At 56.2% G+C, this 54,967-nt stretch carries 63 protein-coding genes and 1 riboswitch (1 of these 64 cut by a window edge); of the genes, 27 read left to right on the top strand and 36 right to left on the bottom strand.

The features are described 5' to 3' along the window. The 3 genes from QLG07_RS13490 to QLG07_RS13480 form a co-directional block, all read left to right on the top strand. A protein-coding gene (locus QLG07_RS13490; RefSeq protein ID WP_099753608.1) for an ABC transporter ATP-binding protein crosses the window boundary here: on the top strand, positions 1–429 show its 3' portion. The gene continues 420 nt to the left of window position 1, outside the view; the window shows 429 of its 849 coding nt (coding positions 421–849); the start codon falls outside the window, past its left edge; it ends in the stop codon at positions 427–429. After that, complete coding sequence (locus QLG07_RS13485; protein WP_048917019.1) at positions 422–1,087, top strand: ABC transporter ATP-binding protein; 666 nt, start codon at positions 422–424, stop codon at positions 1,085–1,087. The genes QLG07_RS13490 and QLG07_RS13485 overlap by 8 nt, the downstream gene beginning before the upstream one ends. Before the next feature lie 145 nt (positions 1,088–1,232). Further along, positions 1,233–2,810 (top strand): ABC transporter substrate-binding protein, encoded by a 1,578-nt coding sequence (locus QLG07_RS13480; protein WP_282469427.1) that lies wholly within the window; start codon positions 1,233–1,235, stop codon positions 2,808–2,810. A 65-nt stretch (positions 2,811–2,875) separates the two neighbouring features. Here QLG07_RS13480 and QLG07_RS13475 read toward each other — a convergent pair whose 3' ends face one another. Beyond that, a complete protein-coding gene (locus tag QLG07_RS13475) occupies positions 2,876–3,070 on the bottom strand; it encodes a hypothetical protein (protein WP_048917021.1) in 195 nt (64 codons plus the stop codon). A gap of 348 nt (positions 3,071–3,418) precedes the next feature. Between QLG07_RS13475 and QLG07_RS13470 the strand changes: the two genes are divergently transcribed. From QLG07_RS13470 to QLG07_RS13460, 3 genes are all read left to right on the top strand, one after another. Next, positions 3,419–3,622 (top strand): KTSC domain-containing protein, encoded by a 204-nt coding sequence (locus QLG07_RS13470; protein ID WP_048917022.1) that lies wholly within the window; start codon positions 3,419–3,421, stop codon positions 3,620–3,622. Between the two features lie 196 nt (positions 3,623–3,818). Continuing rightward, positions 3,819–4,067 carry a hypothetical protein gene (locus QLG07_RS13465; protein ID WP_282469426.1) on the top strand — a complete coding sequence of 83 codons (249 nt, stop codon included), beginning with the start codon at positions 3,819–3,821 and terminating at the stop codon, positions 4,065–4,067. Between the two features lie 113 nt (positions 4,068–4,180). Next, positions 4,181–5,197 carry an acyltransferase family protein gene (locus QLG07_RS13460; RefSeq protein ID WP_048917023.1) on the top strand — a complete coding sequence of 339 codons (1,017 nt, stop codon included), beginning with the start codon at positions 4,181–4,183 and terminating at the stop codon, positions 5,195–5,197. Between the two features lie 74 nt (positions 5,198–5,271). Here the strand turns inward: QLG07_RS13460 and QLG07_RS13455 are convergent, their stop codons facing one another. Further along, a complete protein-coding gene (locus tag QLG07_RS13455) occupies positions 5,272–5,502 on the bottom strand; it encodes a hypothetical protein (protein WP_048917024.1) in 231 nt (76 codons plus the stop codon). A gap of 75 nt (positions 5,503–5,577) precedes the next feature. After that, a complete protein-coding gene (locus tag QLG07_RS13450) occupies positions 5,578–6,162 on the bottom strand; it encodes a methyltransferase (protein ID WP_282469425.1) in 585 nt (194 codons plus the stop codon). Between the two features lie 427 nt (positions 6,163–6,589). Between QLG07_RS13450 and yjbE the strand changes: the two genes are divergently transcribed. Then, on the top strand, positions 6,590–6,832 hold the full coding sequence (gene yjbE / locus QLG07_RS13445; RefSeq protein WP_099753610.1) for an exopolysaccharide production protein YjbE: 243 nt from the start codon (positions 6,590–6,592) through the stop codon (positions 6,830–6,832). Positions 6,833–6,900: 68 nt separating this feature from the next. Here the strand turns inward: yjbE and QLG07_RS13440 are convergent, their stop codons facing one another. Beyond that, complete coding sequence (locus QLG07_RS13440; RefSeq protein ID WP_282469424.1) at positions 6,901–7,791, bottom strand: dihydrodipicolinate synthase family protein; 891 nt, start codon at positions 7,789–7,791, stop codon at positions 6,901–6,903. Positions 7,792–7,930: 139 nt separating this feature from the next. On the opposite strand from QLG07_RS13440, the gene QLG07_RS13435 reads away from it, so the two are divergent. Next, positions 7,931–8,101: a hypothetical protein gene (locus QLG07_RS13435; protein WP_099753612.1), complete on the top strand. Its 171-nt coding sequence runs from the start codon at positions 7,931–7,933 to the stop codon at positions 8,099–8,101. Between the two features lie 10 nt (positions 8,102–8,111). Here the strand turns inward: QLG07_RS13435 and iraP are convergent, their stop codons facing one another. Next, positions 8,112–8,405 carry an anti-adapter protein IraP gene (gene iraP, locus QLG07_RS13430; protein WP_048917027.1) on the bottom strand — a complete coding sequence of 98 codons (294 nt, stop codon included), beginning with the start codon at positions 8,403–8,405 and terminating at the stop codon, positions 8,112–8,114. 167 nt (positions 8,406–8,572) lie between these two features. Here iraP and QLG07_RS13425 point away from each other — a divergent pair, with 167 nt between their 5' ends. Next, complete coding sequence (locus QLG07_RS13425) at positions 8,573–8,770, top strand: hypothetical protein (protein WP_048917028.1); 198 nt, start codon at positions 8,573–8,575, stop codon at positions 8,768–8,770. Position 8,771: 1 nt separating this feature from the next. Continuing rightward, positions 8,772–9,587 (top strand): hypothetical protein, encoded by an 816-nt coding sequence (locus QLG07_RS13420; RefSeq protein ID WP_048917029.1) that lies wholly within the window; start codon positions 8,772–8,774, stop codon positions 9,585–9,587. Here QLG07_RS13420 and crcB read toward each other — a convergent pair. The 4 genes from crcB to proB all read right to left on the bottom strand — a co-directional run bounded on the left by crcB (position 9,537) and on the right by proB (position 13,161). Then, positions 9,537–9,914, bottom strand: coding sequence for a fluoride efflux transporter CrcB (crcB, locus tag QLG07_RS13415; RefSeq protein WP_282469423.1), 378 nt, complete (start codon positions 9,912–9,914; stop codon positions 9,537–9,539). The genes QLG07_RS13420 and crcB overlap by 51 nt on opposite strands. Positions 9,915–9,999: 85 nt before the next feature. Continuing rightward, positions 10,000–10,072: riboswitch (Fluoride riboswitch) on the bottom strand. 75 nt (positions 10,073–10,147) lie between these two features. Then, entirely contained in the window at positions 10,148–10,774 is a 627-nt protein-coding gene (locus tag QLG07_RS13410) for a LysE family translocator (protein WP_048917030.1), read from the bottom strand. Positions 10,775–10,794: 20 nt separating this feature from the next. Further along, entirely contained in the window at positions 10,795–12,048 is a 1,254-nt protein-coding gene (gene proA, locus QLG07_RS13405; protein ID WP_282469422.1) for a glutamate-5-semialdehyde dehydrogenase, read from the bottom strand. 9 nt (positions 12,049–12,057) lie between these two features. Further along, positions 12,058–13,161, bottom strand: a complete 1,104-nt coding sequence (gene proB / locus QLG07_RS13400; RefSeq protein WP_048917032.1) for a glutamate 5-kinase — start codon at positions 13,159–13,161, stop codon at positions 12,058–12,060. Positions 13,162–13,406: 245 nt separating this feature from the next. Here proB and QLG07_RS13395 point away from each other — a divergent pair, with 245 nt between their 5' ends. After that, positions 13,407–14,537 carry a porin gene (locus tag QLG07_RS13395; protein WP_062820975.1) on the top strand — a complete coding sequence of 377 codons (1,131 nt, stop codon included), beginning with the start codon at positions 13,407–13,409 and terminating at the stop codon, positions 14,535–14,537. 105 nt (positions 14,538–14,642) lie between these two features. Here QLG07_RS13395 and crl read toward each other — a convergent pair whose 3' ends face one another. The 3 genes from crl to gpt all read right to left on the bottom strand — a co-directional run bounded on the left by crl (position 14,643) and on the right by gpt (position 16,954). Then, positions 14,643–15,044, bottom strand: coding sequence for a sigma factor-binding protein Crl (gene crl, locus QLG07_RS13390; protein ID WP_048917039.1), 402 nt, complete (start codon positions 15,042–15,044; stop codon positions 14,643–14,645). A 58-nt stretch (positions 15,045–15,102) separates the two neighbouring features. After that, entirely contained in the window at positions 15,103–16,353 is a 1,251-nt protein-coding gene (frsA, locus tag QLG07_RS13385) for an esterase FrsA (RefSeq protein WP_099753613.1), read from the bottom strand. Positions 16,354–16,495: 142 nt separating this feature from the next. Next, positions 16,496–16,954, bottom strand: coding sequence for a xanthine phosphoribosyltransferase (gene gpt, locus QLG07_RS13380; protein ID WP_048917041.1), 459 nt, complete (start codon positions 16,952–16,954; stop codon positions 16,496–16,498). Positions 16,955–17,216: 262 nt separating this feature from the next. Here gpt and pepD point away from each other — a divergent pair, with 262 nt between their 5' ends. Next, positions 17,217–18,674 carry a beta-Ala-His dipeptidase gene (pepD, locus tag QLG07_RS13375; protein WP_048917042.1) on the top strand — a complete coding sequence of 486 codons (1,458 nt, stop codon included), beginning with the start codon at positions 17,217–17,219 and terminating at the stop codon, positions 18,672–18,674. Positions 18,675–18,794: 120 nt separating this feature from the next. On the opposite strand, the gene dinB is transcribed toward pepD, so the two are convergent. Beyond that, positions 18,795–19,850 (bottom strand): DNA polymerase IV, encoded by a 1,056-nt coding sequence (dinB, locus tag QLG07_RS13370; RefSeq protein ID WP_282469421.1) that lies wholly within the window; start codon positions 19,848–19,850, stop codon positions 18,795–18,797. 224 nt (positions 19,851–20,074) lie between these two features. Between dinB and dpaA the strand changes: the two genes are divergently transcribed. Then, positions 20,075–20,809: a peptidoglycan meso-diaminopimelic acid protein amidase gene (dpaA, locus tag QLG07_RS13365; RefSeq protein WP_048917044.1), complete on the top strand. Its 735-nt coding sequence runs from the start codon at positions 20,075–20,077 to the stop codon at positions 20,807–20,809. On the opposite strand, the gene QLG07_RS13360 is transcribed toward dpaA, so the two are convergent. Both QLG07_RS13360 and lpcA read right to left on the bottom strand, forming a co-directional pair. Further along, entirely contained in the window at positions 20,780–21,547 is a 768-nt protein-coding gene (locus QLG07_RS13360; RefSeq protein WP_099753614.1) for a class II glutamine amidotransferase, read from the bottom strand. The genes dpaA and QLG07_RS13360 overlap by 30 nt on opposite strands. A gap of 157 nt (positions 21,548–21,704) precedes the next feature. Beyond that, positions 21,705–22,283, bottom strand: a complete 579-nt coding sequence (gene lpcA, locus QLG07_RS13355) for a D-sedoheptulose 7-phosphate isomerase (protein ID WP_048917046.1) — start codon at positions 22,281–22,283, stop codon at positions 21,705–21,707. Positions 22,284–22,501: 218 nt separating this feature from the next. On the opposite strand from lpcA, the gene fadE reads away from it, so the two are divergent. Beyond that, complete coding sequence (fadE, locus tag QLG07_RS13350) at positions 22,502–24,946, top strand: acyl-CoA dehydrogenase FadE (RefSeq protein ID WP_282469420.1); 2,445 nt, start codon at positions 22,502–22,504, stop codon at positions 24,944–24,946. 39 nt (positions 24,947–24,985) lie between these two features. On the opposite strand, the gene mtnK is transcribed toward fadE, so the two are convergent. Then, on the bottom strand, positions 24,986–26,185 hold the full coding sequence (mtnK, locus tag QLG07_RS13345) for an S-methyl-5-thioribose kinase (protein WP_133624347.1): 1,200 nt from the start codon (positions 26,183–26,185) through the stop codon (positions 24,986–24,988). 113 nt (positions 26,186–26,298) lie between these two features. On the opposite strand from mtnK, the gene mtnA reads away from it, so the two are divergent. Next, positions 26,299–27,324: an S-methyl-5-thioribose-1-phosphate isomerase gene (gene mtnA, locus QLG07_RS13340; RefSeq protein WP_282469419.1), complete on the top strand. Its 1,026-nt coding sequence runs from the start codon at positions 26,299–26,301 to the stop codon at positions 27,322–27,324. A 164-nt stretch (positions 27,325–27,488) separates the two neighbouring features. Here mtnA and QLG07_RS13335 read toward each other — a convergent pair whose 3' ends face one another. The 3 genes from QLG07_RS13335 to QLG07_RS13325 are packed head-to-tail and all read right to left on the bottom strand — an operon-like array spanning position 27,489 to position 29,328. Next, a complete protein-coding gene (locus QLG07_RS13335) occupies positions 27,489–28,031 on the bottom strand; it encodes an acireductone dioxygenase (RefSeq protein WP_048917050.1) in 543 nt (180 codons plus the stop codon). Positions 28,032–28,036: 5 nt separating this feature from the next. Then, positions 28,037–28,717 (bottom strand): acireductone synthase, encoded by a 681-nt coding sequence (gene mtnC, locus QLG07_RS13330; RefSeq protein WP_133624350.1) that lies wholly within the window; start codon positions 28,715–28,717, stop codon positions 28,037–28,039. Beyond that, on the bottom strand, positions 28,714–29,328 hold the full coding sequence (locus QLG07_RS13325; protein WP_282469418.1) for a methylthioribulose 1-phosphate dehydratase: 615 nt from the start codon (positions 29,326–29,328) through the stop codon (positions 28,714–28,716). Before QLG07_RS13325 ends, mtnC begins: the two co-directional genes overlap by 4 nt. 292 nt (positions 29,329–29,620) lie before the next feature. Between QLG07_RS13325 and QLG07_RS13320 the strand changes: the two genes are divergently transcribed. From QLG07_RS13320 to QLG07_RS13295, 6 genes are all read left to right on the top strand, one after another. Beyond that, positions 29,621–29,983 (top strand): hypothetical protein, encoded by a 363-nt coding sequence (locus QLG07_RS13320; protein WP_282469417.1) that lies wholly within the window; start codon positions 29,621–29,623, stop codon positions 29,981–29,983. Positions 29,984–29,996: 13 nt separating this feature from the next. Next, positions 29,997–30,296, top strand: coding sequence for an L-tyrosine/L-tryptophan isonitrile synthase family protein (locus QLG07_RS13315; protein WP_282469416.1), 300 nt, complete (start codon positions 29,997–29,999; stop codon positions 30,294–30,296). 54 nt (positions 30,297–30,350) lie between these two features. Then, on the top strand, positions 30,351–30,791 hold the full coding sequence (locus tag QLG07_RS13310; protein WP_282469415.1) for a hypothetical protein: 441 nt from the start codon (positions 30,351–30,353) through the stop codon (positions 30,789–30,791). Continuing rightward, positions 30,769–31,956 (top strand): MFS transporter, encoded by a 1,188-nt coding sequence (locus QLG07_RS13305; protein WP_282469414.1) that lies wholly within the window; start codon positions 30,769–30,771, stop codon positions 31,954–31,956. Before QLG07_RS13310 ends, QLG07_RS13305 begins: the two co-directional genes overlap by 23 nt. A gap of 152 nt (positions 31,957–32,108) precedes the next feature. Beyond that, positions 32,109–33,269 carry a pyridoxal phosphate-dependent aminotransferase gene (locus tag QLG07_RS13300; protein ID WP_048917053.1) on the top strand — a complete coding sequence of 387 codons (1,161 nt, stop codon included), beginning with the start codon at positions 32,109–32,111 and terminating at the stop codon, positions 33,267–33,269. After that, positions 33,257–34,024 carry an amidohydrolase gene (locus QLG07_RS13295; protein ID WP_187498993.1) on the top strand — a complete coding sequence of 256 codons (768 nt, stop codon included), beginning with the start codon at positions 33,257–33,259 and terminating at the stop codon, positions 34,022–34,024. Before QLG07_RS13300 ends, QLG07_RS13295 begins: the two co-directional genes overlap by 13 nt. 23 nt (positions 34,025–34,047) lie before the next feature. Here the strand turns inward: QLG07_RS13295 and QLG07_RS13290 are convergent, their stop codons facing one another. The 10 genes from QLG07_RS13290 to hpxU all read right to left on the bottom strand — a co-directional run bounded on the left by QLG07_RS13290 (position 34,048) and on the right by hpxU (position 42,929). After that, a complete protein-coding gene (locus QLG07_RS13290) occupies positions 34,048–35,373 on the bottom strand; it encodes a nucleobase:cation symporter-2 family protein (RefSeq protein ID WP_282469413.1) in 1,326 nt (441 codons plus the stop codon). Between the two features lie 212 nt (positions 35,374–35,585). Continuing rightward, positions 35,586–35,921 carry a hydroxyisourate hydrolase gene (gene uraH, locus QLG07_RS13285; protein WP_282469412.1) on the bottom strand — a complete coding sequence of 112 codons (336 nt, stop codon included), beginning with the start codon at positions 35,919–35,921 and terminating at the stop codon, positions 35,586–35,588. Further along, a complete protein-coding gene (gene uraD, locus QLG07_RS13280; RefSeq protein WP_282469471.1) occupies positions 35,918–36,412 on the bottom strand; it encodes a 2-oxo-4-hydroxy-4-carboxy-5-ureidoimidazoline decarboxylase in 495 nt (164 codons plus the stop codon). Before uraD ends, uraH begins: the two co-directional genes overlap by 4 nt. A 39-nt stretch (positions 36,413–36,451) precedes the next feature. Continuing rightward, positions 36,452–37,720: an allantoate amidohydrolase gene (gene hpxK / locus QLG07_RS13275; RefSeq protein WP_133624360.1), complete on the bottom strand. Its 1,269-nt coding sequence runs from the start codon at positions 37,718–37,720 to the stop codon at positions 36,452–36,454. Then, positions 37,720–38,955, bottom strand: a complete 1,236-nt coding sequence (locus QLG07_RS13270) for an alanine--glyoxylate aminotransferase family protein (protein WP_187496855.1) — start codon at positions 38,953–38,955, stop codon at positions 37,720–37,722. The genes hpxK and QLG07_RS13270 overlap by 1 nt, the downstream gene beginning before the upstream one ends. A gap of 32 nt (positions 38,956–38,987) precedes the next feature. Then, positions 38,988–39,725: an amino acid ABC transporter ATP-binding protein gene (locus tag QLG07_RS13265; RefSeq protein WP_048917060.1), complete on the bottom strand. Its 738-nt coding sequence runs from the start codon at positions 39,723–39,725 to the stop codon at positions 38,988–38,990. After that, positions 39,706–40,362 (bottom strand): amino acid ABC transporter permease, encoded by a 657-nt coding sequence (locus tag QLG07_RS13260; protein WP_048917061.1) that lies wholly within the window; start codon positions 40,360–40,362, stop codon positions 39,706–39,708. Before QLG07_RS13260 ends, QLG07_RS13265 begins: the two co-directional genes overlap by 20 nt. Further along, positions 40,363–41,028, bottom strand: coding sequence for an amino acid ABC transporter permease (locus tag QLG07_RS13255; protein ID WP_048917062.1), 666 nt, complete (start codon positions 41,026–41,028; stop codon positions 40,363–40,365). A 10-nt stretch (positions 41,029–41,038) separates the two neighbouring features. Further along, entirely contained in the window at positions 41,039–41,824 is a 786-nt protein-coding gene (locus tag QLG07_RS13250; protein WP_282469411.1) for a transporter substrate-binding domain-containing protein, read from the bottom strand. A 265-nt stretch (positions 41,825–42,089) separates the two neighbouring features. Further along, a complete protein-coding gene (gene hpxU / locus QLG07_RS13245; protein WP_048917064.1) occupies positions 42,090–42,929 on the bottom strand; it encodes a MurR/RpiR family transcriptional regulator HpxU in 840 nt (279 codons plus the stop codon). A gap of 199 nt (positions 42,930–43,128) precedes the next feature. Between hpxU and QLG07_RS13240 the strand changes: the two genes are divergently transcribed. The 5 genes from QLG07_RS13240 to QLG07_RS13220 all read left to right on the top strand — a co-directional run bounded on the left by QLG07_RS13240 (position 43,129) and on the right by QLG07_RS13220 (position 47,129). Continuing rightward, entirely contained in the window at positions 43,129–44,715 is a 1,587-nt protein-coding gene (locus QLG07_RS13240; protein ID WP_187496856.1) for a gamma-glutamyltransferase, read from the top strand. Positions 44,716–44,750: 35 nt separating this feature from the next. Further along, positions 44,751–44,939: an oxalurate catabolism protein HpxX gene (gene hpxX, locus QLG07_RS13235; protein ID WP_048917066.1), complete on the top strand. Its 189-nt coding sequence runs from the start codon at positions 44,751–44,753 to the stop codon at positions 44,937–44,939. Beyond that, positions 44,936–46,333 (top strand): AtzE family amidohydrolase, encoded by a 1,398-nt coding sequence (locus QLG07_RS13230; RefSeq protein ID WP_187496857.1) that lies wholly within the window; start codon positions 44,936–44,938, stop codon positions 46,331–46,333. Before hpxX ends, QLG07_RS13230 begins: the two co-directional genes overlap by 4 nt. 1 nt (position 46,334) lies before the next feature. Next, positions 46,335–46,718, top strand: a complete 384-nt coding sequence (gene hpxZ / locus QLG07_RS13225; protein ID WP_282469410.1) for an oxalurate catabolism protein HpxZ — start codon at positions 46,335–46,337, stop codon at positions 46,716–46,718. A 114-nt stretch (positions 46,719–46,832) separates the two neighbouring features. Further along, a complete protein-coding gene (locus QLG07_RS13220; protein WP_187496858.1) occupies positions 46,833–47,129 on the top strand; it encodes a helix-turn-helix transcriptional regulator in 297 nt (98 codons plus the stop codon). Between the two features lie 22 nt (positions 47,130–47,151). Here the strand turns inward: QLG07_RS13220 and QLG07_RS13215 are convergent, their stop codons facing one another. The 7 genes from QLG07_RS13215 to QLG07_RS13185 form a co-directional block, all read right to left on the bottom strand. Next, positions 47,152–47,859 (bottom strand): PAS domain-containing protein, encoded by a 708-nt coding sequence (locus tag QLG07_RS13215; RefSeq protein ID WP_282469409.1) that lies wholly within the window; start codon positions 47,857–47,859, stop codon positions 47,152–47,154. A 293-nt stretch (positions 47,860–48,152) separates the two neighbouring features. Continuing rightward, entirely contained in the window at positions 48,153–48,326 is a 174-nt protein-coding gene (locus tag QLG07_RS13210) for a hypothetical protein (protein WP_282469408.1), read from the bottom strand. Between the two features lie 43 nt (positions 48,327–48,369). Continuing rightward, complete coding sequence (locus tag QLG07_RS13205; protein ID WP_282469407.1) at positions 48,370–49,074, bottom strand: PAS domain-containing protein; 705 nt, start codon at positions 49,072–49,074, stop codon at positions 48,370–48,372. A 505-nt stretch (positions 49,075–49,579) separates the two neighbouring features. After that, on the bottom strand, positions 49,580–50,284 hold the full coding sequence (locus tag QLG07_RS13200; RefSeq protein ID WP_187496861.1) for a PAS domain-containing protein: 705 nt from the start codon (positions 50,282–50,284) through the stop codon (positions 49,580–49,582). Positions 50,285–50,844: 560 nt separating this feature from the next. Next, the gene (gene puuE, locus QLG07_RS13195; protein ID WP_048917072.1) at positions 50,845–51,804 is read right to left on the bottom strand and encodes an allantoinase PuuE; all 960 of its coding nucleotides are present in this window, start codon (positions 51,802–51,804) and stop codon (positions 50,845–50,847) included. Positions 51,805–51,837: 33 nt separating this feature from the next. Further along, the gene (hpxA, locus tag QLG07_RS13190; RefSeq protein WP_133624380.1) at positions 51,838–52,575 is read right to left on the bottom strand and encodes an allantoin racemase; all 738 of its coding nucleotides are present in this window, start codon (positions 52,573–52,575) and stop codon (positions 51,838–51,840) included. Next, positions 52,572–53,291: a GntR family transcriptional regulator gene (locus tag QLG07_RS13185; protein WP_099753623.1), complete on the bottom strand. Its 720-nt coding sequence runs from the start codon at positions 53,289–53,291 to the stop codon at positions 52,572–52,574. The genes hpxA and QLG07_RS13185 overlap by 4 nt, the downstream gene beginning before the upstream one ends. A 145-nt stretch (positions 53,292–53,436) precedes the next feature. On the opposite strand from QLG07_RS13185, the gene QLG07_RS13180 reads away from it, so the two are divergent. Continuing rightward, positions 53,437–54,933 carry an NCS1 family nucleobase:cation symporter-1 gene (locus tag QLG07_RS13180; RefSeq protein WP_187496864.1) on the top strand — a complete coding sequence of 499 codons (1,497 nt, stop codon included), beginning with the start codon at positions 53,437–53,439 and terminating at the stop codon, positions 54,931–54,933. The last annotated feature ends 34 nt before the right edge of the window (positions 54,934–54,967 follow it).

Here is a 54,967-nt window from a genome sequence, read left to right as displayed (position 1 = left end):
CTGCCGCAGCCTGCCGAGCAGATGAAGCGCTATCCGCATCAGCTTTCCGGCGGCATGGGCCAGCGCGTGATGCTGGCGATCGCGCTGATCGCCGAGCCGCAGTTTCTGATTGCTGATGAACCGACCTCCGCGCTCGATCACGCGATGCGCGATCAGGTGCTGGCGCTGATCCGTAATCTGGTCGAGCAGCGCAATATGGGCCTGCTGCTGATCAGCCACGATCTGCAGCAGGTCTCGGAGCACTGCGAGCGGGTGATGGTGATGTATCAGGGTGAGATCCTCGATACGCTGCCCGCTGCAGAGCTGCCGCACGCGACGCATCCCTACACCCGTACGCTGTGGTCCTGCCGCCCGAATAAGTCAACGCACGGCAAACCGCTGCCGGTACTGGATCGCGCCGCGCTGGCGCAGGGGCGTTCCCATGATTGAATTATCCCAGCTGAGCGTGGCCCATAAGCAGGGCTACGAACTGCGCACCGTGGTGCATGATGTTTCGCTCTCGGTCACGCCGGGTGAGTGTTTTGGTCTGGTTGGCCCTTCCGGCTGCGGCAAGTCGTCGCTGCTGTGGGTGCTGGCCGGGCTGAATCCGCACTGGCGCGGTGAGATGCAGCTGGCCGGGCATCACGCCCAGCCTGGCAAAGCCTTCAGCGGACAGCTGCGCCGCGACGTGCAGATGGTGTTTCAGGATCCCTATGCCTCGCTGCATCCCCGGCACCGCCTGCGCCGCACGCTGGCAGAGCCGTTGAAGCTGCTGAAAAGCGATAATATTGACGATCGTATCGATCAGGGGTTCCGCCACGTCGGGCTGGATCCGGCAATGGCCGATCGTTATCCGCATCAGCTCTCCGGCGGCCAGCGCCAGCGCGTGGCGATTGTACGCGCGCTGCTGCTGCAGCCGAAGATCCTGCTGCTGGATGAGCCGACATCGGCGCTGGATATGTCGGTGCAGGCGGAGATCCTCAATCTGCTTAATCAGCTCAAGCAGCAGGATAACCTGACGATGGTGCTGGTCAGCCACGACCCAGATGTTATCGACCACATGTGCGATCGCGCAGTGCATATGGATCAGGGCCGTATTGTCGGCTGACCCCGACTCACGTACTGGCCGGGCATGCCCGGCCCCTACTGAAGGATATTGTGGTAAACAACTAACCATAGTCAGATCCGGCATTTCTGAAGCGCGCAGTGAACCTCTATAGTCCTGATATCTCAACCGATTCAGGACTTTTTTTATGCGCCAATTACTGCCGCTGTTATTCACTACCGCCCTGTTGCTCAGCCCCGGTTCCCAGGCCGCCACGCCAGCCGATACGCTGATCGTTGCTATCTCGCTTGACGGGATTATCAGCTTTGATCCGGCGGAGAGTTTTGAAACCGTCAGCACCAGCAGCCTGCGTAACGTCTACCAAACGCTGGTCACGCCGGATATCAGCGATCCTCGTCAGCTCAGGCCGCAGCTGGCCAGCAGCTGGCAGCCGGGGAGCAGCGAGCACAGCCTGCTGATTACCCTGCAAGCGGACGCGAAGTTTGCCAGCGGCAATCCCGTCACTGCCGACGATGTCATTTACTCGCTGACGCGCGCGGTGAAGCTGAATAAAACCCCGGTGTTTATCCTCGGGGAGTTTGGCTGGACGCCAGACAATGTGGATGCGCAGTTTACCCGGCGCGGCGACCATCAGCTGGAGATCCGCTGGCAGTCGGCAATTGGGCGCGATCTGGCTCTGCGCCTGCTGACCTCGCCCGTCGCCTCGGTAGTGGACAGCAAGCTGGTGCAGCAGCACGTGACGGATCGGGACGCTGGCAACGGCTGGCTGCGCACCCACTCGGCAGGTAGCGCGGCCTACAGCATCCGCAACTACGTGCCCCAGCAGGCGCTGGTGCTGGAGCAGAACCCGCACGCTCAGCCAGCCCCCCGTCTCAAGCGGGTGATCCTGAAGAACGTCAGCGATGCCGGTTCACGCCGCCTGCTGCTGGAGAGCGGCGATGCCGACGTCGCCTATAATTTGGGCGCCGACCAGTTCGCCACGCTGCAAAAGCAGGGCAAGGTGCAGGTCGCCAGCTTCCCCTCCAGCCTGATCTATTACCTCGGCTTCAATACCCAGGATAAGCAGCAGCCGGCGCTGGGCAACCCCGCGCTGTGGCAGGCTGCCCGCTGGCTGGTGGATTACAACAGCCTTTCTCAGCAGCTGTTGAAAGGCCAGTATCAGGTGCATCAAACGTTCCTGCCTGCCGGTTTTGAGGGCGCGCTGACCAACCAGCCGTTCCACTACGATGTGGCGAAAGCCAAAGCGATCCTGGCGAAAGGCGGGATCAAGCCCGGCACGCGCTTTGCGCTGACCGTCGTCAGCCAGCCGCCGTACAGCGATATTGCCCAGGCGCTGCAGGCGAGCTTTGCTAAAGCGGATATTCAGATTGATATTCAGCCGGTCGCCGAGTCCGAGCTGTGGAGCAAAATGCGCAGCCGCAATTTCCAGTCGATCTTTATCTACTGGGGCGCGGATTACGTTGATGCCAACAGCAATGCCAGCACCTTCGCCTATAACGTCGCGGGCGGCCCGAAAACGCTGGCGTGGCGCGTTGGCTGGAATATCCCGGAATTGAGTGCCAAAACGCGCGCGGCGGCGGCGGAAAGTGATACGCAAAAACGCACGGCGCTTTATCAGCAGCTGCAAACAGACATCCAGCAAAATTCACCGTTTGTGGTCTCGCTACAGGGGCAACAACTTGTCGGGCTGGGGAAAAATATTCAGGGGGCACATCAGGGCATTGGTATCAGCCTGCTGTACTTTGACCGCGTAAGTAAGCAATGAGGGAATAACTCGTCATCTCCGTCAGCTACGGAGCACCCCGTAGCTGACCGCAACAAAGCTGAAGATCAGGAGATGGCTGAACCCGAGGCGTGTTTCTGTTTATCCGCTTCAAAATGCGTTTTAAACTGCTCGTAGATAGAGATCATATTTGATGCATCTCCCTGCAGCGGGCTGAGCTTCCCCGCACGTACCAGTTCAATCACCAGCTGTAAGGCAGCCTGCTTCGGGCTGCTGGACGGATGGGCAATTTCGTTCGACATAATCATTTCCGCTAAAACAGTAAAAACGCACTCTAGCAAGTTTGGCCCCTTTTCGTCACGCTTTTTACCCCGCCGGACAAAGTTGTACAAAGAAAAATAAACTTGTACAAGTTTGGCTAAGCGGCTAAAGTAACTCCTGTAACGAATTATGCATTTGCATGGCCTCAGGAAGTGTTGCTGGGTTTCCCACTTCCCGAGGCTTATTTTTTCTCCCCCCTTTCCCCCCTTTTTTTCTGCCGCTTCGATTAACCTTTCGTGCCAAAAGATAAAATTTCTTGATCCCTGACAGGATAAACGGGCAAAAATCAGCTTAAATTTTAACCTTACCGATGATAAAAGGAGGTTGAAATGAAACGACAGACCGTTGCATCATCCGCAATTCATTCAGTGGGTTACGATGCAGATAAGCGCATACTGGAAGTTGAAACTCTGGGCCACGGTACCTGGACCTATTGCGATGTTCCTCTGACAACATGGCACTTCTTTATGGCCTCCCCGTCTAAGGGGTCTTACTTCTATCAGCACATTAAGCATCAGTTTTCCCAGCATTAATGCCGTAGCGCACGGGCGGAAGCAGCAGCGCTTCCGCCATCGGATTGCTACCATTCAAAATAAGAGTTATCCCATAGAGTCGCCGGGCGGTTAACGCCGATATTGCCAGACGTTTATCTTCATTGATGGTGTTGCGCTCTGGATCCTCGCCTCCAGCGCCAGCCCTATTGACAGCCTGCGCTCACGGAGGGCACCCATGTTGCTATCGGAAAGTAAATTAAAGCTCACCAAAGCCCGGTTGATCTGCGCCACGCTGGTGCTGTACGGCGGGTTGATAGCCGTTTCCAGCGCGCAAACCCTTTCGATATCCCTGTCGCAGGAGCAGGATGGCGGTGATGCGGGGCGCGCCTGTATCTACGTGCATCAGGGCAAAGCAGAATTCCGCGTGGTCAAACCCGGTGAAAGCTGCGCGGCGCAAATTACCGTAGAAACGCATCGCAGCTAAACAGACGGCAAATTTTACGGGTAAACACAGCAGGATTTTACCAAGGTATGTTACATTTACCCTAAGTTGAAGCCTGTAGAGACTTTGCAGTGCTGCCCTGGCAAAGGAATCTGTTGTTGAAAACCCTCAATATTAAATTACTTACGCTGATTGCAACCTTTTTGGTGATCCTGCTGCACACCGCAGAGATCCCCTACGGCTCATTTCATAACGGCTGGTCGGTTGCAGTGATGTATGACACGCTGGGGCGAATTTCATTTCCGCTTTTCCTGCTGATTGCGGGCTATATCTCTCTAAATAAAAATGAATCCCTGCTCAGCACGCTAAAAACGCGCGTGCTGGATTTGCTGATCCCGCTGATGGCCTGGACAATTATTTATTTTGTCTACGACCGCACGGTGAATGACAGCCCAAAACCCTTTAGCCTGCTGGATTTACTCAGCACCCCGGCCTACAGCCATCTGTGGTTCATTTACACGCTAATTCTGCTTTACCTGGTCACTCCGCTGCTTAATACCTTTATTCAACACGGCAGCCAGCAGCGCATCAACTATATTCTCGCCGTCTGGTTCGCGCTGGCATCGGTCTATATGCTGTTTGATAACTTCAAAGAGAGCGTGCTGGAAAATCACCTTCTGCAGAACCCCAGTAATATCGATATGGTGGTCTACCTTTCCGGCTTTTATATTATTGGTGGCGTAGTAAGGCGTTATAAGCTCGCGCCAAAAGTGACTATCGCCTCGGTGATATTCGTGCTCAGCGCGGTGCTGACTGCGGTGATGGAGTACTCGCTGTCGCGCAGTATCGGCAGGCCGGACGGGATTTTTCTGTTCTATTCTGCGCCGACCGTCGTTACGCTGGCGCTGGCCTGTTTCTTTATGCTGCTGAATGCGCCATTACAATTTACCCGGCGCGTTAATCTGGCGATTCGCGGTCAGGCAAAGCTCAGCGTAGGTATCTTCTTTGTGCATATGCTGGTGCTGGAGAGCGTGCTGCGCCTGGTGGCGGTGGAGTTCAATGGTTATTACTCGGCGTTCACCATCCCAGCCGTAGCGCTGGCAGTGTTTATTATCTCTTCGCTGATTATTGCACTGGTGATGCGCGTGCCGTGGCTGCGCAAGCTGGTGTAACTCGATGGCCGCCCAGCATATCACTGAACGGCCGCGTATTTCCGGTGGCAGCAGCCCCGGCTACAGGCAGGTAGTCAGTACCTTGCCTCCGCAAATTTGTGCGGTTGATTGATGGCCCTGCGGGCAATCCAGTAGAGTAAAATACGTTCGTCATCGCTATCCTGATCGGCCATTGCCAGCAGCTTCAGGCCCAGCGTGGCTTTGTTGACCGGTTGTCCCGTGATGCTGAGGTCAACCACGGCTTTACCGATGATATTGCACACTTCTTCCTCGTTCGTAACCGGCACTTCTGTTTCACTGCTCATCTTCTCCTCCTCTTTGGCTAAAGGTTAAGCATAGCAAATCTGACACAATTGCCAGGCAGAGTAGGAACATTCGCATTAGCGAGCCGCGCTGGCCCAGGGTAAGCGGGTTAGTGAGTGCCCACGATACACCCATGCAGGCGGCAGGTTAGCCAGCACGCGCGTGCGGTTCCAGGCGAAGTATTCAGAGAGCAGCGGCTCGGATAATGAGGTGTACTGGAACTGAACAAACACGCCGTTATCACTCAGCTGTTCGGCGGCACGCTGCAGAATGCGGTGGCGCACCCCGTGGGGCAGCGACAGCAGCGGCAGGCCGGAAAATATCGCATCAAACTCCCCCTCCAGCGTTTCCGCCGACTCGCCGCTCACCTGTAAACGATTGTCATGCAGGGATGCCAGGCGCGGATGAAAGCGCGGGTTGGTTTCGAAAGCCAGCAGGCTGGCATCCGCCCGCATTCTGCTTAGCAGATGGCGGGTTAACACGCCCTCCCCGGCACCTAATTCCGCTACGCGCAGGCACTGCTGCCATTCGACGGCGTCTGACATGGTTTTACACAGCGTTTGGGAAGAGGGAGCAATGGTCCCGGTTTTGCGCGGATCGGCGATAAACTCTTGTAAGTAACCGGTTTTATCTTTGATATACGACAGTGCGGTCAACAACATCTTTCATCCCCTGGCCAATTTGACTTAGTCCAGTAGGCCATAACTTGGTTAACAAGTTCTTAAAACCTGCAGGATCCCCCTAAAACCAGGATAAATCGCAAAAATTGCACGCTTTTCAGCCAGATCGAGAGCATCAGAGGATATTCTGAAAAATAGCGTGGATTTCCAGCTTATTACGGCCATCTTTCACAGCCAGGGTTAACCGCGCAGGCGGCGGGAAAAATCTCACTATTGCATTGCCGCCGTGTTATCACGCGTGGCATACAGGGATGGATGACACAGCAGGTCCGGTTATTAATGGATCTTTTTAGCATCCAGCGGTACTGGAGTGCGGCTATTTTTGCCGTTGTTCACCCATTTCACCTCGCCATAAATCTCATTATGCTTCCTCTGCAGCACCAGAATCTCAACGCCCGAGGATAATAATATGAAACGCGTCAAATCACTTTTATTGCTGGCATTACTGGCAGGCAGCAGCAGTACCTGGGCCGTGACCGGAGCGGGTGAAGCAGCAGGCAGCAGCGCATCGTCAATGTCTGATGGCACCTCTAATGCCGTTGGCGTTGGCGCCGTTGCCGCGCTGCTGGGTATCGCTCTCGCGACGTCCAGCGGCGGCGATGGCTCGAACACCGGCACCACCACAACGACAACCTCAACGGTTGCGCACTGATTAAATTTTAGCACGCACAGCAGCTCATGGCCTTGCATGCAGCGCAAGGCCATTCATCCGTTAGCGCCTCAGATTTTATCCAACAGTGCGTTCAGCACCTGTTCGATCTCCTGCCGCTCTGCCCGATCCAGTCCCAGTAACGGACGGGGTAACACAGGCTGGCAAATCCCCAGAATCTCTACGGCGGCATACATCACCCGCAGGCTGCTGAGACGCTGGAACAGCTGCCACATCGGCGCCAGTATCTGATTCAGCTCGGCCACCTGCTCTGCATCCCCCGCCTGAGCCGCCCGCATCAGTGCCTGTGCGTGCTGCGGCAGTAGCCCACCCAGCACGCTGAACCACAGATCGCCCCCTGCCAGCAAGGCATTGCCCGCATTCCAGTCACCGCTAAAACCCACGGCAAAACCCGGGGCAAAGCGGGCGCGCAGTTCATTGACATCATCGCGACGGGTCGCGGGCTGAGCAGGCTGTTTCAGCGCCTGAATCTGCGGAAGAGTTCCCAGGCGCTGCAGCAGTTCAGGTGAAAAGGTAAAGTGCGTGGTTCCCGGATTATGGTAGATACAGATCGCCAGATCGCTGGCCTGCGCCACGGCGGCATAGTGCTGGAATACCTCTTCGTCAGACAGCGGCGTATAGGAGACCGGAGCCAGCAAAATACCGCGTGCGCCCGCTTGTGCGGCATCGGCAGCCAGCTGGCAGGCATCATCGGTACGCAACGCCCCGGCGCTGGCAATCACCGGAATATCCCCCAGACAGGCCACCGCCGCTTCAATAGCGCGCTGCTTTTGCTCACGGCGGAGATAAGCGTAAAGACCGGTGCTGCCGAGTAAACCGACAGAATCGACCCGGGCATGTTTCAGGCGCAGCAGCAGTTTTTCCAGCGCGCGGATATCCACTACGCCAGCGGCGTCAGTCGGGGTGATGGGAAAAGCAGAAAGTCCTTGAAACAGTGCCACAGAAACTCCTTATTACACCGCCTGACGGTGAACAACGACAGATAGCAGAAACTTCACGCGCTCAGCACATGCGGAACAGGCTGGTACTGAGCTTGTCACCTATACTGATAAGCAAACCGGATTATCAAAGGAGTGAAAGATGTTAATTGGCTTCGTTTTACTCGTCAGCGCCTGTGGGCATGACGCCTGTGATGCACTTCCGGTATCTGAGCATATCTTTCCCAGCCGCTACGCCTGCGAACAGATGGCTGAACGCATTCATCAGCGCCGCCCCAACGTGGTGCTGCTGTGCGGTGAAGTCTACCGATAATGCGTAATGATTAACTGTCTGCGGCAGGCGCCGCTTCATCCACATAGCGCGTCACCGCCAGCAGGCGGTTCACATGGGTCAACAGCAGGTCCACGTCCGTTTGCAGGAAACCTTCGCCGCTCTGGGAGGCGGTCAGAATGGCATTCTGGATATTGTCTGAAATAGAGGAAGAGGTCCCCTTACCCACGGTCAGCAGCAGGGCCGCAATCAGCAGCGACTGCGCCTCAACCTGAGCGGTTAGCTCTTTGTTATCCACATCCATTTTGGCCATTTTCATCAGAATATCGATCACCAACTGCTTCATCGTACTTTTATCCTCTCAGTTTATTCGTAAGAAATTACCATTCCCCCCGAAACGGGTAAACAGGATTTGATCACCTTATTGCCCCTGTTTGCCCATAAATGCGCTTTCCTCCTATAGCGGGATCGGCTGCCTGCTGCCAGGCTTGGCAGATAAGTTAAGGAGAGCCCATGTTTCGTTTTATCACTTCCCTGTTTTCCAGCCCGGAGTACCTGCTACAGGTGATGAGCCAGAATGACATCGCCGAATCAATTGAAGAGGGTGAGCGCATCCTGATCGACGAAGATGGCAGTGCGATGGTCAACATTTCCAGCCCGGAAGTGCGCGCTGATTTTGCCCGCCACGTTGCCGCATTGAAGAGGGCATAAGATGGGAACGGCTATTTTTATGGTACTGATGGTCTGCGGTTACTGGTATACCAGCCGCGACCTTTCCACCCGCTTCAAAATTAAACGCTCGTTTGGCTGGGATGTTTACTTCCTGGTTGCTCTGTACGGCTGTATTTTCGTCCTGCAAGGGGTGATCGCCACCGCGCTTGTCTGGCTGCTGCTGCTGCTGGTGTCTGCTATTTTCAATGCTATCCCGCAGCTGGCTGATGGCCTGCATCATCAGTGGCAAGTTGAATTTATGACCTGGAGCTTTTTAGGTATTCAGGCACCCGTTGTGGTCATGCTGACCTTCGCCGTCGCCTTCTGTTTTTATCGCTCCAACTGGTCCGGCAGCGCACGCCTTAACAGCTCTGACCGCAAAAAATTGTACAAGAAGCTCTCGCGCTCCAATGGCGTCGAGGGGTTACTGTTTCAGTGTATGGAGGAAGGCGAGCTGGCATGGGTGACATTGAAATCACGGCGCATCTATATCGGCATGATCCACACGGCGTCGTTTGAGCCTGAGATAACCGCCAATGTGGTGCTGATCCCGATGCTGAGCGGCTACCGTGATGGAAAGACCTTAAATCTCAATATTGAGCATAACTACAGCCGCTGGTATGCCGAGCATGGCATTACGCTGGAGTCAGAGCCTAAGTCGGCAATGGCGTTTCGCAAGGTGATCATGCTGGACCAGATTGAGAGTTTTTCGCTGTTCGATGCGGCCAGCGCTAGCGCGCTGGCATTAAAAGATGAAGAGCAGCACTCAGAAAAGCAGCGAGACCAGCCAGAATCCGGCGATGGTCATCAGCAGTGAACCCAGCACGTGGATCAGCGCCGACGTGATTGCCCAGACATAGTTACCCGCCTGCAGCAGCGTGACCACCTCCAGCGAGAATGTGGAAAAGGTGGTCATCCCGCCGCATAAGCCAGTGGTAATCAGCAGTTTCCACGCCGGGTCCAGCTGCGGGTGGCGCATAAACCACGCCACTGCCGCGCCGATAATAAATCCCCCCACCAGATTAACCAGCAGGGTGCCGGGCGGCAGATTGGGGAACAGTGTGTTCAGGCGCACGGCCAGCAGCCAGCGGATCACACAGCCAGCGCAGCCGCCAATCATGACGGCCAGTAAAGGTTTCAGCATAGAGTCCTCAGCGAATTTCGAGGCGAGTGCCAGCAGGCAAATAAACAGATAGCCTGATACACCCGCCTCTGGTTGAACAGAGTCAGGGTTATCAGGCGTCATCAGCCCCTTACGGACGAGGCGGTTGGGAAAGGTGGAACACCATCACCTTATAGCGATTAAGATAATCAGCGAACCTTCGTTTTGCAAGTGGCCTATACAGCAGGAGTGAATATCCTGCGTACGCTAATTGCTTAGCGCTTATCCACCACCATTTTCACCGCCAGGCCCGCCAGTACGGTGCCCATCAGCCAGCGCTGCATTTTCTGCCAGCCGGGGCGCGTAGCGAGGAAGGCCGCAATGGTTCCCGCAGCAAAAATGATCGTTCCGTTGACCAGCACGCTGGTGACGATTTGCGTGATGCCCAGCGTCAGCGATTGTGCCAGCACGTGGCCTTGTTCGGGGTGGATAAACTGCGGTAGCAGCGTCAGGTAGATTACCGCGGTTTTCGGGTTAAGCAGGTTGGTGAGCAGCCCCATGCTGAACAGCTTACGCGGGCTGTCCGGCGGCAGGTCGCGCAGCTGGAAAGGCGACCTCCCGCCGAAAATGGCCTGCCACGCCATCCACAGCAGATAGGCTGCCCCGGCAAATCGCAGCGCGTCATACGCCAGCGGTACCGCCATTAGCAGCGCGGTAATCCCCAGCGCGGCACAGACCATATAAAACATAAAACCGAGCGCCACGCCGCACAGTGAAATATACCCTGCCCTGCGCCCCTGACAGAGCGAGCGCGAGATCAGATAGATCATATTCGGACCGGGCGTTAACACCATGCCGAGGGCAATGGCGGCAAAGGGAATAATCTGCGCGAGCGTGACCATTTAAACCGCCTTACTCTCTGTTAACCGCGAATCGTATCGTCGCCGTAAGCCACCCACTTGTAAGTGGTTAGCGCTTCCAGCCCCATCGGGCCGCGGGCGTGCAGCTTCTGGGTGCTGACCGCCACTTCCGCGCCCAGGCCAAACTGCCCACCGTCGGTAAAGCGCGTGCTGGCGTTGACATATACCGCCGAGGAGTCCACTTCGTTAACGAAGCGGTCAGCATGCTGAATGGTGCGCGTCAGAATAGCGTCCGAATGCTGAGTGCCGTACTCGCGAATGTGGGCAATACCCTCGTCGAGGTCATCCACCAGCTTGACGTTAAGATCCAGCGCCAGCCACTCATCGCGATACTGCTGTTCCGTCACGGCGCTGACTGCCGCCGGGCCGCTGCTGAGCAGCGGCAGAGAGCGTGCGTCGGCATGCAGGGTGATGCCTTCTGCGGCCATCCGCGCGCCCAGCGCAGGCAGGAAACTCTCGGCGATTTCCGCATCAATCAGCAGCGTTTCCACCGAGTTACAGGCGCTCGGGCGCTGTTTCTTGGCGTTGACGATCACCTTCAGCGCGGCTTCCAGCTCAATACTCTTATCCACATAGATATGGCAAACGCCGATCCCACCGGTGATCACCGGGATGGTCGACTGTTCACGACACAGCTTGTGCAGCCCAGCCCCACCACGAGGGATCAGCATATCGACATAGCGATCCAGCTTCAGCAGCTGATTCACCAGCTCCCGATCCGGGCTCTCAATCGCCTGGACTGCGCCCGCTGGCAGGCCGTGCTGCTGCAGGGCATCCTGGATCACCCGTACGGTAGCGGCGTTGGTACGGTATGTCTCTTTACCGCCGCGCAGGATCGCCGCATTACCGGTTTTCAGGCACAGCGTGGCAACGTCCACGGTCACATTCGGGCGCGCTTCGTAGATCACCCCAACCACGCCTAGCGGCACGCGGCGGCGCTCAATGCGCAACCCGCTGTCGAGCTTGCCGCCGTCGATCACTACCCCAACAGGATCGGCCAGGCGGCACACCTGACGAACGTCGTCGGCAATCCCCTTCAGCCGCGCCGGGTTCAGCATCAGGCGGTCGAGCAGCGCTTCACTCATGCCGTGGCTGCGCGCATCGGCAAGGTCAAGCTGGTTGGCCGCAAGGATAGGCGCACTCTGCGCTTCCAGGCGATCGGCAATGGTCATCAGGACCTGATTTTTCTCGGCGGTGGAGAGCACCGACAGCTGGTACGAGGCGGCCTTAGCGGCCTTACCCATTTGTTCAAGCATGCGCGTTCCTTAAGAAACAATCATATCGTCGCGGTGCACGGCAACCGGACCATATTCATAACCTAAAATTTCGCCGATCTGCTGGGAGTGGTGCCCGGCAATCAGGCGCATTGCATCGCTGTTATAGCGCGATACGCCGTGGGCAACGTCGCGCCCCTGCAGGCTGCGAATACGGATCACTTCGCCACGCGAGAAGTTACCGCTGATTTCGCGGATGCCTTTCGGCAGCAGCGAGCTGCCGCGTTCGAGGATCGCCGACAGCGCGCCGTCATCGACCACCAGCTCACCGGCGGGCGGCGCACCAAAGATCCAGCGTTTGCGGTTCTCCAGCGGCGTTTCAAAGGCGTGGAAACGCGTACCGACCGGGTTACAGGCGATGACATCGGCAATCACGCCGGGGCGGCTACCGGCGGCGATAATGGTGTCGATGCCCGCCCGGCAGGCGACGTCGGCGGCCTGCAGTTTGGTCGCCATGCCACCGGTGCCGAGGCCGGACACGCTATCCCCGGCCAGTGCACGCAGCGCATCATCAATGCCGTGGACGTTGCTGATCAGTTCTGCTTGCGGGTTATTACGCGGATCGGCGGTAAACAGCCCCGGCTGATCGGTCAGCAGCAGCAGCTTGTCGGCACCGGCCAGAATCGCCGCCAGCGCCGACAGATTGTCGTTATCACCCACTTTGATTTCCGCGGTAGCAACGGCGTCATTTTCATTAATCACTGGCACGATATGGTTGTCGAGCAGCGCACGCATGGTGTCGCGGGCGTTAAGAAACCGCTCGCGATCTTCAAGGTCTGCGCGGGTCAGCAGCATCTGGCCGATGTGGATGCCGTAAATTGAGAACAACTGTTCCCACAGCTGGATCAGGCGGCTCTGCCCCACCGCAGCCAGCAGCTGCTTAGAGGCGATGGTCGGGGGCAGTTCGGGGTAGCCAAGATGCTCACGCCCGGCCGCCATCGCGCCCGAGGTAACAATGACAATCCGGTGGCCCGCCGCGTGCTGCTGCGCGCACTGACGCACCAGTTCAACGATGTGTGCCCGATTCAGCCGACGCGATCCGCCGGTCAGTACGCTGGTCCCCAGTTTGACTACCAGGGTCTGACTGCTGCTCATTAAATTCCTGCCATTCGTAAAAAAGAGTACAGAGAAACGTTTTAGCAGGTGTGGTGGCTGAAGCCAACAGCCATCAAGGGAAAACGGCGAAAAAGGCCTGACCACTCGCTAGACCAAAAGTTCGCAATTAACAAGAAATGTTGAAAACTGTAATAAATCTTTAATGGAGAAAGGGTAAAAAGTCCGTGCTTTCAGCAGAGCCTTCGGGCCACTTAAAAATTTTACTCTTTCGGGATTGATTGAAAATGATGAAGAAAAGCGCACTGGCAATCTTAACCGCGGCTCTGGCTCTGTCCACCGCTGCACAAGCCGCAGAAGTCTATAACAAAGACGGCAATAAGCTGGATTTCTACGGCAAAGTTAAAGCAATGCGTTATATGAGCGATGCGGATACTAACGCCAGCAACAATGCTGACAAGTCTTACACCCGTATCGGCTTCAAAGGTCAGACCCAGATTAACGACCAGCTGACCGGCTATGGCCAGTGGGAATATAACTTCAGCCTGAGCAACTCCGAAGGGGGTTCTGACGCACAGTCTGGCAACAAAACCCGTCTGGGCTTTGCCGGTCTGAAACTGAAGGATTACGGCTCAATCGACTACGGCCGTAACTACGGCGTGATCTACGACGTTGAAGCCTTCACCGATATGATGCCAGAGTTCGGCGCAACGGCTTATACCCGCGCTGACACCTACATGCTGACCCGTGGTAACGGCATGCTGACCTACCGTAATAATGACTTCTTCGGTCTGGTTGATGGTCTGAAGTTTGCCTTACAGTATCAGGGCAAAAACGACGCATCCTCTACCCGTAATGCCAACGTCTCTAACGGCGACGGCTATGGCGCATCACTGTCGTACAGAATTATTGAAGGTCTGACCGTCAACGGGGCAGTCTCTTCTTCTAACCGTCTTATCCAGACGCAGAAAGAGTCAACTTACGGTGCAGGTGAGAAAGCGGAAGCCTGGGCAACCGGGGTGAAATATGACAACAACGGGGTTTATCTGGCCGGTACTTACGCTGAAACGCGTAACATGAATCCCATTAACAGCGGCGCCACCTTCACGCAGAACGGCACCACCACGGCAGTTTCTGGCTACGTGAACAAACTGCAGAACATTGAGTTGGTTGCGCAGTATCAGTTTGATTTCGGCCTGCGCCCGTCACTGGCCTACGTGCAGACCAAAGGCAAAGATATGGAAAACGGGATTGGCGATGCTGACCTGTACAAATTTGTTGATATCGGCGCCACCTACTACTTCAACAAAAACATGTCGACCTTCGTAGATTACAAAGTCAACCTGCTGAACGACGACAACAAACTCGGTCTCAACACCGACGATATCGTTGCTGTCGGCGTGATGTATCAGTTCTAACGCTGTCAACACTGTGACAACGCCACTGCCACAGTGAGCCTTACCCCTCGTTATGTGTCTATAAAAAAGGCTGGAGTTATCCAGCCTTTTCTTTTATTTCAGATTTTACGCGGTGAGCTTCACCGGTTCGTCGGCGAAATCTGCCGCCGGAACCAGCCCTAACTTCAGCTCTGCCAGCTGGGCTTTCAAACGTTCGTGGAAATTACGCAACGTCTCTTCGAGCCGGGCATTATTATCCTTACCTTTCACCGTCGATGGCTTCCAGTTGCCTTCTTTATCGAACAGGCCAAAGTGATACTCATAGGTAAAATGGTCAGACTGAGCTTCAAGCTCCATCCACCAGCCCCAGAACTCACGTAGCTCGGGTGCGGGTTTCACATTGACGCAAACTGCCAGACAGTCAAAGAAGAAACGGTCACCCTCACATTTTCCTTCTCTGATATAAGGACCTAAAGAGTGAAAGCGCTTAATCAGCTTACTCCTCGGGTGCCCACTCGGTAACGTCATCGCTTAACCTCCTTCATTGGGCCTATAGTTGTAGCGCAAAACCATGAATTATGGCAACTCATGCGCGTAAACGCTCCGATATCCAGTCGCAAATATCGCGAACTGCCTTATCGAAGTTGCCCATCGCCGGGGTGGGATTGATTTTTAACAGCCGCCCGGCGCTGGAAGAGCTGACGATTAAGCGCGACTCCTCTTCCGGGCTGAAAGGATCGTGCGGCCAGTAACCGGACAGCATGGGCACCGGGCAGCGGCGTCCCAGCAGTCCCTGAATTTTTAGCGAGAAGCGGCTCAGTTCAGTGCGCAGAGCGCTGTCCGAGGTGCTCGACATGCCAAGGCGGCTGGCGAGCATATCCATATACATCTCCGGCACGCGGTCCTGTAGGTTAGTGTCGCTCAGCAGGCTATGCACCACCGGCCCCAGGCAGGCCACGGCGCGCAGGTGCTGGCTTTCCAGATACGCCAGCCGCACCGCGACGTTGGCGCCGAAGCGAAAGCCAAATGCCGCCACGCGCGTATGATCGACCCACGGCACGGTATTCAGCTGGCGCAGCACCTGCTGATGCAGGAAGCTGGAGTCCTGCGTCAGCTTCCATTTCGCGGAGAACCCGACCGACGGCATATCCAGCGTCAGCATCGCAATGCCGCGCGGCGCCAGGTAGTCATGGAACAGGCGATAATGGTCGCTCTGCAGCGCGTCGAGGCTGCCGCACATGATGACCGTAGGATACGGCGCTTTCACATCGGCAGGCATATGCAGGAAGCCGATCACCGGGCTACCGCCGGGAATGGCAAACTCCAGCTCTTTCAGCTCGCCAGACAAGCGGTTGGTGGCTTCTTCATAGGCACGGCTGGCCAGCAGCTGCGCCTGCTCCGCCAGCTCATCCTCTTTAAGATGCGGGTAAGCCGCCACGCTGTAGAGGTTGGCGGCATGCAGCCAGTGTTGACCTGCCTGCGCATCGTCGCTGCACTCGCTGGCTTTCTGCTGCCACTGTGCGCCCTGCTTCGACCACTCGTAAATCCAGTTGCCGCCGCGATAGCCAATCACCGTATCCAGCAGTTTGTCATCGGTATGCTCCACGTTGCTGGCGGCAATGCGCGCCAGCACTTCGCTAATCTCCTGCGGAGAGATGCCGCGCCAGCTCCACAGCAGGCGGTTAATCATGCGATACCAGCCAGCATGATTCTCCCCGTCCAGCGCGGAGTGAATACTTAGCGGATTATGGTGGGCGAGACGGCGCACCAGCGATGAAGTTTCCGGGTGCTTGAAGCGCGGCTTGAACAGTTCTTCGCTGAGATTTTTCGGCGACATAACAGGGAGGTCCTCCGGCGTGCTAGTAGTGTTTTAGTCTACCGTAGGCCGGGGATTGACGCGAAGAGTAAAAACAGATGCGCCCGGCATAACCGGGCGCACTTTGATCTCACGCAGCTCTGAGAAAGCCAGCGTGGAGGGATCAGCCTTTAACCAGCGGTGGAAGATAAACCACGCCCATGTCCCAGGGCTGCTCAATCCAGGTGTTCTGCGGGATGTCGATAATGTAGTCGTCAACCAGTGGACGACCGGCAGGCTTGGCGAAAATCGTCACGAAGTGCGCTTTCGGGTACATATCGCGGATCGCCTGGGCAGTGCCGCCAGTGTCGACCAGGTCATCAATCACAATAAAGCCTTCGCCATCGCCTTCGGCACGCTTCAGCACTTTCATTTCGCGCTGATTATCGTGGTCATAACTGGAGATGCAAACGGTATCCACATGGCGGATGCACAGCTCGCGCGCCAGCAGCGCAGCAGGCACCAGGCCACCACGGCTCACGGCGATAATGCCTTTCCACTGTTCAGCAGGCAGCAGGCGCTGGGCAAGTTTACGGGCATGGATTTGCAGCATGTCCCAGGTGACGACGTATTTTTCACTCATAAAAGAATCCCGACCAGTAAACCTGGCTTAAAAATTGTGCAATGGGAGCGGTTGCGCGAAATTATAGTGATCTGAGGCGCTAAAAACCAGCACCAGTGGCCCTCCAGACCCTTTTTTCCTGGGGCGAAAGAAGCATGAGGCGATAATCGGTGATATTCTTTTGCCATCGCGCCGGATCCGCTGGCGGGAATCGTCTAACCGATATCACTGCATGCCCCCTGCCAGCGCGGCAGGTCGGTGATGCTGACACAGGAGAGTTATCGTGTCTGAATTGTCTCAATTATCCCCGCAGCCGCTGTGGGATATTTTTGCCAAAATCTGCTCCATTCCGCATCCTTCCTATCATGAAGAGCAGCTGGCTGCCCATATCATATCGTGGGCGAGCGAGCAGGGTCTGTGGAACGAACGTGACCAGGTTGGCAACATCCTGATCCGCAAACCAGCAACCCCAGGTTATGAGAACCGCCAGCCGGTGGCGTTGCAGGCGCACCTTGACATGGTGCCGCAGAAAAATAACGACACGGTACATGACTTCACTAAAGATCCGATTCAGCCATGGGTCGATGGTGAGTGGGTGAAAGCGCGCGGCACCACGCTGGGCGCGGATAACGGCATCGGCATGGCGTCTGCGCTGGCCGTGCTGGCCGATAACAGCCTGCAGCATGGACCGCTGGAAGTGCTGCTGACCATGACCGAAGAGACCGGCATGGCCGGTGCATTCGGCCTCAAGGCTGGCTGGCTGCAGGCCGATATTCTGATCAACACCGACTCCGAAGAGGAAGGTGAGATCTATATGGGCTGCGCCGGCGGTATCGACTTTACCAGCACCCTGCCTCTGAGCCGTGAAGCTATCCCTTCAGGTTTCCAGACGCTGAAGCTCACCCTGAAAGGTCTGAAAGGCGGCCACTCCGGCTGTGATATTCACGTCGGTCTGGGTAATGCCAACAAATTGCTGGCGCGCTTCCTGTTTACTCACGCCAGGGATCTCGACCTGCGGCTGGTGGACTTCACCGGCGGCACGCTGCGTAACGCCATCCCGCGTGAAGCTTTTGCCACCCTGGCCGTTGCGCCGGAGCAGGTCGACAAGCTGAAATCGCTGGCGGCGGGCTACCTGCTGACGCTGCAAAACGAGCTGAGCCTGAAAGAGAAAAATATCACCATCGTGACGGAAGACGTTGCCAGCACCGGGCAGGCGTTAAACGCCAGCAGCCGCGATGCCTTTATTGCCCTGCTGAACGCCACGCCGAACGGGGTGATCCGCAACTCTGACGTGATGAAAGGCGTGGTGGAAACCTCGCTGAACGTCGGCGTGGTGAGCTTTGACGGTAATGAAGCGAAAATCAACTGCCTGATCCGCTCGCTGATCGACAGCGGCAAGGATTACGTGGTGGAAATGCTGACGGCGCTCGGCGAACTGGCCGGTGCCAAAACGCTGGCGAAAGGCAGCTACCCTGGCTGGCAGCCGGATGCCACCTCACCAGTGATGGCGCTGGTGCGTGAAACCTATGAAAAGCTGTTTGATAAAACGCCGAATATTCAGGTGATCCACGCGGGCCTGGAGTGCGGGCTGTTTAAAGAGCCGTACCCGCAGATGGATATGGTGTCGATTGGGCCAACCATTACCGGGCCACACTCGCCGGATGAGCAGGTACATATTAAGAGCGTTGGCCTGTACTGGCAGCTGCTGACCGCGTTACTGCAGGCGATTCCGGTTAAATAACCCGGCGCATCGGGCGGACCGAAAAAGAGGGTCCGCCCCTACTGTAGGGGCCGATCATTTTTTTCGATCGGCCCGTGTTTTTAAGGCCGATCATTTTTTTCGATCGGCCCGTGTTTCTTTTTACAACCCCAGCAACAGCTGCCGCTCAATCTGCGGATCCAGCATGGTGACATGCAGCCCCACCAGCCTGACTCCGCGCCCGCCGCGCCGTTCATCCCAGCTTTTGCGCGCTATCGCAATCAAATCGGCTTTATTCAGTACCGGCCAGACGTGCTCCTGGGTGGTCAGCTGGAAATCATTGAACTTCAGCTTGACGCCCTGGCGAGCAATCTGCCGATCCGGGCGAATATTGCTCAAGCGCCTTTCCAGCTCGTCGTATAAGCGGTCGATAATCTCCAGGCAGTCTTCCCAGTCGTGGATGTCCTGCGACAGCGTGCGCTCCACGCCGAGGGATTTACGCTGGCGCTCGGTGACCACTTCGCGCTCGTCAATACCGTTGCAGCGCTCCCACAGTACGCGCCCGAACTTACCGAATCGCTTCAAAAGCAGCGCCAGATCGGTTTTTTGCACGTCGCCGCAGGTCGTCAGCCCCAGCTCCTCCAGCTTGCGCGCGGTGACTTTCCCCACGCCTGGGATCTTTGCCAGCGGCAGCGTCAGCAGGAACGGCGCCATTTCATCGGGGGTGATGACAAACTGGCCGTTGGGCTTGTTTAAATCGGAGGCGATTTTAGCCAGAAACTTGACCGGCGCCACGCCTGCCGAAGCGGTGAGATTAAGCTCCTGCTGAATAGTATCGCGGATCTGCCGGGCGATCAGGGTGGCGGAGCCGTGGCAGTGCACACTGTCGGAGACATCGAGATAGGCTTCATCCAGCGACAGCGGCTCAATCAGCGGGGTAAAACGTGAGAAGATGTCGCGAATATGCGCGCTGGCTTCTTTATAAGCTTCATAGCGGCCGGGGATCACCGTCAGGTGCGGGCAGAGCTTCAGCGCCATCGCGGTGGACATCGCGCTGTGTACGCCATATTTACGTGCCGGGTAGTTCGCGGTGCTGATCACGCCGCGCTGTTTTTCGCTGCCGCCAATGGCGATGGGAATGTCGCGCAGGGACGGATTATCGCGCATTTCCACTGCGGCGAAAAAGCAGTCCATATCCACGTGAATAATTTTACGCATAACCCCCTCCAACGATACTGGATAAGTATACAGTCAATTTTGCAGAGTTCAATGCAGCGCATAAACGTCGGTCATTACTAAATTGCCGCTTTTTATCCTTCACTATCTTGCTAAAAAAATAGACAATGCTAATGTGACGCAGCGATAGTGGATTCGTCCTATATTGTCAGTTAACAGACGCCTTCCGGCGTTGCTTTCCACCCCTACTTTTCAAGGGAAACAGAATGGGCAAAATCGCACTGCTGTTTGCGATGATTTTTCTGCCAGCCGTTGTCTTCGCCAGCGTACCCGATGCGGTTACCCCTCTGGCGCCGGTAAGCAAAGAGTTAAAGAAACAATTACTCGGCACCCCCGTGTATCTGCAAATTTTCAAAGAAGAGCGCACGCTTGAGCTTTACGGCAAGATCGGCAACGAATATCGCCTGCTCAACAGTTATCGCATCTGTAATTTCTCCGGCGGCCTTGGGCCAAAACGCGTGCAGGGTGATTTCAAAAGCCCGGAAGGTTTCTACAGCGTGGGGCTCTCCCAGCTGAAGCCTGATAGCCGCTTCTACCGGGCAATTAACGTCGGTTTCCCGAACGAGTACGATCGTCAGCAGGGTTATCAGGGGAAATATCTGATGATCCACGGCAACTGCGTGTCGATTGGCTGCTATGCCATGACCGATGCCTATATGGATGAGATTTATCACTATGTGGAAGCCGCGCTGCGCAATGGCCAGCCGCGTGTTGAGGTGAGCATCTATCCATTCCGCATGACGGAAAGTAATATGCAGCGCCACCGCTACTCAACCTATTACAATTTCTGGAAACAGCTACAGCCGGGATATGCGCAGTTCGTGCAGACGAAGCAGCCGCCGTTTGTCAGCGTCAGCGATGGCAAATATGTGTTGAGCCGCCCAATGTCGAACGGCACAACGGCACCTGACTCAGCGCTCGCGCTCACCCAGGCAAAATAACGCCCACTCGCCTGGCGCAATCTTGTGCCAGGTTTCATTCGCCGTTAGCGGCTGGGTGGCGACCACGGTGACCACATCGTTCGGTGTGGTCTGCTTCTGAAAATCAATCTCCACATCCTGATCCAGCAGCTTGGCTTTGCCAAACGGCGCGCGCCGGGTGATCCAGAACAGATTGGTCGAGCAGAACGCCATCAGATAGCGCCCGTCCGACAGCAGCATATTAAATACCCCCTTCCCACGCAGTTCACCCGCCAGTTCGGCGATATAGCGGAATACCGCCGGCCAGTTGCCGGGCGTGCGCGGATAGCGCGTGGTCAGCTTGTGCAGTAGCCAGCAGAACGCCAGTTCACTGTCGGTTTCCCCAATCGGACGATGGGGGCCGGTATCGAGGTTTTTATACCCCTTCAGCTGCCCGTTGTGGGCATAGGTCCAGTTGCGGCCCCACAGCTCACGGGTAAACGGATGGGTGTTTTCCAGCGACACTTCCCCGCGGTTGGCCTGGCGAATATGCGCCACTACCGAACAGGATTTTATCGGGTACTCCTGCACCAGGCGCGCAATCGGCGACTGGAAGCTGGGCTGTGGATCTTTAAATGTGCGGCAGCCCTTTCCTTCATAAAAGGTAATGCCCCAGCCATCTTTATGCGGACCCGTTCCCCCCCCGCGCTGCACCAGCCCGGTAAAGCTAAAACAGATGTCCGTCGGGACATTGGCGCTCATCCCGAGCAGTTCGCACATAGAATTACCTCAGTGAAAATTAGAAGCAGATCCAATCCCCTCACTATTTCGCGCTGCAGGCAGGCGGCAAGCAAGCGAATCCCCGGAAGCTTACATCAGTAAGTAACCGGGGTTCGCGAGAGCAGCCCACCACTGGCGGCGTGAAAGATAACGAGGATTATTTGACCATCTCTTTTTCGATCAGCAGCATCAGGATATGAATCACCTTAATGTGGATCTCCTGAATGCGGTCGGCATAGCCAAAGTGCGGTACGCGGATTTCTACGTCGGCCACGCCGTCCATTTTACCGCCATCTTTACCGGTCAGGGTGATCACTTTCATCCCCTGCGCACGCGCCGCTTCAACCGCTTTGATGATGTTGGCCGAGTTACCGGAAGTGGAGATCCCCAGCAGTACATCCCCCGCGCGCCCTACCGCTTCAACATAGCGCGAGAAGACAAAATCGTAGCCAAAATCGTTGCTGACGCAGGAGAGGTGGCTGACATCTGAAATGGCGATCGCCGGGTAGCCCGGACGGTTTTCGCGATAGCGGCCGGTCAGCTCTTCGGCGAAGTGCATCGCGTCACAGTGGGAACCGCCGTTACCGCAGGAGAGCACTTTCCCGCCCGCTTTGAATGAGTCAGCCAGTAAAACCGCCGCACGCTGAATCGACTCGATATTTGCATCTTCGCTTAGAAATTTATTCAGCGTGTCTGCCGCTTCGTTCAGCTCGGCGCGAATGAGGTCCTGGTACATAGGGGATGTCCTTTTTAGGAAAGAGTTACCGCCGGAGTTTATCAAGTTGCCCGTTAAGCGGGAAGCGATCTCCCCGACAGCCTGGGGGATTAACGCTTTGTGCCGCCGCTTTGTGAGCCAGGTTGTAATTATTATGTAAACAGATTGCGGCCGCAGTGATGATAATCTAAACATATAACCAACAGGTCGGACCTCTTACTACTTACGGAGCACACGTTATGATGGTTCTCAGCATTGTGGCGACGATCGTACTGATCGGCGCGCTATTTTATCACCGCGTCAACCTGCTGGCAGGTAGCGCTATCCTGCTGATATGGACCGCAGCTCTCGGTTTTTCCGGGCTGTGGGGCCTGTGGCTGCTGCTGCCGCTGGCGCTTATCCTGCTGCCGTTCAATCTCCTGCCGATGCGCCGTGCGCTGTTTAGCAAACCGACGCTAAAAACCTTCCAGAAAGTGATGCCGCCAATGTCACGCACGGAGAAAGAAGCCATCGACGCCGGGACCACCTGGTGGGAAGGCGATCTGTTCCGCGGCGCGCCGGACTGGAAAAAACTGCATAACTATCCGCAACCTAAGCTGACGGCGGAAGAGCAGGCATTTATCGATGGCCCGGTGGAAGAAGCCTGCCGCATGGCGAATGATTTCCAGATCACTCACGAAATGGCCGATCTGCCGCCGGAGCTGTGGGCTTACCTGAAGCAGCACCGCTTCTTCGCGATGATCATCAAGAAAGAGTACGGCGGGCTGGAGTTCTCGGCTTACGCTCAGGCACGGGTGCTGCAAAAGCTGGCCGGGGTTTCCGGTATCCTGGCGATTACCGTCGGCGTGCCAAACTCTCTTGGCCCAGGCGAGCTGCTGCAGCACTACGGCACCGAACAGCAGAAAGATCACTATCTGCCACGCCTGGCACGCGGTCAGGAGATCCCCTGCTTTGCCCTGACCAGCCCGGAAGCGGGTTCTGATGCCGGTGCTATCCCGGACGTTGGCGTAGTGTGCATGGGTGACTGGCAGGGTCAACAGGTGCTGGGTATGCGCCTGACCTGGAATAAACGCTATATCACCCTCGCACCGATCGCCACCGTGCTCGGCCTGGCGTTTAAACTCTCGGATCCGGATCGCCTGCTGGGGGATACGGTTGAACTGGGTATCACCTGTGCGCTGATCCCAACCCAGACGCCAGGCGTCGAAATTGGCCAGCGCCACTTCCCGCTTAACGTGCCGTTCCAGAACGGCCCGACGCGCGGTCAGGATATCTTTGTCCCCATCGACTTTATTATCGGCGGGCCATCAATGGCGGGTCAGGGCTGGCGCATGCTGGTTGAGTGCCTGTCCGTCGGGCGCGGTATCACCCTGCCGTCGAACTCCACCGGCAGCCTGAAAAGCATTGCGATGGCGATTGGGGCTTACTCCCATATTCGCCGTCAGTTCCGCCTGCCGATTGGCAAGATGGAAGGGATTGAAGAGCCGCTGGCGCGCATTGCCGGTAATGCTTACGTGATGGATGCCGCTGCCTCATTGATCACCAGCGGGATTATGCTCGGCGAAAAACCGGCGGTGCTGTCGGCCATCGTGAAATATCACTGTACCCACCGCGGCCAGCGGGCAATCGTCGATGCGATGGATATTGCTGGCGGTAAAGGCATTATGCTCGGTAACAGCAACTTCCTCGCCCGCGCTTATCAGGGCGCACCGATTGCCATTACCGTGGAAGGCGCCAACATTCTGACCCGCAGCATGATTATCTTCGGCCAGGGGGCGATTCGCTGCCATCCTTACGTGCTGGACGAGATGGCTGCGGCGCAGAGCAACAACGTGGTGGCCTTTGATAAGGCGCTGTTCAGCCATATCGGCCACGTCGGCAGCAACAAAATGCGCAGCTTCTGGCTGGGCCTGACCGGCGGCCTGACCAGCGCCACGCCAACCCGTGACGCTACGCGCCGCTACTATCAGCATCTTAACCGCATCAGCGCCAACCTCGCCCTGCTGTCGGATGTGTCGATGTCGGTGCTGGGCGGTAGCCTGAAACGCCGCGAACGTATCTCGGCGCGCCTGGGCGATGTGCTGAGCCAGCTTTATCTGGCCTCTGCCGCGCTGAAACGCTATGAGGATGAGGGCCGTAACGAAGCCGATCTGCCGCTGCTGCACTGGGGCGTGCAGGATGCACTGAATCAGGCAGAAGGGGCGATTGACGACCTGCTGCGTAACTTCCCTAACCGCCTGGTGGCCGGACTGATGCGCGTGGTGGTGTTCCCGACCGGGCGCCACTGCCGGGCGCCGTCGGACCGTCTCGATCACCAGCTGGCACGCATTCTGCAAATTCCTTCCGCCACCCGCAGCCGCCTCGGTCGCGGTCAGTATCTGACGCCGAGCGAACATAATCCGGCAGGCCAGCTGGAAGAGGCGCTGCAGCATGTGATGGCGGCGGAAGTTATCCATGACCGCCTGTGTAAACAGCAGAAAAAACACCTCTCCTTTACCCGCCTTGATGCACTGGCGGCCGAAGGATTAGAGAAAGGATGGGTGACTCAGGAGGAGGCCGACGTGCTGATCCGCGCCGAAGCCAGCCGCCTGCGTTCGATTAACGTCGATGAGTTTGCTGCCGATGCGCTGGCGACCCAGCCGGTGAAAGAGGAGCAGCCGCAGCGAAAGATTGAAGCGGCGTAATTAAACGGGGCGACCATCTGGTCGCCCCGTTTATTTGCATTACCCGTTCTGGCGAATGCGCGCAATCAGCGCATCAATATCCGCCACGTGGTCAGCCAGCAGGATCAGGCTACGGCCCAGCGTGATCGCCTGACGCACGCACTCGACGCGCATCCCTTCATCGCTAATCTGCTTAATATCCGCCACCTGCGACATGCCGACGGTACGGCGGATCACTTCGGTGCCACAGTAGCCAATGGTGTCACGCCACACTTTATCGAGGAACGCCTGCGCATACCCCGGGACGGCCAGCGCGCGGTCACGGCTCTTCTCCGCCGCCAGCGCCAGGAAGCGCCCGGCAAAGCTCAGCCACACTTCACGCACGTCTTTCAGCCGATTTTCACGCGCAGCGGCCGCTTCACGCGGGGCCAGCAGGCCAGGGGCCGCGCAGTAGCTGATAAGCAGATTGCCCAGCGCGCTGCCGATATCAAAGCCCATCGGGCCGTAGAAGCCGAACTCGGCATCAATCACCTTGAGGCGCCCTTCTGCCACGAAGATCGAACCACTGTGCACATCCCCGTGCAGCAGCGCTTCGGCATGGCAGTAAAAGCGGTGCTTCAGCCCACCCACCGCCACGCGCAGCTCGGCATCATCACGCAGCGCCTGTGCCAGCGGCTCCAGCGCGCGCGGATAGGCGTTGCGCTCGTGCACTTCATACGGTTCGTTGAAGAACAGCTCTTCGGTGATGTCGCACAGCTCCGGATTAGTGAAGCGCACCACGTCAGCTTTTTTCTGGTAAGGATGCTGAAAGAAATCGGAAGTGTGGAACAGCGTCTGCGCGAGGTATTCGCCCAGCTGCCCTGCCGCCTGCGGATACTCCACGCCTTTGACCAGCTCGCCGCGCCAGATGGCATGATCGGAGAGATCTTCCATCACCATCACCGCCAGCTCGGCATCGTAATGCAGAATATTCACCGTGTGCAGCGGGCAGAATTTGCCGTGTTCGATCAGCACTTCCGCTTCCAGCCGCGCGCGGTCAAGGGTTAAAGGCCAGGACTCGCCGACGCAGCGCACGTAAGGCAGCGCCTGCTTGACGATGACGCGGCTGATGCCATTCGTATCGAAAATCTTAAATACCAGATTAAGATTCCCATCGCCCACTTCCAGCGAATCAACCAGACTGTTGGGATTATCCACGCCGCCGAACTGGCGAGCATATTCCACGGCATCCGCTGCGGTGAACGTTCGATATTGCGACATTGACCTGACCCTCAAAATAAGACACGTTTCGTTGTAATAAGCCGTTCAGACGTCTATACATCCGTTATGCATGTTGGCACAATATGACGCATTAAAGCAACCAGGATTTAACCATGCAGACACTCAGCACCACCAGCTTACAGGTTCGTGATAATCAGCTCTGGATCCTTGACCAGCAGGCTCTGCCGCAGCAAAAGATCTGGTGCCCAACGCCGGACGTTGCCACGCTGGTTGGCCATATCAAAGCGCTGCGCGTGCGCGGTGCGCCGCTGATTGGCCTGTCGGCCAGCCTGCTGCTGGCGCTGCTGGCGGAAAACGGCATGGCGCAGGCCGAGCTGGCAACCTCACTGGAGGTCCTGCGGGCTGCGCGCCCGACGGCGGTTAACCTGATGAACAACCTCGACCGCATGAAGCTGGCGCTGGCACAGCCTGATTTTGTCAGCGCGCTGAGTGCGGAGGCGCTTCGCCTGGTGGAAGAGGATAAAGCGCTGTGTGACAGCATTGCCCTCGCGGGGAGTGCGCTGATTACTCCCGGCAGCCGCCTGCTGACCCACTGCAACACCGGCGGCCTGGCGACAGCAGGCGTTGGCACCGCGCTGGGCGTGATTGCCCGCGGCTGGCAGCAGGGGCTGGTGAGCTGCGTCTGGGTGGATGAAACCCGCCCACTGCTGCAGGGTGGCCGCCTGACGGCGTGGGAACTGGGCGAGCTGGGCGTGCCCTATCATCTGATCTGCGATTCCATGGCGGCCAGCCTGATGGCGCAGAACAGAGTTGATGCCATCTGGGTTGGCGCGGACCGCATTGCCGCCAATGGGGACGTAGCGAACAAGATTGGCACCTACAGCCTCGCCGTGCTGGCCCACTATCACAACGTGCCGTTTTACGTTGCCGCACCGCACACCACGCTGGATCGCGAATGCCCGGACGGCTCTGCCATTCCTATTGAGCAGCGCGCCGCCAGTGAAGTGACCGGCGTGGCGGGCAGTTTTGGCGAGGTGCAGTGGGCGCCGGAAAATGCGCAGGTGTATAACCCGGCGTTTGACGTGACGCCAGCGTCATTGATCAGCGGTTGGGTGCTGGATACCGGGGTGGTAACACCTGAAGATGTGAAAGCGGGCGTGTTTCAGCCACGCGGTTGAATAATGGCACGGATCGACCGGAAAAAAGGTCTTCATTGCAATACTGCAAATCATCAACACGGGTCGACCGGAAAAAAGGTCGACCCCTACGGTTTTGTAGGGGCGGACCCTCTTTTTCGGTCCGCCCGCAGCAGTTACGGGGCAGCCCGCATCAATCACCCGTATTAAGGTAAGCGCGGATAGGCATCTGCAATATTGTCACCGGTGAACTTCGCGATCCAACCTTCCTGATTATCAAAAATTCGGATCGCGGTAAAGTTCGGCGACGATCCCATATCAAACCAGTGCGGCGTGCCTGCGGGGACGGAGATCAGATCGTTCTTCTCGCACAGGATCTGGTAGATATGCCCGTCGAGATGCAGGCAGAACAGCCCCGCGCCCTCGACAAAGAAACGCACTTCATCTTCACCGTGAGTGTGCTCAGAGAGAAACTTGCTGCGCAGCACCTCTTTCTGCGGATTATCCGCGCGCATGCTGATCACATCCCAGCTCTGATAGCCCTTCTCTGCCACCAGCCGATCGATCGCGTGCTGATACGCCTCGATCACCGTATCGGCATCCGGGTTTTCACCCAGATCGCGGTCGGCTTCCCAGCGCTCAAAGCGTACCGCTTTGGCATTGAGCTTTTGCGCAATCTCTGCCGCCTCAGTGCTGTGCCAGACCGGGGTGGTGGCTTCGGTTTCGGTAAAAATAGTCAGTGCGCTCATGAGTTTTACAGTTCCTGGTTAATCTGATCAAAACCGGCGACCTGACGATGACGGCTCTCGCTGTCATGTGCGCCGCGTATTAACTGCACGGTATTCCAGCCCGCTTCCTGTGCGGCATCCAGCTCCTGATGAATATCGGATAAAAACAGCAATTCCTGCGGCGGCAGCCCGATCTGGCTGGCGATATTGCGGTACGACTGTACCTCGCGCTTGGCGCCGACGTGGGTATCGAAATAGCCGCTGAACAGTCCAGTGATATCACCCGCGTCGCTGTAGCCAAATAACAATTTCTGCGCTGCTACGGAGCCGGATGAATAAACATACAGCGCGATACCCTGCTGCTGCCAGCGTTTTAAGGCGGGCAATACATCGTCATACAGATGGCCGGTAAAGCTGCCGTTCTCATAGCCGGCACGCCAGATCATGCCCTGCAACGCTTTCAGCGCGGTGGATTTACGATCCTGATCCATAAAACCGAACAGCACTTCCACCAGCTCTTCGCTGCTGGCCTGTGGCCGATCCACTTCGGCACGCAGATCGTCAAGCGCCTGCGCCACGGCTGGCTGATGCTGGTTCGCGGCGATAAAGCCGGGCAGGTTTTCACGCGCGAAGGGGAATAACACGTTGTGCACAAAGCGAATATCGCTGGTGGTGCCTTCAATATCAGTGATGATGGCGCGGATCATGTTCTCTCCAGTACGCGGCGTTGTAATTCACACTGGAACAAAAACTCCAGCCCTTCAAGATGTCGACGCGCTTCATTCACGTCTTTGCCCCAGCAGGTCAGCCCGTGGCCACGCAGCAGGAAACCGTAGCGCAGCGGCGTGGTGGCGGCGAACTGCTGAATGCGCTGCGCCAGCCCGTCGATATCCTGATCGTTGTCGAACAGGGCAATCGGCACGCAGTCGAGGTGCGAACTCTGCCCGGCGAGGGTTTTCTGCATCTCGTAGCCCTGCAGCGCCAGCGCCGCGCCTTTCTCCACGCGCGACAGCACGGTGGAGTTCACCGTATGCGTATGCAGCACCGCGCCTGCCTGCGGGAACAGGCGGTAAATTAAGGTATGCAGCCCGGTTTCCGCCGAGGGTTTACGCCCGGATGGCACGCGATTAGTGGCGATCTCCACCTGGATAAAGTCGTCGCGCGTCAGGCTGCCTTTGTCTTTGCCCGACTCACTCAGCAGGCAGTGCTGCGCATCCTGGCGCACTGACATATTGCCCCCGGTGGCGGGCGCCCAGCCGCGCGCGCCAATCCAGTGACAGGCAGCAACTAATTGATCTAACTGAGAGGTTTGCGTCATCTCTTTCCTTAGTGTGAAAGATGATAAGGATGGTTATAGACGTCTAAGCGTCTTGATTGCCAAATACTATCACCGTGCTTTAACAAAATGAAGTAAGAATTGTTTAACTCTGAACGGCAAGATAATAGTTAAAATTATTGGTTTGCTATTCCATCTAAAGAAGTAAAAACGACGGCCATCTATTTAATTGCAATTTGTGCTTTACATTATTGATTTAGGCACGAGTACACTTAAAAAGCATTCTAAGGAGGGGTAATGTTATTAAACTAATTACGCTATTCTGGAGGAAAAAATGCATAACTTAAAAACAGGATTTTATGGGGAGATTCTTAGTGACTCTGCATTAAACTATGGCACACAGCTTCCTCTGGAAGATCCGCGAAAAAATGAAATAATAAAAATAACAGGCAATTCACTTACGGAAAAAATAATTGCGTTATCTTCAGATTTAAAAAAAGACTTTTCAGATCTTCATTGCAATAGCACTGATAGCTTAGAAATAATTTGTCAAAAATGCATGAATTTCCTCAACCACAGAGATTTACAATTCAACTCCAGAGAAAAATTCAGGAATTATTCTCAATGGAAAGAATCAATAAAAGAATGCATATTAAATAACCAAAAAATAAAAATTATCATACCTATTATTCTGTAACATTGGAAACCCAATGAAACGCTTTCAAATCACACATATTACGTATGCTGAAAAAGTTACATTACACCATCTTAAAAAGATAGCCGATGAGGGTTCCTTAATTTATCCGGGAGGGTTTTTCTTTGAGATTATCGCCGATGCTAATTTTTATAGCACTCCATTTATGAATAGTGTAATTGAGACTGAAAACTATATTAATGAACTATCAGAATATGCTAAAGAACAGTCAATGGAAAATAGACTTAGAGTCATAGACATAATGGACATACTTAAGAAGAAAAACGACGATTTCACCGCCAGATTTCATTACTGACTAGAGATAACTGAAAAAGAAGAACAGACTCATTTATCTCAGTGGGAAAAAAGTATGCTCAGCAGCATTAATCTCCGCTACATCTCAGAGTATGAAATACTTAAAGAAATATTTTCCAGTGAGACTGGCAACCATAAAAACATGGCATTAAAAAAAGCTAAAGAAGCTTTAATAATTTACAGATCCCTTAAGAATGCTGCGGCAGATATATCATGGGAAAGCCTTTTAGGAAACAACAGCATAAGGGCCACAATACATACCAAAGACATTCCTGTACTTGGGTTGAGGATTTACCCTGAATACAAAAAAAATTCCAGGCTTCTCCCTTATCATGGCATAGGCTATTTTTACTTAAAAAACAATAAATACAAAATGAAAATTATGACGGAAATGGAGGCTGTATTAATACCTGGCGTCATAAAAATAGAAGATGAAAATGGAATAACCCAAGGTTATATCAGTGAGGCCATAAGTGAAAAATATAAATCGGAATAGCTCAACCTTCATTTCTCTTTATGCACCATTTTTAAACTTTGGTGCAGGCATAGTTGTCGATTTGTATGCCCCTTCGCTTCCTATAATAGCAAAACAGTTTATGGTGACTGAAACTGTCGTCCAATACACGATAGTCTCATCAATAATTGGCTATTCTATTGGGCAATTATTCTTTGGTATTCTCTCTGACTGGAAAGGTCGGAAACTTTCATTAATAGTCGGTATGGTAATTTTTACTCTATCCAGCATGCTCTCCTTTTACAGCACATCTATTGAACAGCTAATTTTGTTAAGATGTGTTCAGGGATTTTCTACTGGAGTGTGTCAGGTTATAGGAAGAGCAATTATATCCGATGAACTCAGTGATGAAAAGTTCAACAAATCTGTAGTTTCACTGAGTATTTCCTTTGCACTAGGATTAATAGCAGGCCCATACATTGGCGCTACCATACAAAATCACTTAGGTTGGCGTTACAGTTTTTTACTGTATTCAGCATATGGGCTGATAGCTTTATTTCTTTCCATATTTCTTAAGGAGAGCATAAATATAAAAGATCGTTTGCCACCATCAAAAGCACTTTACAATATTGCAACAATTTTAAAAAACAATAAAAGCCAAACGAGCATAATTCAACTTGGTTGTTGTTTTTTTGGCTTCACCTTCTGGAGTCAAACGGGAGCTATCTACTTACTCAATAATTATCACGGAAACATACAACTTTTTGCTAAAACAACACTGGCAACAGGATTAAGCTATTTAATTGGCAGCATACTAAACAGAACGATACTATCAAAAATGTCACTGGAAAAAAAAATCAACACAGGCATTATACTGTATTTAATTGGTTCAGTTACTCTGGTTTTATCAGTTTACTGCAAGGGATTGTTAATAGTCCTGATTGGTTTAAATATCATCAACCTGTCTCAGGGAATCTCCTTTCCTAATGTTCTAGCTCGTGCGATAAAGGCCTTTAAAAACATGGCAGGCATCTCTGCCAGTCTTCAGGGATGCGGTATGTTACTTATTGGATTCATGGGGCTATGGGTGTCCAGTCAGTTTAATTATCTAAATGGATTAGAATTATCAATACCTTATTTTGCGTTTTTTGGTTTGATGACGTTATTGCAAATAAGAAACTCCGCTTCAAAAAAAGATACGCCTTGAGGTGTGATTCCGCATTGTATAATGCGAGCAAAAATACGTTTTCTTATTAATAACCATATAATTAAACAATTTAAGGCTGATATGCGCATCGTGATACAGTGGTAGGTACACAAAGCACCTACTTTAAAACCGCACTGTAAGGGTTGAGATCCATGAGCCAGACGTCGTTCACCCCAGAGAGCAAGCTGCCCGCGCTGGGCACCACTATATTCACGCAGATGAGCGCGCTGGCGCAGCAGCACAACGCCATTAATCTGTCGCAGGGATTCCCCGATTTTGACGGCCCGCAATATCTGCAGCAGCGCCTGGCCCACCACGTCAGCCAGGGGGCAAACCAGTATGCGCCAATGACTGGCGTTGCCCCGCTGCGCGAGGCGATTGCGAAAAAAACCGCCGAGCTGTACGGCTACCAGCCAGATGCCAATAGCGAAATTACCGTCACCTCCGGCGCGACCGAAGCTCTGTTTGCTGCAATTACCGCGCTGGTGCGCCCGGGCGATGAAGTGATCTGTTTTGACCCAAGCTACGACAGTTATGCCCCGGCAGTGACGCTGGCAGGCGGCGTAATGAAGCGCATTGCGCTGCAGCCGCCGGGCTTTCGCGTTGACTGGGCGCAGTTCACGGCCCTGCTGTCGGATAAAACCCGGCTGGTGATCCTCAACACGCCGCACAACCCGTCGGCCACCGTCTGGCAGCAAGCGGATTTTGCCGCGCTGTGGCAGGCGATTGCGCAGCGGGAAATCTACGTGCTGAGCGATGAAGTGTACGAGCATATCTGTTTTGATCAGCACGGCCATGCCAGCGTGCTGGCGCATCCGCAGCTGCGCGAGCGGGCGATTGCGGTCTCCTCATTTGGCAAAACCTTCCATATGACCGGCTGGAAAGTCGGCTACTGCGTGGCTCCGGCGGCGTTAAGTGCGGAAGTGCGCAAGGTGCATCAGTATCTGACCTTTTCGGTGAACACCCCGGCACAGCTGGCGATTGCCGATATGCTGGAGCAGGAGCCGCAGCACTACCGCGAGCTGTCGGCATTCTACCGCGCGCGTCGCGATCGCTTCGTGCAGGCGCTGGCGAATAGCCGCTTTGAGATCCTGCCGTGCGAGGGCACCTACTTCCTGCTGGCAGACTACAGCGCTATCTCCGATCTCGACGATGTGGCATTCTGCCAGTGGCTGACAAAAGAAGTGGGCGTTGCGGCAATTCCCCTGTCGGTATTCTGCGCCGACGCCTTCCCCCATAAACTGATCCGCCTGTGCTTCGCTAAACAGGAAGCCACGCTGGATGCTGCTGCGGAGCGCCTGTGTCAACTTTGAAAATTACCGTACTTCAGCAACCGCTGGAGTGGATGGACGGCGCAGCCAACCTGCGCTTTTTCGACGAACTACTGGCCGGAATCGACGGCCGTGACCTGATTATCCTGCCGGAGATGTTCACCACCGGTTTTGCGATGGAGGCAGCGAAAAGCTCGCTGCCGGAAGCGCAGGTGGTGAGCTGGCTGCAGGCCAAAGCCAAAGCGGCCCACGCGATGGTGGCGGGCAGCGCCGCACTGCAGACGGAAAAAGGCGCGGTTAACCGCTTTTTACTGGTCGAGCCAAACGGTACGGTGCATCACTACGACAAGCGCCATCTGTTCCGCATGGCGGGCGAGCACCAGCACTACCTGGCAGGCGAGCGGCGTGAAGTTATCGAGTGGCGCGGCTGGCGCATTCTGCCACAGGTGTGTTACGACCTGCGCTTCCCGGTCTTCTCGCGTAATCAGAACGATTATGACCTGGCGCTCTACGTCGCTAACTGGCCGGCACCGCGCGCGCTGCACTGGCAGACGCTGTTGCAGGCGCGGGCGATTGAGAATCAGGCGTATGTTGCCGGCTGTAACCGCGTCGGCACGGACGGCAACGGCCATCAGTACAGCGGCGACAGCCGGATTATCAGCCCGCTGGGTGAGATACTCGCTGCCGGTGAACCGCATCAGCCAGCGCGGCTCGATGCCGATCTGTCGCTGGAGAACGTGCGCGAATACCGTGAGAAGTTCCCGGCATGGCGCGATGCGGACAGTTTTAGTTTCTAATTTCGTGCGCGGTCACGGGCCGGTCACAAAAGCGATCGGCCCCGGCGATATTCAACTTCTTCGCTTACCCGGTTAAACAGCAGGTTCAATGTGACCGATACCAGGCATGCGGCGCTGATGCCTGAATGGAAAAGGGTACGTACCCAGCCGGGGAACTGGTCGTAGAACGACGGCATCACAATCGGGATCATGCCAAAGGCAATCGATGTGGCAACAATTACCAGGTTCATATTGTCCTTGTAGTCCACCTTCGCCAGCGTACGAATCCCGCTGGCCGCCACGGTACCAAACAGCACCACGCCGGCCCCACCCAGCACCGGCAGCGGTATCGCCGCCACCACCCTACCCAGCAGCGGAAAGAAGCCGAGCAGCACCAGGATCACCCCGCCCGCCGCAACGACAAAGCGACTTTTCACCCCGGTCATTGCCACCAGCCCGATATTTTGCGCAAAGGCACTCTGCGGGAAGGAGTTGAACAGCGGTGCCAGCGCGCTGGTCAGCATATCGGCACGCAGGCCGCGAGCGATGCGCTTACCGTCCACATCCGTGCCGACAATCTCGCCGATGGCGATCAGCCCAGCCGTGGTTTCCGTGAGCAGCACCAGCACAATCAGCGTCATCGAAACTATCGCCGCCAGGTCAAACACCGGCATGCCGAAGCTGAGTATTCCCGGCAGCGCCAGCCAGTCGCCCTGCGCCACCCGACTGAAATCGGCCTGCCCGGTAAACAGCGCAATGCCGGTGCCTGCCGCCATTGCCAGCAGTACCGCCAGCCGTTTAACCGCCGCATTGCCGACGCGGTTAAGCAGCAGCACCATGACCAGCGTCACCGCCGCCAGCCCGATATTACTGGTCGACCCCCAGCCTGCGCTCTGCGGATTTCCGCCCATCGCCCAGCGCGCTGCCACCGGCATCAGCGACAGGCCGATCGCCGTAATGACGGTCCCGGTCACCACCGGGGGGAAGAAGCGGATGATGTGAGCAAACAGTGGGGCGATTAGCAGGCCGATCAGCGAGGAGGCGATCACCGCGCCAAACACCACCGGCAGCCCACCGCCACCGGTCACCAGCGTCACCATCGTCGCCACACCGGCAAAGGAGACCCCCTGCACCAGCGGCAGGCGCGAACCGAAGCCCGGCACGCCCAGCGCCTGGAGCAGGGTGGCGCAGCCGCTAACGAACAGTGCAGCCGTCACCAGCACGCCCAGCTGTGCGGCGTTCAGCCCGGCAGCGGCGCCGATAATCAGCGGCGGCGCAATAATGCCGCCGTACATGGTGAGGACATGTTGTAAACCCCAGGCAAAAGCCTTGCCTGCCGGATAACGCGTATCTTCTGGCCTGACGCTCATAATAGTGCCTTTTGTATTTGCTGTAAGACGGGTCAGGCATGCCTGCCCCCTACGAAAAACACGTCCTGACAGACGTCGTAGGGGCGATGACTTGCCTGCCCCCTACGAAAAACACGTCCTGACAGACGTTGTAGGGGCGATGGCTTGCCTGCCCCCTACGAAAACACGTCCTGACAGACGTCGTAGGGGCGATGGCTTGCCTCGCCCGGGATTTAACTACCGCGGTAGGTGGACCACGACCACGGGGTGATCACAAAGGGTAAGTGGTAATGGCTGCCGGTGGCGGCAATCACGAAATTGATCTGCGCATTGACGTACAGGGTTTCACGCCCGCCGGCGGCAAAATAGTCTCCAATCTCTGCCGTCAGGCGGTAGTGGCCCGGCGCCAGCGGCTGCGGAGTCAGGTCGCTGAGGCGGCCATCATCATTGGTGACGCCACTGGCCAGCGGCTGCCAGCCTTCGCTGCCCTGCTGTTCAAGGGCGATGGTCACCCCTGCCGCCGGTTTGCCCAGCGCGGTATCCAGGATATGTGTGGTAATGGTGCTCACTGAAACGCCTCCTGCAGTCGTAAAAGGGTGATTTCACTCAGCTGGGCAAGGGCTTCGCGCTCCTCCTGCTCTGCATGGTTGTTCAGGCGGCGCTGCAGCTCGGCGAGGATCTGCTCACCGCTGCGCCCTTTGGCACGGATCAGGAACACCCGGCCAAAGCGCTGTTCATAGGTCGCATTCCCCGCGCGTAACGCCTCTGCCAGCCGGGCATCCGCGCTGTTGACCTGGCTCTGTTCGCTGCCGGACATCGCGGCTTCTTTCCCGCCGCCTGCCGCACGCTCGCCGATGCGCGGGTGCGCTGAGAGCGCCTGATTGAGTGCGGCGCCATCCCACTCCTGCGCCAGCAGCTCGCCCCCGGCCAGCAGCTCATTAAGCGACGAGTACGGCCGCCCATTCACCAGCGCGGCGGACCAGTCTGGCAGCGCCACGCAGTGTGCAATACTGTGCCGGGCAGCGGCGGCGCTGGCCTGGTTGAACTCTGTTAACTTCATCATTCGCCTCCGTTATGGCGGTCGCGGCACGCCTCGACCCTACGCTGACTGGCTACAGGCCAGCGCATTCACCGCCTGTACATAGGCCTGCACCGCCTGCGCCACATCTTGCGTGGTCACCGACTCTGCCGGATGATGACTGATGCCACGGTCGCAGCGCACAAACAGCATGCCCACCGGCCAGCGCTCGGCGATGGCGATGGCATCATGACCTGCACCGCTCGGCAGTGACAGGCTGCGCCCTTGCACGCTGTTGACCGCCTGGGTTAACGCGGCCTGCAAAGCATCATCACAGCGCGTTGCCGGGATCTGGTAATACTCTTCGGCGCTGAAGCTCAGGCCACGGCGCAGGGCAATGGCTTCACCCTGGGTAAGCAGCTCGGAGAGCAGCTCACTCAGCGCCTGGTCTTCCGGGCCGCGCACATCAAGCGTCAGCGCCACCTCACCGGGAATGACGTTCACCGCCCCCGGATGGCACTGCAGTGTGCCGACCGTCGCCACCAGCTGCGGGTTGTGCTGCGGCGGGCACTGTTCGATAAACACCATCCATTCGGCGGCAGCGGCCAGCGCATCTTTGCGATGGCTCATCGGCACCGTCCCGGCGTGCCCGGCTTCGCCGGTAAAGCGGCAGTTAAGGCGGCGTGCGCCGTTAATCGCCGTCACCACCCCCAGCGCCAGCTGCTCTTGCTCAAGACATGGCCCCTGCTCGATATGCAGTTCGAGATAGGCGACGAAATCTTCCGCGTCGCGCGCGGCCTGCCAGATGCGATCGGGATTGAGGCCGATATCGCGCATCGCCTGGCCGACGGTAATGCTGTTACCGTCCGGATGCGTAACCCAGCTTTCCGGCCAGGTCCCGGTCAGGCCACGGCTGCCGAGCAGGGTGATGCCGAAGCGCGTGCCCTCTTCGTCGGCGAAGCCGATAATCTCAATGGCTAACGGCAGGCGCTCACCGCGATCGTGCAGATACTGCACGGTCTCAATCGCCGTCAGCACGCCGAGCATGCCGTCGTAACGCCCGGCATTGCGCACGGTATCCAGGTGTGAGCCAAGCAGCAGCGCTTTGGCACCCGTCTCCTGCCCTTCATAGCGGCCGCAGATATTGCCGACGCTGTCCTGCCACACCTGCATGCCCGCTGCCTTCATCCACTTGCCGACCAGCGCGTTGGCGCGCAGATGCTCCGGCGACAGATAGACGCGGGTGAGGTATTCCGGGGTTTCACTGATTTCAGCCAGCGCATCGCAGCGGGACATAACGCGCTCGGCGGCAATCGCTGCCGCCGGGGCATTCATCAGGCAGGCGTTCATTAGCGGCTCCCGTTGTAGTGATCCCAGGCGGCCTGCATTGCAGCGCCCTGGGGAGTACGGAAACCAAGGTGGGTCAGCACCGACTCCAGCGCGCTCAGGGTCTGCATCACGCAGTCTTTACGAGCGTTGTAGCCCATGGTGCCGATGCGCCACACTTTGCCAATCAGCGGGCCAAATGAGGTGCCGATCTCAATACCGAAATCTTCCAGCATCAGCTTGCGCACCTGGTCGCCGTTGACGCCCTGCGGGATCATCACGCCGAGCACGTTATTCATCTTGTGCTGCAGGTTGCCGAAGGTCTCCAGCCCCATGCCCTGAATACCTTTTAACAGCGCGTCGCCGTGCAGCTTGTGGCGGGCGATGCCGTTATCCAGCCCCTCTTCGAGGATCAGGCGGGCGCACTCGCGCGCGCCAAACAGCGCAGAAGTGGCTTCGGTGTGATGGTTCAGGCGCTCCGGCCCCCAGTAATCCATGATCATGCCGAGATCGAAATAGTTGGAGTAGATCATTTCGTCAACGCCGTCCTGATGGGCGTCGGTGCGGATCCCCTCTTCCACGCATTTGCGCTTGCGGATCGCTTCTTCCATCGCCGGGCTAAGGGTAATGGGCGAGGTGCCGGACGGCCCGCAAAGGCATTTCTGCATCCCGGCAGAGACGGCATCCAGCCCCCAGGCATCGGTTTCCAGCGCGTTACCGGCCAGCGAAGCGGTGGCATCGGTGTAGAACAGCACGCCATATTTTTTACAGATGGCGCCCAGCTCTTCCAGCGGCTGCAGCATAGTGGTGGAGGTATCGCCCTGCACCGTCAGCAGCAGGCGCGGCTGCACTTTTTTAATCGCATCTTCAATCTGATCCGGGGTGAACACTTCGCCCCACGGTACTTCAATGGTGTGCACTTCCGCACGGCAGCGGCGGGCGATTTCACACAGCAGGTGGCCAAAGCGGCCAAATACCGGCACCAGCACCTTATCGCCAGGGCGGATCGCCGACAGCAGGATCGCTTCAATCCCGGCGCGTGAGGTGCCGTCGATCAGCATCGTCCAACGGTTTTCGCTGCGGAACACGCCACGGTACAGCGCCATCACTTCGTTCATATACTGCGTCATCGCCGGATCGTACTGGCCCAGCAGCTGGCTGGACATGGCGCGCAGCACGCGCGGGTCGGCGTTAATCGGTCCCGGCCCCATCAGCAGGCGCTGCGGCGGGTTGATCTGGGTAAATTTAGATAAATCCATCTGTTCCATCCTTCTGTTCATCCGCGTTGCACTTAACTCAGGCCACGCACCGAGGAGATAAATTGTTTAAGTTCTGTCGTTTGCGGGTTGGAGAACACCGTTTTGCTGTCGCCCTGCTCCCAGACGCGCCCCTGGTGCATAAACACCACGCGGTCACCCACTTCACGGGCAAAGTTCATTTCGTGCGTTACCAGAATCAGCGTCATGCCCTCTTGTGCCAGCTGCTCCAGCACTTTCAGCACCTCACCCACCAGCTCCGGGTCGAGCGCCGAGGTGATTTCATCACATAACAGCACTTTCGGCGACATCGCCAGCGCGCGGGCAATCGCCACGCGCTGCTGCTGGCCGCCGGAAAGGTTGGCCGGGTAGTAATCGACACGGTCAGCGAGGCCGACTTTTTCCAGCATCTGGGTAGCCAGCAGGCGGCACTCGGCTTCGCTTTTTTTCAGTACCCGGCGCGGCGCCAGCATCACGTTTTCCAGCGCGGTCATATGCGGGAACAGATTGAAGTTCTGGAACACCATGCCGATCGAGCGGCTGATGTCACGCGCCTGGGAATCGCGGTCGGTGATGGTCATGCCGCCGAGTTTGATGCTGCCTTCCTGATAGCCTTCCAGACCGTTGACGCAGCGCAGCAGGGTACTTTTCCCCGAGCCGCTGCGGCCGATAATCGAGATCACTTCACCCATTTCGATGTCGAGATCCACGCCTTTCAGTACGTGGTTGTCGCCATAATATTTTTGCACCTGATTAATGGTGATGAGCGGCATTGAATTTCTTCTCCAGATACTGGCTGTAGCGCGACAGCGGATAACACATCAGGAAGTAGCCCAGCGCTACCAGCCCGAAGACTTTAAACGGTTGATAGGTGACGTTATTCAGAATGGTGCCCGCCTTGGTCAGTTCGATAAAGCCGATTATCGAAGCCAGCGCGGTGCCTTTCACCACCTGCACGGCAAAGCCCACGGTCGGGGCCAGCCCGATGCGCAGCGCCTGCGGCAGCACCACGCGCAGCAGCGTCTGGCCGAAGCTTAACCCCAGGCAGCGGCTGGCTTCCCACTGCCCCTTTGGCAGCGCTTTGATGCTGCCGTGCCAGATATCCACCAAAAAGGCGCTGGTGTAAAAGGTCAGGGCCAGCGAGGCGGCGGTCCACGGCGACACATCGATGCCGAACAGCGCCACGCCGAAAAAGGCGAGGAACAGCTGCATCAGCAGCGGCGTGCCCTGGAACAGCTCAATATAGCCACGGATGAAACGGTTAGGCCAGACGCGCCCGCCGAGGCGCACCAGCACCAGCGGCAGCGCCACCAGCGTGCCGCCGAAAAAGGCGGTTAATGACAGCGCGATAGTCCAGCGCGCCGCCAGCAGCAGGTTGCGCAGAATGTCCCAGTCGGTAAAGGTGTTCATTTATGGCTGCTCCCCAAACCATTTCCGTCCCGCTGCCAGCAGCAGCTGACGCATGGCAATCGACAGCGCCAGATACATCAGCGTGGTCACCAGGTAGACTTCAAAACTCAAAAAGGTGCGCGACTGGATCAGGTTGGCGGCAAAGGTCAGCTCTTCATAAGAGACCTGCGACACCACCGACGAACCGAGCATCACGATAATGCACTGGCTGACCAGCGCCGGATAAATGCGTTTCAACGACGGCGGCAGCACGATGCGGATAAAGGTCTGCGTGCGGCTCAGGCCGAGCACGCGCCCCGCTTCCCACTGCCCTTTCGGCGTCACCTGAATACCGGCGCGGATAATTTCCGTGCTGTAAGCGCCAAGGTTAATCAGCATCGCCAGCAGTGCGGCTTCGCCCGCCGTCAGTTTCAGGCCGAGATTGGGCAAGCCAAACACAATAAAAAACAGCTGCACCACAAACGGCGTGTTGCGGATCAGCTCGACGTAGACACCCCAAATGCGGCTGAGCACCGTCGGTTTGCCGCTGCGCAGCGCAGCGCCAAAGATCCCCAGCGCCACGCCGCCTACCGTTGCCATTACCGTAAGCTGGATAGTCACCCACAGGCCGGAAATCAGTTCCGGCCAGTAGGGCCACAGTGCAGGAAAATTCAGTTGCCCCATCATCAGTCTGCCCTTACGCGCCGAGGTCAGCCGGCAGCGGTGCTTTCAACCACTGTTCAGAGAGGCCGCTCAGAGTTTTGTCCTGAATTGCCTGCTCGATCAGCGCATCAACTTTGGCCTTCAGGGCCGGTTCTTCTTTCTTCATGCCAATAAAGCACGGTGAGTCTTTCAGCATAAATTTTGCCACCGGCGCTTTGTCGGCGTTCTGGCGGGAAATCGCGGCCACCACCAGGTTACCGGTCGCCACGTACTGCACCTGCCCTGACAGATAAGCGGAGAGCGTGGTGTTGTTATCTTCATAACGCTTCACCTCGGCGTCTTTCGGCGCAATACCGGTCAGCACCATATCTTCCACCGCGCCACGCGTCACACCGATGGATTTGCCGCTCAGCTCGGCGGCATCTTTCAACGTGCCATCTTTCGGGCCAAATACGCCCAGGAAGAACGGCGCATAGGCGCGGCTGAAGTCGATCACTTTCTCGCGCTCCGGGTTTTTACCAAGGCTGGAGATGACCAAATCCACCTTATTCGTTTGCAGATAGGGAACGCGGTTAGCGCTGGTGACCGGCACCAGCTGCAACTTAAGTTTCATCTGCTTCGCCAGATACTTCGCCATATCAATGTCGTAGCCCTGCGGCTGTAAATCGGTACCGACCGAACCAAACGGTGGGAAGTCCTGCGGCACGGCGATACGAATAACGCCACGCTTTTCAATATCCTGCAGCTGGTCGGCATGCGCCACGGTGGTCTGAGTGAACAGCACGGCGCCAGCCAGTAATGCGAGTAAACCTTTTTTCATCTTCACTTCCCCGGTTAATACATCATGAAACGAAAGATTCTTAAAGAATTTATTTGCAACTAATGTGCCAGCGCGCAGCACACTGCATAAATTTTTGGTCTTAAGCGATAAGCGGGAAGGAAAAAGCGTTTATTAGCCTGCAATTAGCCAACAAAAACACGGAAGACACGGCGGATTAACAGGTGGGCAGAGGCAGGAGTTGGGGAATAAAATGGGGCGCAATGGCGCGCCCCAAAATCATGCAAAGCACCAAAACAGTGCCCCATTAGCGCTGTTCCAGTTCATCCAGCTGGCTGTAAAGGTCGGCGATCTGATGAATGCGCTGGCGGCCATCGCTTAACAGTTCATGCAGCACCGCATTCGCCAGCAGGTTGATCAGGCTGTTGGCCGCGGCGTAGCTGTCAAACGCCGAAACGCTGTCGAGCGGGGCGCAGAGCTGCCAGCGCGCCAGAGCAATGACGCCCTGCGCCTGCGGCTCGCACAGCGCCAGCGTTGGGATGCCGCTCTGCTGCAGCTGCTGCAGCAGCGGGCGGATGATGCGCGGACGGCGGCGGAAAGCCATCACCACCACCAGATCGTCGGGCGTGAGATCCACCAGCTCCTCGGCAAGCGTCTGGCCCGGCTGCGGCAGTAAGTGCACCTGGGCGCGGGCCTGAAGCAGCTGCTGTCGCAGGTGCAACGCCACCGGATACGCGTTACGTAAGCCAATGATAAAAATGCGTTTACTGTTGGACAACGCCTGCACCACCTCTCCCAACTGCCCGGTATCGATAGCGTTAACCCACTGGGTGAGGTTGGCCATCTCCTGCTTGTAGTGGCGCGCCAGCAGCGTGTTGCCCTGCACTGCATCGCGGTTGTCGGTCAGCGGCATCCCACTCTGGCGCAGGGTACGCAGCTCGTCGCGCATATCCTTATATTTTTCATAGCCCAGGCGCTTAAACAGGCGGCTGACCGTAGCCTTCGAGACCCCACTCAGGCGCGCCAGCTCCGCGCTGTTATAGCTGATCAGATCGTCGAAATGGTCAAAGGCAAAATCGGCGATACGCTGTTCCTGCGGCGACAGCTGTGCGTAATGGCTGCGCAGGCGTTCATCAAGCTGCTTCATGGCTTCTGCCCTGTAACTTTTGTTTCACGGTCTGGATGATATACAAATAACGTGCCCGTCTGTAGCGCGGCGCACTAAACAATTTTTGTTAAAACCGGTGCTGACCGACAGTTTTTCAATTCCCTGCGTCCATCATCCGGCAAACTGGAACGGCTATTGCTTATATTAAGCTATCAGCAATCTGGACGACGAGAATGGAATGAATCAAAGCAATATCGCGCCGCTGGGTATGGCGGTCACACCTCACCACCTGGCATCAGAAAGCGCACTGGGTGTATTACGCGAAGGCGGCAATGCCATTGAAGCGATGGTTGCTGCGGCTGCCACTATCGCCGTGGTCTACCCGCATATGAACGGTTTGGGCGGTGATGGTTTTTGGTTGATCCTGCCGCCAAACGGCGAGCCGATCGCCATTGACGCCAGCGGTGCCGCCGGTTCGCTGGCCTCAATCGATTTCTACCAGGGTCACGCCACCATCCCGCATCGCGGTCCTGAATCGGCACTTACCGTAGCGGGAACCGTCAGCGGCTGGGAGGAAGCGCTGGCGGTATCCAAAGAGCTGGGCGGCCAGCAGCGCCCGCTGCCGCGCCTGCTGGCCGATGCCATCCGCTATGCTGCTGACGGAATTCCAGTGACGGAATCCCAGGCGGCGGCCACCGCCAGTAAACATGCCGAGCTGGCTAATCAGCCCGGCTTTGCCGCGACCTTTCTGCCCGATGGCGAAGTGCCCCGCCCCGGTAGCCGCTTTACCCAGCCCGAACTGGCGGCGACCTTAATCCACTTGGCAGAAGCCGGGCTGGAGAGCTTCTATCGCGGTCCGCTGGCGCGCGAGATTGCCAGCGAGATGTCACGCCTTGGCATGCCGGTAACGCTGGAAGATCTCAACCGCCAGCAGGCAAAACGCCGCAGGCCGCTGCGCATCCGCCATCAGTACGGCGACGTATTCAATATGCCGCCGCCCACTCAGGGCCTGGTTTCGCTGGCGATCCTCGGCATTACCGACCATCTGGCAATGGCAGATGCTGACGAAGCGCAAACCATTCACCGCATTGTTGAAGCCACCAAGCTGGCCTTTGGCCTGCGCGACCAGCACATCACCGACCCGCTGCATATGCGGGAAGAGATGCAGGCGCTGCTCGACAGCGATCGATTGCAGCAGCTGGCTGCATGCGTCGATGTGGATCGCGCCGCGCCGTGGGGCACCGGTAAAGGCCCGGGCGACACGGTGTGGATGGGGGTGATGGACAGCAGCGGGCTGGCGGTGAGCTTTATTCAGAGCATCTACCATGAATTCGGTAGCGGCGTGGTGATCCCGGGTACCGGCATCACCTGGCAGAACCGCGGTGCCTCTTTCAGCCTCGATCCTGAGCATCTGCTGGCGCTGGTACCGGGCAAACAGCCTTTCCATACCCTGAATCCGGCGGCGGCGCGCCTGACGGATGGCCGCACCATGGTCTATGGCTCGATGGGCGGGGACGGCCAGCCGCAAACCCAGGCGGCGATTTTTACCCGCCATGTAATTCAGGGGATGGCGCTGCAACAGGCTATCGGTGCTCCGCGCTGGCTGCTGGGCCGGACCTGGGGCCAGGCATCGGATTCGTTAAAGCTGGAGGGGCGCTTCAGCGCAGAGACCGTTGCCACGCTGCGCGAGCTGGGGCATGAGGTGGAGATGTTAGCGGATTTCAGCGAGGCCGTCGGCCATGCCGGAGCGATTGTGCGCCACATCAACGGCATGCTGGAAGGCGCCTTCGACCCACGCAGCAACGGCAGCGCGGCCGGGTTTTAACCGAGTTGAAAATTTAAAGAGACAGGGGAGAGATCATGAAACAAGACACACCCGACTGGGCAGCCTACGTGGCACAGATGGAGCAGGTGCTGGCGCTGGAGCTGGACGAGACTCGCCGCGCCGAACTGCTGACTCAGTTTAGCCGCATTGCCGCGATGGCGGCGCCGCTGATGGCGTTCCCGCTCGACGATCGCCTTGAAGTGGCGGGGGTATATAAAGCATGAATCTGGCGTCCTTATCGATTGCAGAACTGAAACGCGCGCTGGCGGCGGGTGAGCTGAGCGCGCGCGATATCGCCAGCCAGACGCTGGCAAATATTGAGCGCCATAATCCCGCGCTGAACGCCTGGACCCACGTCACTCAGGAGCGCATGTTACAGGAGGCTGACCGCCTCGATCGCCTGAAGCGTGAAGGCCAGCCGCTGCCCGCGCTGGCTGCCGTACCCTATGCCGTGAAAAATCTGTTCGACGTGGCCGGTCACAGCACCCTGGCGGGAGCCAGCCTGTTCAGCAACCGCACGGCGGCGCGTCAGGATGCCTGGGCGGTCCACAAGCTGGCGGCCAGCGGTGGCCTGCTTTCCGGTATGCTCAATATGGATGCTTACGCCTATGGTTTTACCACCGAAAACAGCCACTACGGGGCAACCCATAACCCGCACGATCTGACGCGCATTGCCGGAGGCTCTTCCGGCGGTTCTGCCGCCGCCGTCGCTGCCGGAGTGGTCCACTTCTCTCTCGGCACCGATACCAATGGGTCGATTCGCGTGCCCGCTTCGCTGTGCGGCATCTTCGGCCTGAAACCGACCTTTGGCCGCCTGTCGCGCAGCGGCAGCCATCCTTTTGTTGCCAGCCTCGACCATATCGGCCCCTTTGCGCGCCGCGTCAGCGACCTGACGCAGGTCTACGATGCGCTTCAGGGGCGTGATGCGCAGGACAGTTTCCAGGCGGAGAAAGCCATGCAGCCAGTCGCCCTCCTGCTGGAGCGCGGGATGGAAGGCTTGCGCTGCGGCGTGCTGGGCGGCTATTTCCAGCAGTGGTGTGACGACGATGCACGGCTGGCGGTGGCTCAGGCGGCGAAAGCGCTCAACGTCAATGATGAGATAGTGCTGCCGGAAGCCGAACTGGCGCGCGCGGCGGCTTTTATTATTACGGCGTCCGAGGGCGGCAATCACTACCTGCCCGCACTGCGCCATTCGCCAGAGCGCTTCGAGCCGCTGTCGCGCGAGCGCCTGCTGGCCGGGGCGATGATCCCCTCCGCATGGTATGTGCAGGCCCAGCGCTTCCGCCGTCATTTTCAGCAGCAGGTGCTGGCACGCTTTGCCGAGGTCGATGTGCTGATCGCCCCGGCCACGCCGACCAGCGCTACGCTGATTGGTCAGGAAACCATGCGCATTAACGGCAGCGATCTGCCGGTGCGCGCCAGCATGGGGATGCTGACGCAGCCGATCTCATTCCTGGGCCTGCCCGTCACCACCGTACCACTGCGCACTTCCTCGGGGCTGCCAATCGGATTACAGTTGATCGCAGCCCCCTTTAAAGAGGAAGCCTGCCTGCGAGCTGCACGCGTGCTTGAGCAGATGGGCATTGCGCAGGCCGCGCCTGCCAGCATGGAGTCATAACATGAAAAGTGAATATATCGATCGCCCGGGCATTCTTGCCGAGGTCACCGCCGCGTTTTACCGCTATGAAGAGGCGTTAATCAGCAACAATGTTGCGGTACTGGATGAGCTGTTCTGGCATGACGAGCGTACGGTGCGCCTGGGGGCCGGGGAGAATCTGTACGGTATTGATGCCATCAGAGAGTTCCGCGCATCACGCCCGTCTGTCGGCTTAGACCGCCAGCTACAGAACACCGTAATAACCAGCTACGGCGAGGACTTTGCGGTCTGCAGCACCGAGTTTACCCGTGAAGGCAGCGAACGAATAGGTCGCCAGCAGCAGACCTGGGTCAGGTTACCCTGCGGCTGGCGGATTGTTGCAGCCCAGGTCAGCCTGATGAGCTAAATTGCGTTTTTCAGGGGCCGCTCACGGCCCCTTCCGATCCGTACTTTACACGGTGGCAACGTCCCCCTGCTGATGATAAAACTCCCTTTCCAACGATGTGAAAAGGAGAGACACATGACCACCACCCGCCCCAGCATCGCTGCCAGAGCAAAACCGCTTAATGAAGACTGGCATCGCGAAGAGATAAAATGCGCTATACGCCTTAAAGGCTACTCTATTGCCTCGCTGTCCCGTGCATACGGTATGGCGGGCGGCACGCTGGCGAATGCCCTGACGCGACCGTGGCCAAAAGGAGAGAAAATTATTGCGCTGACGCTGGGTATCAAGCCTGAAGTGATCTGGCCCACGCGTTATGAGATGCGCCGCAAGGCGAAGGTGAAAATGCAGAAAAGATATGATGGGGAAGCGTGATTTGCTCCCCCTTTTGAGAAGGCTATTGTTCAAATGGCATAATTGAATCACTGCTTTGGAAAATACTTTGCGGAATAAAATTATTAAAGCCGTGCTCAATGCAGTAATCAATCAGGCCTCGTTTATTACCAACACCAGATTTTTTATAAATACGACATAAGATATCCTCCACCGTACGGTTGGGAACGCCAATAGCGGCTTCGGTCATTTTCGGTGTAAATGACTGACAGGTGTAGAAGATGATCTCCCACTCTTTATCAGTGAATATTTCGGTGGGTGGAGTAAACATCAACGAAGTAGGGATTTTTATTTTCGCCAGGCGCGTAATGAAAACAGACTCAACCGGGCGACAGTGTGCAATGACGCCTAAGGGTGTGCCATCTTCATCCAGAATAGGGAATTTTTCACAGTACCAGGGCTGTAGATAGTTCAGTTGGTCGAAATTATGAACTTCTACAGAAGTTACGCGATCTTTAGCGATTTCTACTTTACGATCGTGGGCCTGAAACTGAGGTTCAAATTCGTGTATTGCCAATGGTAGCTCACGATCGAAAAGTCCCTCCATATTAAAACCTTTTGGTAAACCAATAAAATTTCTCATACGCACATTCGAATATACGAATTGAGAAAGATTATTTTTTACTATCCATGGCTCACTACTCCCCTCCCAAAACCTGATAAAAGGATTAATGATCTGTTGAATTTTTGAATCTTTCACTTTTTGGCACATAGTTTTATCCTTAATTTTGTAATTACCGCATCCCGCAATAACTATATGCTCAATATTTCGATAATTAAGAGCCGACAGCCAATATCCGCACTTTTTGAATTAGTAATTAAGCCAATTTATAAATTATGCGATCTAAACGGGCGAGGAGACACTCATGAATTCCCCATGAATTATTTCCATCGCTAAACGTCCGCAAACCGGTCTGAACTCAGCCAGAGCACGCCGGAACGGCAAAACACACTCCCTGCGGGCCTCGGCACGCGGCATCCCTGCCGCGTGACGTCCGGCTTACCTCAGGCCAGGCTCATCCGCCCTCTATCATCGTGTTCGCTGGGGGTTTTTAAACCGCGACGCTGGGGCTTTGGGTGCAAGGAGAGAGGACTGATTGCAGCAGGCTCACGGCCCCAAAAAGAGATGAAAGGCTTAATAATTCGCTCTATTGCCGAATTCTTTTCCTTGATATTCATATCAATTATCCTTTTTTTGGAATGCAGAGTTCAGAGGTTAGCGTTATTCAAACGGCATAATTGAACCGCTGCTTTGGAAAATACTTTGCGGAATAAAATTATTAAAGCCGTGCTCAATGCAGTAATCAATCAGGCCTCGTTTATTACCCACGCCAGATTTTTTATAGATACGACACAGAGTATCTTCTATCGTACGATTGGAAACACCAATCGCAGCTTCGATCATTTTTGGTGTAAACGACTGACAGGTGTAGAAAATAATCTCCCACTCTTTATCGGTAAATAGTTCGTCTGGAGGGGTAAACATTAGCGAGGTGGGAATCTTAATTTTAGCCAGTCGAGTGATGAATATCGATTCAACCGGGCGACAGTGGGCTATAATCCCTAACGGGGTACCATCTTCATCTAAAATAGGAAGCTTTTCGCAGTACCACGGTTGTAGATAATCTAAATCATCGAACTTATGCACTTCAATAGAAGTAACACGGTCTTTTTCATATTCAACTTTGCGATCGTGTGCCTGAAACTCTGGTTCAAACTCATGCATCGCTAAAGGAAGCTCGCCATCATAACGGCCCTCCATATCGAAACTTTCCGGCACGCCTATAAATTTACGCAAACGGATATTTGTATAAACAAATTGGGACTGATTATTTCTTACTATCCAAGGCTCTTTACTTCCCTCCCAAAAGCGAATAAGTGGAGCAATAATCTTATCGATTTTGGCATTAACTTCTTTCTGATTCATATAGTTCACCCTTCTATAAAAAATGAAAAACTGCATCCCGCAATAACTATATGCTCAATATCGCGATAATTAAGAGCCGACAGCAGATATCCGCACTTTTTGAATTAGTAATTCAGCCAATTTCTAAATAATGCGATCTAAAAGGGCGAGGAGACACTCACGAGTGCCCCCATGAATTATTTCCCTCGCTAAACGTCCGCAAACCGGTCTGAGCACGCCGGAACGGCAAAAGAGACTCCCTGCGCGCCTCGGCACGCGTCATCCCTGCCGCGTGACGTCCGGCTTACCTCAGGCCTAGCTCATCCCCCTGCTAACATTGTGCTCGCTGTGGGTTTTCAAATCGCGACGCTGAGGCTTTGGGTGCAAGGAGAGAGGACTGATTGCAGCAGGCTCACGGCCCCAAAAAGAGATGAAAGGCTTAATAATTCGCTCTATTGCCGAATCCTTTTCCTTGATATTCATATCAATTATCCTTTTTTTGGAATGCAGAGTTCAGAGGTTAGCGTTATTCAAACGGCATAATTGAACCGCTGCTTTGGAAAATACTTTGCGGAATAAAATTATTAAAGCCGTGCTCAATGCAGTAATCAATCAGGCCTCGTTTATTACCCACGCCAGATTTTTTATAGATACGACACAGAGTATCTTCTATCGTACGATTGGAAACACCAATCGCAGCTTCGATCATTTTTGGTGTAAACGACTGACAGGTGTAGAAAATAATCTCCCACTCTTTTTCGTTAAATATATCGTCTGGAGGGGTAAACATTAGCGAGGTGGGAATCTTAATTTTAGCCAGTCGAGTGATGAATATCGATTCAACCGGGCGACAGTGCACGATAACGCCTAAGGGTGTGCCATCCTCATCTAAAATCGGGAATTTTTCAGAGTACCAGGGTTGTAGATAATCTAGCTGGTCAAACTGATGCACTTCTACAGATGTTACGCGATCCTTGACACTTTCTACTTTACGATCGTGGGCCTGAAACTGAGGTTCAAATTCATGTATCGCTAAGGGCAGCTCACGATCATAAAGACCTTCCATGTTAAAGCCTTTTGGAAGACCGAGAAAACCTTGCAGTCGTTTATTACTGTAAACGAACTGCGACACATTATTTTTGACCATCCACGGCTCGTTACTACCCTCCCAAAAGCGAATGAGCGGAGTAATAATTTTATCGATTTTGGTATCAACTTCTTTCTGATTCATATAGTCCATCCTTCTATAAAAATGAAAACTGCATCCCGCAATAACTATATGCTCAATATCTCGATAATTAAGAGCCGGCAGCCAATATCCGCACTTTTTGAATTAGTAATTCAGCCAATTTATAAATTATGCGATCTAAACGGGCGAGGAGACACTCATGAATTCCCCATGAATTATTTCCCTCGCTAAACGTCCGCAGACCGGTCTGAGCTCAGCCTGAGCACGCCGGAACGGCAAAACACGCTCCCTGCGGGCCTCGGCACGCGGCATCCCTGCCGCGTGACGTCCGGCTTACCTCAGGCCATGCTCATCCCCCCTCTATCATCGTGTTCGCTGGGGGTTTTTAAACCGCGACGCTGGGGCTTTGGGTGCAGGGAGGGAGGGCTGATTGCAGCAGGCTCACGGCCAGGGATGGCCGTGCTGCCTCGCTACAGGGATGTATTCATGCCGGTGCGGAAAGCAGCCCTCCCTTCTGAAACCGGGCGCCTGTCATCCCGCGATAACCTTCAAATCCAATCTTTTGTGGGGGTGCCTCAGACCAGGAACTCGCCCGCAATCGATTAAATTTCCGGTGCCGGGTGTTTTGCCACCCAGTGCTCAGCAATCTGCTGACGGGTGCAGATCCACACTCTGTCGTGCTGCTGGATATGATCGAGGAAGCGCTGCAGGGCGCGGAAGCGGCCGGGGCGCCCCAGCAGGCGGCAGTGCATGCCAATCGACAACATCTTCGGCGCGCTGTCGCCCTCTTCATACAGCACGTCAAAGCTGTCGCGCAGGTAAGTATAAAACTGCTCGGCGGTATTAAAGCCCTGCGGCGTGGCGAAGCGCATATCGTTAGTCTCCAGCGTGTACGGGATCACCAGATGCGGCTTCACGGTGCCATCCTGGCAGGTGACCTGGGTCCAGAACGGCAGATCGTCACCGTAATAGTCACTGTCGTAGGTCAGCCCGCCCTGCTCAACCACCAGACGCCGCGTGTTCGGGCTATCGCGCCCGGTGTACCAGCCGGTCGGCGTTTTGCCGAACAGGTCGGTCAGGGTATCCAGCGCCTGCTGCATATGCTGACGTTCGGTTTTAGCATCCATGCTCTGATAGTGGATCCAGCGCCAGCCGTGGCTGACCACGTCATAATCGGCGGCTTTAATCGCTGCGACTATCTCCGGGTGGCGGGCCAGCGCCATTGCCACGCCAAACACCGTCAGCGGCAGACCGCGCTTCTGGAACTCGTTATGAATGCGCCAGAAACCGGCACGCGAACCGTACTCATACAGCGAGTCCATCGACATATGGCGCTCAGGATAGCTGGCTGCGCCAATAATATCGGACAGAAACTGCTCGGAACCGGCGTCACCGTGCAGAACGTTGTTTTCCGCGCCCTCTTCATAATTGAGGACGAACTGCACCGCGATCTTCGCCTTGCCAGGCCAGGCGGCATGGGGAGGATTCCCGGCGTAACCGCGCAGGTCACGCGGATAGTTTTTGTTAAAGCTGTATTCTTTCTTTTCCGGTACATCACTCATGGTTTGACTCCCTGGTCGCGGAAAGGTATTGCCTTAGTTTAGGCGCTCAAACTGGCCCGACAGATTTTTTCGTATCGGGTAATCAAGATCGCCGTGTTTGCTGGTGTTTAACCCTAGCGCCAGCAGCGACTCGACCATTTTGACCGCGGCTGTTACGCCGTCGATCACCGGGATCCCCAGCTCACGCGTCAGCGTCTGCGCCAGATCGGCCATGCCGCCGCAGCCCAGCACAATCGCCCCGCTGCCATCTTCGCGCTTCGCCTGTATACAGCGCTGGCGTACTTTCTCCTGGGCGATACCGCTACCATCTTCCAGCGACAGCACCGGCAGATCGATAGCGTGCAGCGCCGCGCAGTGATGCTCAAAACCGTACTGCTGCAGCAGATGACGGGCAATGACCAGCGTGCGCGGCAGCGTGGTGACAACCGAAAAGCGCGTCGCCACCAGCGTAGCCATATGCATCGCCGCCTCGGCAATGCCCACCACCGGCCCCTGCGCCAGCTCGCGCGCGGCCAGCAGCCCCGGATCGCCAAAACAGGCGATAACATGGCCGCTAACGCCCTGCTCACGACCGGCTTTCACCTGCTCCAGTACGCCAATCGCCGCAATGGCCTCATCAAAATGACCTTCGATAGAGGGCACGCCCTGCGTCGGGCAGACCGCGAGGATCTCGGTATTGGCGCCTGCAACCGCACGCGCAGCCGCGCCGATAGTTTCCGTCATCGCCTGGCTGGTGTTGGGGTTGATGACCTGGATGACCTGCTTGTTCATGATCGTGCTCCTGTGGCGGCGAAGAGCCGGGCAAAGTCCGGCAGCGTCTCGCCACTGCGTTCAAAGCGCAGACTGGCGACAATATGATCGAAATGTTGCCGTAGTGAGTCAGTCAGGCGGGTAAGGGATTTCTCGCGCAGCAGCTCGACCAGCCGATCGTGATCGTCACAGCGGCAGCCCTGTTGCCACGGTGCGCCCCAGGCAGCGACCACCAGCGAAGAGCGTTGGGTCAGGCGCGTCACCATTTCGGTCAGTACCTGATTGCCGGAGATAGCCTGAAGCTGAATATGGAAGGCGGCAGAGAGGCGGATGGCGGCGGCACCGTCATGATCCTCATGCGCCTGCTGCTCCTGGCGATTGAGCTTTTCCAGCGCTGCCAGATGCGGTGCCTGGCAGTGCGCCAGCACGGCAGGCAGATTGGCGCACTCAATCAGGCTGCGGGTGCGGAAGATATCCTGCGCCTCTTCCACCGTTGGCGTGGCAACCTGTGCACCACGTTTGGGCGTTAGCGTGATCATTTGCACTGCGGCGAGGCGTTGCAGCACTTTGCGGATGCCGGTCCGGCTAACGCCAAAGACTTCGGAGAGCGCCTCTTCAGGTAATTTGCTCCCCGGAGGTAACTGATGTTCAACGATGGCGGTCATCAGCGCCTGATAGATGGGTTCGTCCTTGTCACCCAGGTCGGAGGCCGTTTTCAGCCCGCTTTCACTCTTCATTCCTACTCCGGTCAACATCATTTCTGTCAGGAAGCGTACACATGAATCACAACTTTTGTATACACGAAATTACAATCTGGCCTGGATCCTGCAATGTCTCCTGCAACCCGGTTTATTGATAACTGTATTCAGAGGAGCAGGTTTCATGCCAAATAGTGAAGTGTCTTCCCAGGCAGCAGCTGCTGAAGCCAATGCCAACTACAGCCCAAGGCTGTGCAATGAGGATCTGGCGCCGACGCGTGACCAGAACTGGAGCTGGTACAACATCTTTTCTTTCTGGATGTCCGATGTACACAGCATGGGCGGTTATGTGGTGGCGGCCAGCTTCTTTACGCTCGGGCTCGCCAGCTGGCAGGTTCTGCTTTGCCTGCTGGCCGGTATCTGCATTGTGCAGCTGTGCGCCAACCTGGTGGCGAAACCGAGTCAGATGGCTGGCGTGCCTTATGCGGTGATCTGCCGCCAGGCGTTTGGCGTCTTTGGCGCTAATATCCCGGCGGTGATCCGCGGTCTGATCGCTTTTGCCTGGTACGGTATTCAGACCTACCTGGCGGCGAATGCGCTGATGCTTGTCTCCCTTAAGTTCTGGCCGGCGCTGAGCACCCTGACACAATCTTCGTGGCTGGGCCTGTCGCAGCTGGGCTGGATCTGCTTCGGGATTATGTGGTTCCTGCAGGCGATGGTGTTCTGGCATGGAATGAACGCCATCAAGCGCTTCATCGATATCGCCGGTCCGGCGGTGTACGTGGTGATGGTGGCGCTGGCGGGATGGATTGTATACAAAACGGGTTTCAGCGGTATCTCTCTGACGCTGGCGAGTAAATCGCTGACCGGCGGGGAGCAAGCCTGGCAGATGATCACCGCCACTGCGCTTGTGGTCTCTTACTTCTCCGGCCCGCTGCTTAATTTTGGTGACTTCTCGCGCTACGGTAAAAGCCTGGGCGAGATCCGCCGTGGCAACCGCTGGGGCCTGCCGTTCAACTTCCTGCTGTTTTCAATCGTTACCGTGGTGATTGTCTCCGGCACGCAGTCGCTGTTTGGCCGCATGATTACTGACCCGATTGAAACCGTCAGCATGGTGGGTAACGATCTGGCCGTGGCAATTGGGCTGCTGACGATGATCATCGCGACCATCGGTATTAATATTGTGGCGAACTTCGTTTCCCCGGCGTTCGACTTCTCTAACTGTTCTCCGCAGAAAATCAGCTTCCGCACCGGCGGCATGATTGCGGCAGTCGGATCGGTACTGCTGACGCCGTGGAATCTGTTCCAGTCACCGGAGCTGATCCACTATACGCTGGACGTGCTGGGTGCGTTTATCGGGCCGCTGTTCGGGATTCTGCTGGCGGATTTCTACCTGATTAAGCGCAGCCAGATTTCGGTTGATGACCTGTTTGATGATACGCCGAAGGGGATTTACTGGTACAAGGGTGGCTTTAACCCGAAAGCGATTGCTGCTCTGCTGCCGTCGGTGGCGATTGGGCTGGTGATTAGCTTTATCCCTTCGCTGCATGCCGTGGCGAACTTTAGCTGGTTTATCGGTGTGGCGCTGGGTGCCGGGAGCTATCGCTGGATTGCGCGCGGTGACCTGGCGGCGACCGTGGCGAAAGGCTATAACGCCAAAGTGGCGATGCAGAAAGAGTAGCGCAGCGTAGAAACGAAAAAGGCCGACTCTTACG

Origin of the sequence: Erwinia sp. V90_4 (genome assembly GCF_029967685.1) — a bacterium.
GTDB classification, from domain to species: Bacteria; Pseudomonadota; Gammaproteobacteria; order Enterobacterales; family Enterobacteriaceae; genus Erwinia; species Erwinia aphidicola.
The sequence above is the reverse complement of the archived record's forward strand: the minus strand, read 5'-3'. Positions and strand labels throughout refer to the sequence as shown.

Bases quoted from the DNA above. Each gene is read 5' to 3' on its own strand.
- hpxK (WP_133624360.1), bottom strand. From the start codon at position 37,720: ATGAACGCCTGCCTGATGAATGCCCCGGCGGCAGCGATTGCCGCCGAG.
- QLG07_RS13455 (WP_048917024.1), bottom strand. From the start codon at position 5,502: ATGAGCAGTGAAACAGAAGTGCCGGTTACGAACGAGGAAGAAGTGTGC.
- uraD (WP_282469471.1), bottom strand. From the start codon at position 36,412: ATGAAGTTAACAGAGTTCAACCAGGCCAGCGCCGCCGCTGCCCGGCAC.
- QLG07_RS13255 (WP_048917062.1), bottom strand. From the start codon at position 41,028: ATGATGGGGCAACTGAATTTTCCTGCACTGTGGCCCTACTGGCCGGAA.
- QLG07_RS13215 (WP_282469409.1), bottom strand. From the start codon at position 47,859: ATGTGCCAAAAAGTGAAAGATTCAAAAATTCAACAGATCATTAATCCT.
- QLG07_RS13480 (WP_282469427.1), top strand. From the start codon at position 1,233: ATGCGCCAATTACTGCCGCTGTTATTCACTACCGCCCTGTTGCTCAGC.
- QLG07_RS13475 (WP_048917021.1), bottom strand. From the start codon at position 3,070: ATGTCGAACGAAATTGCCCATCCGTCCAGCAGCCCGAAGCAGGCTGCC.
- mtnK (WP_133624347.1), bottom strand. From the start codon at position 26,185: ATGTCGCAATATCGAACGTTCACCGCAGCGGATGCCGTGGAATATGCT.
- QLG07_RS13465 (WP_282469426.1), top strand. From the start codon at position 3,819: ATGTTGCTATCGGAAAGTAAATTAAAGCTCACCAAAGCCCGGTTGATC.
- QLG07_RS13270 (WP_187496855.1), bottom strand. From the start codon at position 38,955: ATGGATTTATCTAAATTTACCCAGATCAACCCGCCGCAGCGCCTGCTG.
- mtnA (WP_282469419.1), top strand. From the start codon at position 26,299: ATGCAGACACTCAGCACCACCAGCTTACAGGTTCGTGATAATCAGCTC.
- QLG07_RS13290 (WP_282469413.1), bottom strand. From the start codon at position 35,373: ATGAGCGTCAGGCCAGAAGATACGCGTTATCCGGCAGGCAAGGCTTTT.
- QLG07_RS13325 (WP_282469418.1), bottom strand. From the start codon at position 29,328: ATGACGCAAACCTCTCAGTTAGATCAATTAGTTGCTGCCTGTCACTGG.
- QLG07_RS13230 (WP_187496857.1), top strand. From the start codon at position 44,936: ATGAATCTGGCGTCCTTATCGATTGCAGAACTGAAACGCGCGCTGGCG.
- crl (WP_048917039.1), bottom strand. From the start codon at position 15,044: ATGACGTTACCGAGTGGGCACCCGAGGAGTAAGCTGATTAAGCGCTTT.
- hpxZ (WP_282469410.1), top strand. From the start codon at position 46,335: ATGAAAAGTGAATATATCGATCGCCCGGGCATTCTTGCCGAGGTCACC.
- hpxA (WP_133624380.1), bottom strand. From the start codon at position 52,575: ATGAACAAGCAGGTCATCCAGGTCATCAACCCCAACACCAGCCAGGCG.
- QLG07_RS13335 (WP_048917050.1), bottom strand. From the start codon at position 28,031: ATGAGCGCACTGACTATTTTTACCGAAACCGAAGCCACCACCCCGGTC.
- QLG07_RS13470 (WP_048917022.1), top strand. From the start codon at position 3,419: ATGAAACGACAGACCGTTGCATCATCCGCAATTCATTCAGTGGGTTAC.
- QLG07_RS13180 (WP_187496864.1), top strand. From the start codon at position 53,437: ATGCCAAATAGTGAAGTGTCTTCCCAGGCAGCAGCTGCTGAAGCCAAT.
- QLG07_RS13265 (WP_048917060.1), bottom strand. From the start codon at position 39,725: ATGCCGCTCATCACCATTAATCAGGTGCAAAAATATTATGGCGACAAC.
- QLG07_RS13200 (WP_187496861.1), bottom strand. From the start codon at position 50,284: ATGAATCAGAAAGAAGTTGATACCAAAATCGATAAAATTATTACTCCG.
- dpaA (WP_048917044.1), top strand. From the start codon at position 20,075: ATGGGCAAAATCGCACTGCTGTTTGCGATGATTTTTCTGCCAGCCGTT.
- QLG07_RS13260 (WP_048917061.1), bottom strand. From the start codon at position 40,362: ATGAACACCTTTACCGACTGGGACATTCTGCGCAACCTGCTGCTGGCG.
- QLG07_RS13310 (WP_282469415.1), top strand. From the start codon at position 30,351: ATGCTCAGCAGCATTAATCTCCGCTACATCTCAGAGTATGAAATACTT.
- QLG07_RS13420 (WP_048917029.1), top strand. From the start codon at position 8,772: ATGGGAACGGCTATTTTTATGGTACTGATGGTCTGCGGTTACTGGTAT.
- hpxX (WP_048917066.1), top strand. From the start codon at position 44,751: ATGAAACAAGACACACCCGACTGGGCAGCCTACGTGGCACAGATGGAG.
- proB (WP_048917032.1), bottom strand. From the start codon at position 13,161: ATGAGCAGCAGTCAGACCCTGGTAGTCAAACTGGGGACCAGCGTACTG.
- QLG07_RS13320 (WP_282469417.1), top strand. From the start codon at position 29,621: ATGCATAACTTAAAAACAGGATTTTATGGGGAGATTCTTAGTGACTCT.
- QLG07_RS13425 (WP_048917028.1), top strand. From the start codon at position 8,573: ATGTTTCGTTTTATCACTTCCCTGTTTTCCAGCCCGGAGTACCTGCTA.
- lpcA (WP_048917046.1), bottom strand. From the start codon at position 22,283: ATGTACCAGGACCTCATTCGCGCCGAGCTGAACGAAGCGGCAGACACG.
- gpt (WP_048917041.1), bottom strand. From the start codon at position 16,954: ATGAGTGAAAAATACGTCGTCACCTGGGACATGCTGCAAATCCATGCC.
- QLG07_RS13205 (WP_282469407.1), bottom strand. From the start codon at position 49,074: ATGAATCAGAAAGAAGTTAATGCCAAAATCGATAAGATTATTGCTCCA.
- QLG07_RS13395 (WP_062820975.1), top strand. From the start codon at position 13,407: ATGATGAAGAAAAGCGCACTGGCAATCTTAACCGCGGCTCTGGCTCTG.
- proA (WP_282469422.1), bottom strand. From the start codon at position 12,048: ATGCTTGAACAAATGGGTAAGGCCGCTAAGGCCGCCTCGTACCAGCTG.
- QLG07_RS13220 (WP_187496858.1), top strand. From the start codon at position 46,833: ATGACCACCACCCGCCCCAGCATCGCTGCCAGAGCAAAACCGCTTAAT.
- QLG07_RS13435 (WP_099753612.1), top strand. From the start codon at position 7,931: ATGTTAATTGGCTTCGTTTTACTCGTCAGCGCCTGTGGGCATGACGCC.
- puuE (WP_048917072.1), bottom strand. From the start codon at position 51,804: ATGAGTGATGTACCGGAAAAGAAAGAATACAGCTTTAACAAAAACTAT.
- QLG07_RS13485 (WP_048917019.1), top strand. From the start codon at position 422: ATGATTGAATTATCCCAGCTGAGCGTGGCCCATAAGCAGGGCTACGAA.
- dinB (WP_282469421.1), bottom strand. From the start codon at position 19,850: ATGCGTAAAATTATTCACGTGGATATGGACTGCTTTTTCGCCGCAGTG.
- mtnC (WP_133624350.1), bottom strand. From the start codon at position 28,717: ATGATCCGCGCCATCATCACTGATATTGAAGGCACCACCAGCGATATT.
- QLG07_RS13210 (WP_282469408.1), bottom strand. From the start codon at position 48,326: ATGAATATCAAGGAAAAGAATTCGGCAATAGAGCGAATTATTAAGCCT.
- frsA (WP_099753613.1), bottom strand. From the start codon at position 16,353: ATGTCGCCGAAAAATCTCAGCGAAGAACTGTTCAAGCCGCGCTTCAAG.
- QLG07_RS13360 (WP_099753614.1), bottom strand. From the start codon at position 21,547: ATGTGCGAACTGCTCGGGATGAGCGCCAATGTCCCGACGGACATCTGT.
- QLG07_RS13315 (WP_282469416.1), top strand. From the start codon at position 29,997: ATGAAACGCTTTCAAATCACACATATTACGTATGCTGAAAAAGTTACA.
- QLG07_RS13185 (WP_099753623.1), bottom strand. From the start codon at position 53,291: ATGAAGAGTGAAAGCGGGCTGAAAACGGCCTCCGACCTGGGTGACAAG.
- QLG07_RS13250 (WP_282469411.1), bottom strand. From the start codon at position 41,824: ATGAAAAAAGGTTTACTCGCATTACTGGCTGGCGCCGTGCTGTTCACT.
- QLG07_RS13300 (WP_048917053.1), top strand. From the start codon at position 32,109: ATGAGCCAGACGTCGTTCACCCCAGAGAGCAAGCTGCCCGCGCTGGGC.
- QLG07_RS13410 (WP_048917030.1), bottom strand. From the start codon at position 10,774: ATGGTCACGCTCGCGCAGATTATTCCCTTTGCCGCCATTGCCCTCGGC.
- crcB (WP_282469423.1), bottom strand. From the start codon at position 9,914: ATGCTGAAACCTTTACTGGCCGTCATGATTGGCGGCTGCGCTGGCTGT.
- QLG07_RS13240 (WP_187496856.1), top strand. From the start codon at position 43,129: ATGAATCAAAGCAATATCGCGCCGCTGGGTATGGCGGTCACACCTCAC.
- yjbE (WP_099753610.1), top strand. From the start codon at position 6,590: ATGAAACGCGTCAAATCACTTTTATTGCTGGCATTACTGGCAGGCAGC.
- fadE (WP_282469420.1), top strand. From the start codon at position 22,502: ATGATGGTTCTCAGCATTGTGGCGACGATCGTACTGATCGGCGCGCTA.
- hpxU (WP_048917064.1), bottom strand. From the start codon at position 42,929: ATGAAGCAGCTTGATGAACGCCTGCGCAGCCATTACGCACAGCTGTCG.
- iraP (WP_048917027.1), bottom strand. From the start codon at position 8,405: ATGAAGCAGTTGGTGATCGATATTCTGATGAAAATGGCCAAAATGGAT.
- QLG07_RS13450 (WP_282469425.1), bottom strand. From the start codon at position 6,162: ATGTTGTTGACCGCACTGTCGTATATCAAAGATAAAACCGGTTACTTA.